The sequence below is a fragment of the Stenotrophomonas sp. 21LCFQ19 genome, assembly GCF_056861425.1.
The window spans coordinates 53,323-107,522 of the sequence record NZ_JBSPUF010000012.1 but is presented as its reverse complement, the minus strand read 5'-3'; the positions used below and the strand labels follow the sequence as shown (position 1 = coordinate 107,522).

Annotated in this window: 64 protein-coding genes, 1 tRNA gene and 1 pseudogene (2 of these 66 only partly in view); 36 read left to right on the top strand and 30 right to left on the bottom strand. The window is 62.4% G+C overall.

Going from position 1 to position 54,200, the window contains the following annotated elements; all coding sequences use genetic code 11:
- From AC13FW_RS14420 to AC13FW_RS14335, 18 genes are all read left to right on the top strand, one after another.
- On the top strand, nt 1–184 hold the 3' portion of the coding sequence (locus AC13FW_RS14420; protein ID WP_482989528.1) for a phage holin family protein. It extends 92 nt beyond the left edge of the window; 184 of the gene's 276 nt are visible here — the last part of the coding sequence; its start codon lies beyond the left edge, outside the window; its stop codon occupies nt 182–184.
- Nucleotides 184–816 (top strand): glycoside hydrolase family 19 protein, encoded by a 633-nt coding sequence (locus AC13FW_RS14415; RefSeq protein WP_482989527.1) that lies wholly within the window; start codon nt 184–186, stop codon nt 814–816. Before AC13FW_RS14420 ends, AC13FW_RS14415 begins: the two co-directional genes overlap by 1 nt.
- Before the next feature lie 2 nt (nt 817–818).
- Nucleotides 819–1,346: a hypothetical protein gene (locus AC13FW_RS14410; RefSeq protein ID WP_482989526.1), complete on the top strand. Its 528-nt coding sequence runs from the start codon at nt 819–821 to the stop codon at nt 1,344–1,346.
- A complete protein-coding gene (locus AC13FW_RS14405; RefSeq protein ID WP_482989525.1) occupies nt 1,343–1,822 on the top strand; it encodes a phage tail protein in 480 nt (159 codons plus the stop codon). The genes AC13FW_RS14410 and AC13FW_RS14405 overlap by 4 nt, the downstream gene beginning before the upstream one ends.
- Entirely contained in the window at nt 1,815–2,267 is a 453-nt protein-coding gene (locus tag AC13FW_RS14400) for a phage virion morphogenesis protein (RefSeq protein WP_482989524.1), read from the top strand. Before AC13FW_RS14405 ends, AC13FW_RS14400 begins: the two co-directional genes overlap by 8 nt.
- 87 nt (nt 2,268–2,354) lie before the next feature.
- Nucleotides 2,355–3,245, top strand: coding sequence for a baseplate assembly protein (locus AC13FW_RS14395; RefSeq protein ID WP_482989523.1), 891 nt, complete (start codon nt 2,355–2,357; stop codon nt 3,243–3,245).
- The gene (locus AC13FW_RS14390; protein WP_482989522.1) at nt 3,238–3,786 is read left to right on the top strand and encodes a phage tail protein I; all 549 of its coding nucleotides are present in this window, start codon (nt 3,238–3,240) and stop codon (nt 3,784–3,786) included. The genes AC13FW_RS14395 and AC13FW_RS14390 overlap by 8 nt, the downstream gene beginning before the upstream one ends.
- An 8-nt stretch (nt 3,787–3,794) precedes the next feature.
- Entirely contained in the window at nt 3,795–6,809 is a 3,015-nt protein-coding gene (locus AC13FW_RS14385; RefSeq protein ID WP_482989521.1) for a gp53-like domain-containing protein, read from the top strand.
- A 102-nt stretch (nt 6,810–6,911) separates the two neighbouring features.
- A complete protein-coding gene (locus tag AC13FW_RS14380; protein WP_482989520.1) occupies nt 6,912–7,481 on the top strand; it encodes a phage baseplate assembly protein V in 570 nt (189 codons plus the stop codon).
- Complete coding sequence (locus AC13FW_RS14375) at nt 7,478–7,837, top strand: GPW/gp25 family protein (protein WP_482989519.1); 360 nt, start codon at nt 7,478–7,480, stop codon at nt 7,835–7,837. The genes AC13FW_RS14380 and AC13FW_RS14375 overlap by 4 nt, the downstream gene beginning before the upstream one ends.
- Before the next feature lie 17 nt (nt 7,838–7,854).
- Nucleotides 7,855–9,024, top strand: coding sequence for a phage tail sheath protein (locus AC13FW_RS14370; protein WP_482989518.1), 1,170 nt, complete (start codon nt 7,855–7,857; stop codon nt 9,022–9,024).
- A 39-nt stretch (nt 9,025–9,063) separates the two neighbouring features.
- Nucleotides 9,064–9,576 (top strand): phage major tail tube protein, encoded by a 513-nt coding sequence (locus AC13FW_RS14365; RefSeq protein ID WP_482989517.1) that lies wholly within the window; start codon nt 9,064–9,066, stop codon nt 9,574–9,576.
- A 56-nt stretch (nt 9,577–9,632) separates the two neighbouring features.
- Nucleotides 9,633–10,025, top strand: a complete 393-nt coding sequence (locus tag AC13FW_RS14360) for a phage tail assembly protein (protein ID WP_482989516.1) — start codon at nt 9,633–9,635, stop codon at nt 10,023–10,025.
- A 50-nt stretch (nt 10,026–10,075) separates the two neighbouring features.
- Entirely contained in the window at nt 10,076–10,147 is a 72-nt protein-coding gene (locus tag AC13FW_RS14355) for a GpE family phage tail protein (RefSeq protein ID WP_482989558.1), read from the top strand.
- A gap of 15 nt (nt 10,148–10,162) precedes the next feature.
- Entirely contained in the window at nt 10,163–10,291 is a 129-nt protein-coding gene (locus tag AC13FW_RS14350; protein WP_482989515.1) for a hypothetical protein, read from the top strand.
- 21 nt (nt 10,292–10,312) lie between these two features.
- Nucleotides 10,313–14,089, top strand: coding sequence for a phage tail tape measure protein (locus AC13FW_RS14345; protein ID WP_482989514.1), 3,777 nt, complete (start codon nt 10,313–10,315; stop codon nt 14,087–14,089).
- Nucleotides 14,090–14,102: 13 nt separating this feature from the next.
- The gene (locus AC13FW_RS14340; RefSeq protein ID WP_482989513.1) at nt 14,103–14,498 is read left to right on the top strand and encodes a phage tail protein; all 396 of its coding nucleotides are present in this window, start codon (nt 14,103–14,105) and stop codon (nt 14,496–14,498) included.
- The gene (locus AC13FW_RS14335; RefSeq protein ID WP_482989512.1) at nt 14,498–15,523 is read left to right on the top strand and encodes a phage late control D family protein; all 1,026 of its coding nucleotides are present in this window, start codon (nt 14,498–14,500) and stop codon (nt 15,521–15,523) included. Before AC13FW_RS14340 ends, AC13FW_RS14335 begins: the two co-directional genes overlap by 1 nt.
- On the opposite strand, the gene AC13FW_RS14330 is transcribed toward AC13FW_RS14335, so the two are convergent.
- Both AC13FW_RS14330 and AC13FW_RS14325 read right to left on the bottom strand, forming a co-directional pair.
- Nucleotides 15,513–15,980 (bottom strand): hypothetical protein, encoded by a 468-nt coding sequence (locus tag AC13FW_RS14330; protein ID WP_482989511.1) that lies wholly within the window; start codon nt 15,978–15,980, stop codon nt 15,513–15,515. The genes AC13FW_RS14335 and AC13FW_RS14330 overlap by 11 nt on opposite strands.
- Before the next feature lie 71 nt (nt 15,981–16,051).
- On the bottom strand, nt 16,052–16,483 hold the full coding sequence (locus AC13FW_RS14325) for a helix-turn-helix domain-containing protein (protein ID WP_482989510.1): 432 nt from the start codon (nt 16,481–16,483) through the stop codon (nt 16,052–16,054).
- Between the two features lie 89 nt (nt 16,484–16,572).
- On the opposite strand from AC13FW_RS14325, the gene AC13FW_RS14320 reads away from it, so the two are divergent.
- Together AC13FW_RS14320 and AC13FW_RS14315 are read left to right on the top strand one after the other, a co-directional pair.
- The gene (locus tag AC13FW_RS14320) at nt 16,573–16,839 is read left to right on the top strand and encodes a helix-turn-helix domain-containing protein (RefSeq protein ID WP_482989509.1); all 267 of its coding nucleotides are present in this window, start codon (nt 16,573–16,575) and stop codon (nt 16,837–16,839) included.
- A 4-nt stretch (nt 16,840–16,843) separates the two neighbouring features.
- Nucleotides 16,844–17,173, top strand: coding sequence for an ogr/Delta-like zinc finger family protein (locus tag AC13FW_RS14315; protein ID WP_482989508.1), 330 nt, complete (start codon nt 16,844–16,846; stop codon nt 17,171–17,173).
- A 236-nt stretch (nt 17,174–17,409) separates the two neighbouring features.
- Here the strand turns inward: AC13FW_RS14315 and AC13FW_RS14310 are convergent, their stop codons facing one another.
- Nucleotides 17,410–18,018, bottom strand: coding sequence for a hypothetical protein (locus AC13FW_RS14310; protein ID WP_482989507.1), 609 nt, complete (start codon nt 18,016–18,018; stop codon nt 17,410–17,412).
- Nucleotides 18,019–18,352: 334 nt separating this feature from the next.
- On the opposite strand from AC13FW_RS14310, the gene AC13FW_RS14305 reads away from it, so the two are divergent.
- The 11 genes and pseudogenes from AC13FW_RS14305 to AC13FW_RS14255 all read left to right on the top strand — a co-directional run bounded on the left by AC13FW_RS14305 (nt 18,353) and on the right by AC13FW_RS14255 (nt 25,748).
- Complete coding sequence (locus tag AC13FW_RS14305; protein ID WP_482989506.1) at nt 18,353–18,577, top strand: hypothetical protein; 225 nt, start codon at nt 18,353–18,355, stop codon at nt 18,575–18,577.
- On the top strand, nt 18,567–18,794 hold the full coding sequence (locus AC13FW_RS14300) for a hypothetical protein (RefSeq protein WP_482989505.1): 228 nt from the start codon (nt 18,567–18,569) through the stop codon (nt 18,792–18,794). Before AC13FW_RS14305 ends, AC13FW_RS14300 begins: the two co-directional genes overlap by 11 nt.
- A 102-nt stretch (nt 18,795–18,896) precedes the next feature.
- On the top strand, nt 18,897–21,605 hold the full coding sequence (locus AC13FW_RS14295; protein WP_482989504.1) for a toprim domain-containing protein: 2,709 nt from the start codon (nt 18,897–18,899) through the stop codon (nt 21,603–21,605).
- 196 nt (nt 21,606–21,801) lie between these two features.
- Nucleotides 21,802–22,128, top strand: coding sequence for a hypothetical protein (locus AC13FW_RS14290; protein ID WP_482989503.1), 327 nt, complete (start codon nt 21,802–21,804; stop codon nt 22,126–22,128).
- Complete coding sequence (locus tag AC13FW_RS14285; protein ID WP_482989502.1) at nt 22,121–22,411, top strand: nucleoside/nucleotide kinase family protein; 291 nt, start codon at nt 22,121–22,123, stop codon at nt 22,409–22,411. The genes AC13FW_RS14290 and AC13FW_RS14285 overlap by 8 nt, the downstream gene beginning before the upstream one ends.
- The gene (locus AC13FW_RS14280) at nt 22,404–22,574 is read left to right on the top strand and encodes a hypothetical protein (RefSeq protein WP_482989501.1); all 171 of its coding nucleotides are present in this window, start codon (nt 22,404–22,406) and stop codon (nt 22,572–22,574) included. Before AC13FW_RS14285 ends, AC13FW_RS14280 begins: the two co-directional genes overlap by 8 nt.
- Nucleotides 22,571–22,786 (top strand): annotated as a pseudogene (locus AC13FW_RS14275) (hypothetical protein); the annotation flags it as partial. The gene AC13FW_RS14280 and the pseudogene AC13FW_RS14275, both read left to right, overlap by 4 nt.
- A gap of 343 nt (nt 22,787–23,129) precedes the next feature.
- Complete coding sequence (locus AC13FW_RS14270) at nt 23,130–23,615, top strand: hypothetical protein (RefSeq protein ID WP_482989500.1); 486 nt, start codon at nt 23,130–23,132, stop codon at nt 23,613–23,615.
- The gene (locus AC13FW_RS14265; protein ID WP_482989499.1) at nt 23,608–24,021 is read left to right on the top strand and encodes a hypothetical protein; all 414 of its coding nucleotides are present in this window, start codon (nt 23,608–23,610) and stop codon (nt 24,019–24,021) included. Before AC13FW_RS14270 ends, AC13FW_RS14265 begins: the two co-directional genes overlap by 8 nt.
- Nucleotides 24,022–24,279: 258 nt before the next feature.
- A complete protein-coding gene (locus AC13FW_RS14260) occupies nt 24,280–24,582 on the top strand; it encodes a hypothetical protein (protein WP_482989498.1) in 303 nt (100 codons plus the stop codon).
- Nucleotides 24,582–25,748, top strand: a complete 1,167-nt coding sequence (locus AC13FW_RS14255) for a site-specific integrase (RefSeq protein ID WP_482989497.1) — start codon at nt 24,582–24,584, stop codon at nt 25,746–25,748. The genes AC13FW_RS14260 and AC13FW_RS14255 overlap by 1 nt, the downstream gene beginning before the upstream one ends.
- A gap of 100 nt (nt 25,749–25,848) precedes the next feature.
- Here the strand turns inward: AC13FW_RS14255 and AC13FW_RS14250 are convergent.
- The 4 genes from AC13FW_RS14250 to birA all read right to left on the bottom strand — a co-directional run bounded on the left by AC13FW_RS14250 (nt 25,849) and on the right by birA (nt 28,562).
- Nucleotides 25,849–25,924 (bottom strand) — tRNA-Thr (locus tag AC13FW_RS14250).
- 104 nt (nt 25,925–26,028) lie between these two features.
- Entirely contained in the window at nt 26,029–26,853 is an 825-nt protein-coding gene (locus AC13FW_RS14245; protein WP_482989496.1) for an SPOR domain-containing protein, read from the bottom strand.
- 9 nt (nt 26,854–26,862) lie between these two features.
- The gene (locus AC13FW_RS14240; protein WP_482989495.1) at nt 26,863–27,600 is read right to left on the bottom strand and encodes a type III pantothenate kinase; all 738 of its coding nucleotides are present in this window, start codon (nt 27,598–27,600) and stop codon (nt 26,863–26,865) included.
- Nucleotides 27,597–28,562: a bifunctional biotin--[acetyl-CoA-carboxylase] ligase/biotin operon repressor BirA gene (birA, locus tag AC13FW_RS14235; protein ID WP_482989494.1), complete on the bottom strand. Its 966-nt coding sequence runs from the start codon at nt 28,560–28,562 to the stop codon at nt 27,597–27,599. The genes AC13FW_RS14240 and birA overlap by 4 nt, the downstream gene beginning before the upstream one ends.
- A gap of 125 nt (nt 28,563–28,687) precedes the next feature.
- On the opposite strand from birA, the gene AC13FW_RS14230 reads away from it, so the two are divergent.
- Together AC13FW_RS14230 and AC13FW_RS14225 are read left to right on the top strand one after the other, a co-directional pair.
- Nucleotides 28,688–28,975: a hypothetical protein gene (locus AC13FW_RS14230; RefSeq protein WP_481614669.1), complete on the top strand. Its 288-nt coding sequence runs from the start codon at nt 28,688–28,690 to the stop codon at nt 28,973–28,975.
- A gap of 8 nt (nt 28,976–28,983) precedes the next feature.
- Nucleotides 28,984–29,730, top strand: coding sequence for a M90 family metallopeptidase (locus AC13FW_RS14225; RefSeq protein ID WP_482989493.1), 747 nt, complete (start codon nt 28,984–28,986; stop codon nt 29,728–29,730).
- 206 nt (nt 29,731–29,936) lie between these two features.
- On the opposite strand, the gene AC13FW_RS14220 is transcribed toward AC13FW_RS14225, so the two are convergent.
- The 4 genes from AC13FW_RS14220 to dusA all read right to left on the bottom strand — a co-directional run bounded on the left by AC13FW_RS14220 (nt 29,937) and on the right by dusA (nt 33,762).
- On the bottom strand, nt 29,937–31,364 hold the full coding sequence (locus tag AC13FW_RS14220; protein WP_282267579.1) for an ATP-binding protein: 1,428 nt from the start codon (nt 31,362–31,364) through the stop codon (nt 29,937–29,939).
- A 23-nt stretch (nt 31,365–31,387) separates the two neighbouring features.
- Complete coding sequence (locus AC13FW_RS14215; RefSeq protein WP_057627010.1) at nt 31,388–32,071, bottom strand: response regulator transcription factor; 684 nt, start codon at nt 32,069–32,071, stop codon at nt 31,388–31,390.
- A 73-nt stretch (nt 32,072–32,144) separates the two neighbouring features.
- Complete coding sequence (locus tag AC13FW_RS14210) at nt 32,145–32,528, bottom strand: PepSY domain-containing protein (RefSeq protein ID WP_343229762.1); 384 nt, start codon at nt 32,526–32,528, stop codon at nt 32,145–32,147.
- 199 nt (nt 32,529–32,727) lie between these two features.
- Entirely contained in the window at nt 32,728–33,762 is a 1,035-nt protein-coding gene (dusA, locus tag AC13FW_RS14205; protein WP_482989557.1) for a tRNA dihydrouridine(20/20a) synthase DusA, read from the bottom strand.
- Nucleotides 33,763–33,845: 83 nt separating this feature from the next.
- On the opposite strand from dusA, the gene AC13FW_RS14200 reads away from it, so the two are divergent.
- On the top strand, nt 33,846–34,940 hold the full coding sequence (locus AC13FW_RS14200; protein WP_482989492.1) for a tyrosine-type recombinase/integrase: 1,095 nt from the start codon (nt 33,846–33,848) through the stop codon (nt 34,938–34,940).
- 80 nt (nt 34,941–35,020) lie between these two features.
- Here the strand turns inward: AC13FW_RS14200 and AC13FW_RS14195 are convergent, their stop codons facing one another.
- Both AC13FW_RS14195 and AC13FW_RS14190 read right to left on the bottom strand, forming a co-directional pair.
- On the bottom strand, nt 35,021–35,620 hold the full coding sequence (locus tag AC13FW_RS14195; protein WP_482989491.1) for a hypothetical protein: 600 nt from the start codon (nt 35,618–35,620) through the stop codon (nt 35,021–35,023).
- Between the two features lie 218 nt (nt 35,621–35,838).
- Nucleotides 35,839–36,774: an SOS response-associated peptidase family protein gene (locus AC13FW_RS14190; protein ID WP_482989490.1), complete on the bottom strand. Its 936-nt coding sequence runs from the start codon at nt 36,772–36,774 to the stop codon at nt 35,839–35,841.
- Between the two features lie 53 nt (nt 36,775–36,827).
- On the opposite strand from AC13FW_RS14190, the gene AC13FW_RS14185 reads away from it, so the two are divergent.
- Together AC13FW_RS14185 and AC13FW_RS14180 are read left to right on the top strand one after the other, a co-directional pair.
- A complete protein-coding gene (locus AC13FW_RS14185; RefSeq protein WP_482989489.1) occupies nt 36,828–37,070 on the top strand; it encodes a hypothetical protein in 243 nt (80 codons plus the stop codon).
- Entirely contained in the window at nt 37,051–37,272 is a 222-nt protein-coding gene (locus tag AC13FW_RS14180; RefSeq protein ID WP_482989488.1) for a hypothetical protein, read from the top strand. Before AC13FW_RS14185 ends, AC13FW_RS14180 begins: the two co-directional genes overlap by 20 nt.
- Nucleotides 37,273–38,112: 840 nt before the next feature.
- Here AC13FW_RS14180 and AC13FW_RS14175 read toward each other — a convergent pair.
- The 17 genes from AC13FW_RS14175 to AC13FW_RS14095 form a co-directional block, all read right to left on the bottom strand.
- Nucleotides 38,113–38,595 carry a hypothetical protein gene (locus AC13FW_RS14175; RefSeq protein ID WP_482989487.1) on the bottom strand — a complete coding sequence of 161 codons (483 nt, stop codon included), beginning with the start codon at nt 38,593–38,595 and terminating at the stop codon, nt 38,113–38,115.
- A gap of 4 nt (nt 38,596–38,599) precedes the next feature.
- Entirely contained in the window at nt 38,600–41,254 is a 2,655-nt protein-coding gene (locus tag AC13FW_RS14170) for a hypothetical protein (RefSeq protein ID WP_482989486.1), read from the bottom strand.
- A gap of 220 nt (nt 41,255–41,474) precedes the next feature.
- Nucleotides 41,475–42,065 (bottom strand): hypothetical protein, encoded by a 591-nt coding sequence (locus AC13FW_RS14165; protein WP_482989485.1) that lies wholly within the window; start codon nt 42,063–42,065, stop codon nt 41,475–41,477.
- Complete coding sequence (locus tag AC13FW_RS14160) at nt 42,056–42,898, bottom strand: hypothetical protein (RefSeq protein ID WP_482989484.1); 843 nt, start codon at nt 42,896–42,898, stop codon at nt 42,056–42,058. Before AC13FW_RS14160 ends, AC13FW_RS14165 begins: the two co-directional genes overlap by 10 nt.
- Nucleotides 42,888–44,057, bottom strand: a complete 1,170-nt coding sequence (locus tag AC13FW_RS14155; protein WP_482989483.1) for a hypothetical protein — start codon at nt 44,055–44,057, stop codon at nt 42,888–42,890. The genes AC13FW_RS14160 and AC13FW_RS14155 overlap by 11 nt, the downstream gene beginning before the upstream one ends.
- Nucleotides 44,047–46,779: a tape measure protein gene (locus AC13FW_RS14150; protein ID WP_482989482.1), complete on the bottom strand. Its 2,733-nt coding sequence runs from the start codon at nt 46,777–46,779 to the stop codon at nt 44,047–44,049. Before AC13FW_RS14150 ends, AC13FW_RS14155 begins: the two co-directional genes overlap by 11 nt.
- Nucleotides 46,780–46,957: 178 nt before the next feature.
- Nucleotides 46,958–47,392, bottom strand: a complete 435-nt coding sequence (locus tag AC13FW_RS14145) for a hypothetical protein (RefSeq protein WP_482989481.1) — start codon at nt 47,390–47,392, stop codon at nt 46,958–46,960.
- Nucleotides 47,389–48,138, bottom strand: coding sequence for a phage tail tube protein (locus tag AC13FW_RS14140; protein ID WP_482989480.1), 750 nt, complete (start codon nt 48,136–48,138; stop codon nt 47,389–47,391). Before AC13FW_RS14140 ends, AC13FW_RS14145 begins: the two co-directional genes overlap by 4 nt.
- 33 nt (nt 48,139–48,171) lie before the next feature.
- A complete protein-coding gene (locus AC13FW_RS14135) occupies nt 48,172–48,615 on the bottom strand; it encodes a hypothetical protein (RefSeq protein ID WP_482989479.1) in 444 nt (147 codons plus the stop codon).
- Nucleotides 48,608–48,928 carry a head-tail joining protein gene (locus AC13FW_RS14130; RefSeq protein ID WP_482989478.1) on the bottom strand — a complete coding sequence of 107 codons (321 nt, stop codon included), beginning with the start codon at nt 48,926–48,928 and terminating at the stop codon, nt 48,608–48,610. Before AC13FW_RS14130 ends, AC13FW_RS14135 begins: the two co-directional genes overlap by 8 nt.
- Nucleotides 48,925–49,689, bottom strand: a complete 765-nt coding sequence (locus AC13FW_RS14125) for a hypothetical protein (protein WP_482989477.1) — start codon at nt 49,687–49,689, stop codon at nt 48,925–48,927. Before AC13FW_RS14125 ends, AC13FW_RS14130 begins: the two co-directional genes overlap by 4 nt.
- Complete coding sequence (locus tag AC13FW_RS14120; RefSeq protein ID WP_482989476.1) at nt 49,686–50,183, bottom strand: lysis system i-spanin subunit Rz; 498 nt, start codon at nt 50,181–50,183, stop codon at nt 49,686–49,688. Before AC13FW_RS14120 ends, AC13FW_RS14125 begins: the two co-directional genes overlap by 4 nt.
- Nucleotides 50,180–50,725 (bottom strand): lysozyme, encoded by a 546-nt coding sequence (locus tag AC13FW_RS14115; RefSeq protein WP_482989475.1) that lies wholly within the window; start codon nt 50,723–50,725, stop codon nt 50,180–50,182. The genes AC13FW_RS14120 and AC13FW_RS14115 overlap by 4 nt, the downstream gene beginning before the upstream one ends.
- The gene (locus AC13FW_RS14110; RefSeq protein WP_482989474.1) at nt 50,718–51,005 is read right to left on the bottom strand and encodes a holin; all 288 of its coding nucleotides are present in this window, start codon (nt 51,003–51,005) and stop codon (nt 50,718–50,720) included. The genes AC13FW_RS14115 and AC13FW_RS14110 overlap by 8 nt, the downstream gene beginning before the upstream one ends.
- 60 nt (nt 51,006–51,065) lie before the next feature.
- Entirely contained in the window at nt 51,066–51,422 is a 357-nt protein-coding gene (locus AC13FW_RS14105) for a DUF2190 family protein (RefSeq protein WP_482989473.1), read from the bottom strand.
- Nucleotides 51,423–51,507: 85 nt separating this feature from the next.
- Nucleotides 51,508–53,841, bottom strand: coding sequence for a ClpP-like prohead protease/major capsid protein fusion protein (locus AC13FW_RS14100; protein WP_482989472.1), 2,334 nt, complete (start codon nt 53,839–53,841; stop codon nt 51,508–51,510).
- A protein-coding gene (locus tag AC13FW_RS14095; protein ID WP_482989471.1) for a phage portal protein crosses the window boundary here: on the bottom strand, nt 53,838–54,200 show its end. 1,164 nt of this gene lie beyond the right edge of the window; 363 of the gene's 1,527 nt are visible here — the last part of the coding sequence; its start codon lies beyond the right edge, outside the window — the gene reads right to left on this strand; it ends in the stop codon at nt 53,838–53,840. The genes AC13FW_RS14100 and AC13FW_RS14095 overlap by 4 nt, the downstream gene beginning before the upstream one ends.

The following is a 54,200-nucleotide window of genomic DNA, read 5'->3' as shown; positions in this document are numbered from 1 at the left end:
CCGCCCAGGCATCGGCCTGTTCGCGTGGTTGCTGATCGCCTGCACTGGTGGCCAGGCGCTGCAGATCCTGCTGCAGGGGGCGCGGTTCCATCCAAGTCTCTGGCACTTGGGCGTGTTGCTTGTACTCGCTGTTTTGACATTCCGTGCCCGAGGCAACGTGGCGCGCATTTTGAGGGTTGATTGATGCTTACCGAACAGAACCTCATGCGTGCGATGCAGATCCCAGCCGCACGCGCCAAACGCTGGGCACCGCTGCTCAATGCAGCCATGCAGGAGTTCGGCATCAACACCCGCCGTCGCGCGGCCCACTTCATCGCGCAGCTGGGCCACGAAAGCCTTAGCCTGACCAAAATCGAAGAAGGCCTGAACTACTCGCAGGCACGTCTGCTGGAGGTGTTCGGCCGCCGCATTGCCCCCAGTGAAGCGGCAGCGTTTGCCCGCAATCCGCAGGCGCTGGCCAACCGGGTGTATGCCAACCGTGGAGGCAATGGCAGCGAAGCCAGCGGCGATGGCTACCGCTACCGTGGCCGCGCCCCGATACAGATCACCCTGAAAGACAACTATGCCGCCATCGGCGCTGCCATCGGCCTGCCGCTGGTCGAACAGCCGGATCTGTTGTTGGAGCTGGACACCGGGGCGCGAGCCGCCGCCGCGTACTGGAAGATCAACAATCTGAACGCACTGGCCGACGCAAACGAGACGCTGGCGCTGTCCCGCAAGATCAACCTGGGCAACGCTCGGTCCACCGCGACCCCAGAAGGCTGGCCCGACCGCCAGACGCGCACGCAGCGCGCCCTGCAAGCACTGGCGGCCTGACCATGCCAAGCGCCCGCGCAATCGTCACCCTGCTGTGCCTGGCGCTGCTGGCGGCCATGCTCGGCACAGCGCTGCACCTGCAGTCCGCCGCCGACGAAGCGCGCGCGGACGCCAAGAGCGCAAACCAGCGAGCGACTGGCCTTGCCGCCGCGCTCAAGCAATCGCGCCAAGAAACCACGCTTGCCCGCAAGAGCGTGCAGGTGGTTACCGAATATGTGGACCGCGTCCAGGTCATACAGGCCGCAGCCAAAACCATCACCAAGGAGATCCCGGTCTATGTCACGCCGAGCGCTGATGCTTCCTGTGTTGTTACTGCTGGTTTCGTGCGCATCCACGACGCCGCCGCTGCCGGCACCGCCGCAGACCCAGCCACCGGAAATCCTGATGCGCCCGCCGCCGGCATTGCGCTCTCTGACGTTGCCGGCGTCCTCGCCGACAACTACGCCCAGTACCACACCCTCGCCGCGCAACTGACCGGCCTGCAGGACTACGTGGCCACGTCCTGTCCCGTTCCAGCGGCAGCCCCATGAACAAACCCCAGTCGCTACGCGATCACCTGGCCGCCGCTGTCGTGGATCTGCGCACAAACCCCGAACGCCTGCTGGTGTTCATAGAACGCGGCTCGCTGCGCTCCACCATCGCGCCCGGTTCGGCCTTCGAATACAGCTACCAGCTCAAACTGGTCGTGACCGACTTCGCCGGCCATCCGGACGCCATCATGGTTCCCCTGTTGGCGTGGATCCGCCGCGAACAGTCCGAGCTGCTGACCAACACTGCCAACCGCGAGGCAATCGGTTTTGAAGCCGAGCTGGTGGACAACAGCGCTGTCGACCTGGTCATCACGTTGCCGTTGACCGAGCGCGTCGGTGTGACGCTGGGCGAAGATGGCAAAGTGACCACCGAGCACTTCGCCGAACCGCAGATGGAAGAGGCCTATGCGCCAACTCACTGGAAGCTGTATCTCAAAGATCAGTTGATCGCTGAATGGGATGCGCCGCGTGGATGACCTGCGGCAGCTGGAAGAGTGGTTGCAGCCATTGCTGGCCCGCCTCACTCCAGTTGAGCGTGGCCGCGTCGCGCGTGCGATTGGCACACGCTTGCGCCGCAACCAAACGGCCCGCATCAAGTCGCAGCTCAACCCTGATGGCACCGCATTCGCGCCACGTAAACAGCAAACGCGCGCCCGTAAGGGCAGCATCAAGCGTGCTGCCATGTTCAGCCGGATCCGGCAAACCAAGCACCTGCGCATCACCGCGAACGCTGATGAGGTTACGGTGGGCTTCCTTGGGCGCGTCGCCCGCATCGCCCAGGTTCACCAAGACGGCGGTATGGACAGGGTGCGCCCAGGAGGCCCGCGCGTGCGCTATGAACAACGGCAACTGCTGGGATTCACCGAGCAAGACATCAACGACGTGCGCGAAACGCTGCTGGATCATCTGAGCAGGCTGTAAACAAGCGCTCCACAAACCAGCCGAATCGAAGCATTCGCGCGCGCGCAGCAACCTGCTACGGACACCTTCCAGCGTGAGCTCCGTGGCATGCCAACCTTTACCGCCGTCGATCTTTCGCGGCTCCCTGCCCCGGCCGTTGTCGAGCAACTCGACTTTGAAACCATCTTCGCGCAGATGCTTTCGGAGCTGCAGCGCTACGACCCTCAGTTCAACGCGCTGACCGAATCGGACCCGGTTTACAAGATCCTGCAGGTAGTCGCGTACCGCGAGATGAACATTCGCCAGCGCGTTAACGATGCTGTGCGCGAGGTCATGCTCGCCTATGCGACGGGCAGCAACTTGGATCACCTGGGCGCGCTGATGGGCGTACCGCGCCTTATGTTGGATCCGGGCGACCCAGACAACAGCGTGCCGCCGACCATGGAGCCGGACGCCGACTTCCGCCGCCGAATCCAGCTCGCGCCAGAAGGGTTCAGTGTGGCCGGCCCAGAAGGTGCCTACATCTTCCACACCCTGGGCGCTGATCCCGGTGTGCTGGACGCCAGCGCCACAAGCCCAACACCCGGCGCGGTTGTAGTAACGGTCCTGTCCCGCACCGGTGGCGGCACACCTACCCCAGCCCTGCTCAATGCCGTTGCACAGGCGCTGTCGTCCGACGACGTGCGGCCGATGACGGACAAAGTCACCGTGCAGGGCGCTCAGATAATCGACTACCAGGTGGTGGCACGCGTTTACACCTACGCGGGGCCAGACACCGCGTTGGTGCTGGCGGAGTCCATGAAGAAGCTTGAACGCTATCTCGCTGAGTCCCATCGGCTCGGGCGCGACATTCCCCGTTCGGGCATCTTCTCAGTTCTGCACACCGAAGGCGTGCAGCGGGTAGAGCTGGATCTGCCCGCCGCCGATATCGTCGTGAACCGCAAGCAAGCCGGCCGCTGCACGCTGGTCGACGTCACCCACGGTGGCATCGATGAGTAGCTTGCTGCCGCCCAATGCCACCCTCGCCGAGCGCGCCATTGAGCATGCAACCGCGCGGATCAGCGACGTACCCATCGCCATTGCCGACATACTCAACGCAGACAAGGTCGATATCGGCTTGCTCCCTTGGCTGGCATGGCAAATGTCGCTGGACGTATGGCGCAGCGACTGGCCCGAGCACATCAAACGTGCGCGCGTGCGCAAGGCCATCGAGATCCAAAAGCGCAAGGGCACCGCAAACAGCGTGCGTCAGGTAGTCGCTGCGTTCGGCGGCAATGTGCAGATCCGCGAATGGTGGCAGGCCACGCCGCCGGGTCCGCCGCACACGTTCGAAATGGTGCTCAACCTCGCGGGCGAAGGCGGAACAACAGCCTCCGCGCAGTTCGTTGACGACGTGATTGCCGAGGTCGAACGCTCCAAGCCCGTTCGTTCCCATTTCACCTTCACCCAAGGCGTTCAAGCGACCTCTGGCGTAGGACTGTGCGCGCGCGTGCGTGTCGCCGGTTACCGCCGCCTTGTCCTGCAGTCGCCCGCCGCATAGGAGTCACAGTGAGTTCCATTCCGTTCTACCTCACCCCTGCGGGCCGTGCGTTGCTGGTCAATCCCGACAACACCGGCACCAACGCGCTGCGCATCGCCCAGGTGGGTATCAGCCCATCCGCCACCGGTATCGTATCCGGCAAGCTCTCCGGCGAGATCAAGCGGCTGACGACGTTTGCCGGCGACGTTGTGGCAGACGACACAATTCACGTCACCATCCGCGACGAAAGCGCCGACGTGTACTCGCTTCGCGCCTTCGCGCTGTACACCGAAACCGGCGTACTACTCGGTAGCTACGTCCAAGCCGCCGTCATCATGGAGAAGTCCGCACAGGCCATGATGCTGCTTTCAACGGATATCCGGTTTTTGGATCTAAATGTCACGGCTGTGACCTTTGGCGCTAGCAACTGGATTAACCCAACGGCAACCACCGAAACACCAGGCGTGGTTGAGTTGGCCGACAATTTGGAATCCGTCACTGGCACCGATGATCGGCGCGCGATGAGCCCTGCCGGAACCAATGCTGCGCTGGATGCGCGTCTTGGCGTTGGCGCGCCAACGGGCTTCGTCAAAACCCTGATCACGGCAGGTAGCGCTGCAGTCTTTCGCGCAGGGCTGGCCCTCAAATCGGCTGCAACTTTCGACACTGGTGCCGGCAAGGGCCTTGATGCCGACTTGCTCGACGGCCAGCATGGAGCCTACTACCTCAACTACGCCAACCTCACGGGCGTGCCGGCGACCTTTGCGCCTAGCGCCCACAAGCACGCTTGGGCTGATCTGACAGGCCTGCCTGCATACGCAACACGCTGGCCATCCCACGATGAGGTCACGGACAAGCCTTCCAAGTATCCGCCGGAGAATCACACACACAGCGCCGCTGACATCAACAGCGGGACGTTCGACGTTGCTCGCATCCCGTCACTTCCGATCAGTAGAACAACGGGACTGCAGGCGGCACTGGACGGAAAGTCGGCCAACGGCCATGGTCACGCAATCAGCGACGTGATTGGGCTGCAGGCGGCATTGGACAGCAAATCGGCGAACGGGCACGGCCATGCCATCGGTGATGTGACCGGGCTGCAAACCGCTCTCGATGGGAAGGCTGCATCCAACCACACGCACAGCGCGCAACAGATCACCAGCGGCACCTTCGACGTTGCGCGCATTCCCGCATTGGGCATCAGCAACGTCACAGGATTGCAGGCCTCCCTCAATGCGGCACTGCGCCGAGACGCGGCTATCAACGCAATCGCACTGGATCTGACGGAGTACCGGATCGGTGCCCAAACAGCCGTTGGAAGTGACACGCTGTCCATTCGGTTTCAATCTGGTGGCAGCTACAACACCGGACGAGGCGCAATTCTTGAACTGAATGGCGCAAACGCCGCCAGCAACGGCGGCGCATTTCGGCTTCTCGGATGTGCAAGTACAACGTCTATTGTGAGTGGGGGAAAGGACTCGACTGTCGTGTTCCAGGACTCGGCTTTCAATTTCATCGCCCCGCTGCAGCGCAGCGGTCAAGACGTGTGGTGGCCAGGCAACTTCACGCCCACAAACGTGCCCGTGCAGGTGGGTGATTTTCTGGTATCCAAGGCCAGTTCAATCATCGGTATTGGCGTGTCCGGCGGCCGAAATGGCGGCATGTGCAACTTCGCAAACGACGGTATCGGCGATATCGGGCTATTCAGTGAACACATTGGCGGCCGCATTCGGCTTCGACCTGATGGGAGGCTTAGTTCCGTTGGCCAATTCCTAGTCGAAACCACAGGTTTGAACTGGAACGGCAACACGGTCTATCACAGCGGGCTGTTCAAGCCGGAGGACTTCGCAGCAGCAGTGCACACGCACACCATCGCCCAGGTCACTGGCCTGCAGGCCGCCCTTGACGCCAAAGCTACCACTGCCCGCCAGCTGGTGGCTGGCAATGGTCTAACCGGTGGTGGAACGCTGCAAGCGGACAGGACGCTTACGCTTGGAACTCCGTCCACTGTCACCGGTGCCACGGCCAACTCGGTGGCCGCACTGAGCCACACGCACGCGCTGTCTCTGGCTTTCAACGCAGAGTCTTTCGACGCGGGATCGACCGACTATCCACAGGATGTTGTCAGCACTGGATCTCTGCCTGCTGGCAGCGCAACCGGCATCTCAACTCACCTGACCGTAACCTCGGGTGGCAACGCTCGAGTGGCCCAATTGTTGTTTCAGCCGAGCGGTGGAACAGGTCAACCGACACTGATGTATCGCACCAGTCACGTAAGCTCAGGTGGTGGTGGCTGGACGGGACTGCAAAAGGTCTGGACGGATGCAACCCTGAACCCTGCTAGCTTCGCCAGCGCCAGCCACACGCATGCCATTGCGAACGTCACCGGCCTACAGGCAGCACTCGATGGCAAGCAGCCCAGCGGCAGCTACGCAGCGGCATCGCACACTCACTCAGCCGGCGATATCAACAGCGGCGTGCTTGCGGATGCACGAATCCCAGCGCTCGCAATTTCGAAGACCACCGGCCTGCAGGCCGCGCTGGACGGAAAGCAACCCAGCGGCAGCTACGCCGCTGCTTCGCACAACCACACCATCGCCCAGGTAACCGGCTTGCAGCCCGCGCTGGACGGCAAGCAGCCGAGCGGTAGCTACGCCGCTGCGTCGCACACGCACACCATCGCCCAGGTCAATGGCCTGCAAGGGGCAATTGACGCCTGCGTGAAGAGTGCGGAGCACACCGCGAGTAGTGCGAAAGATGGTTGGCGGAAGGGGCCGGATGGGATTATCGAACAGTGGGGCTACATGCCCGCGGCCTCCACAAGCGAAGGCGAAGGCCCACAGATCGTGTTCCCAATTGCTTTCCCCACCGCGTGCCACAATGTCCAGTTGACGCCACTCATTCCTGCCCCGTCAAAGTTCTACGACCTTACGCCACAGTGCATTGGCGAACCCACCAGAACGGGCCAGCGTGTCTACCTACAGGCACCGTCTGACGAAAACCCGAATGGCTATGCGTTCTTCTGGCGCGCCATCGGTTCTTGACTGAACAACAGGACGCCCGCGAAAGCGGGCGTTCGGCTGTAGAACTGTTCGGCACAACCCACCCGGCATGCCTCGCGCGAGCGCCCCGCACAAACTGGGCACATGCAGAACAACGAAGTCACTCGCCAGCTCTCCAGCGCAATCCGTATCGGCACCATCGCCGAGCTGGATCTTGCTAAGGGGCTGTGCCGTGTCGAGACGGGCGAAGTAGTCACTGACTTTGTGCCCTGGCTTGCTCCGCGTGCTGGCGAGACCACGGAGTGGTCCGCCCCGACTGCAGGCGAACAGGTCATCGTGCTTTCACCCGAGGGCGACACTCGCTCGGCCGTTGTCCTGCGCGGTCTGTACTCCAACGCCTTCCCGGCACCAGCCAGCGTGGCCACTGAACACGTCACCAGGTACGCAGATGGTGCCGTCATCAAGTACGACCATTCCGCCCATGCCTTGACCGCGCAGCTGCCCTCTGGCGGCACAGCAACGATCACCGCTGACGGCGGCGTAACCATCAATGGCCCTCTGACGATCAATGGCGACACCAAGATCGTCGGCGACACATCCGTCTCCAAGACACTGACCGCCACCACAGATGTTGTTGGCGGCGGGAAAAGCCTCAAAGGGCACAAGCACACGGCAGTGCAGAGCGGCAGCGCTGTATCGGGTCCGCCGCAATGAGGGGCATGGACGCCTCCACTGGTCACGCAATCGAGGGCGAGGCACATCTCCGCCAGTCCATCGCGGACATCCTGACCACGCCGCTTGGCTCGCGCGTGATGCGCCGTGAGTACGGATCTCTGCTGCCCAGCCTGATCGACGCGCCGTTCAACGGGTCCACCCGTGTACAGCTCTATGGCGCAATTGCCACCGCCCTCATGCGCTGGGAAAAGCGCATTCAACTCACCAAGGTTGACGTGGTCAGCGGAGAGATGCCGGGCCGCGTTGTCGTGACCTTGGAAGGTCGCCGCACCGGCACCCTGCAATCCACCGAGTACACCCGCCTCACCTTGCCGCTCACCCTCCGCGCCAACTGACTTCAGGAGTTCCCAACATGACCGATTCCTACCACCACGGCGTCCGTGTTATCGAAATCTCTGGCGGTTCCCGCCCCATTCGGACCATCAGCACCGCCATCATCGGCTTGATCGGCACCGCCGCAGATGCTGACCCCAAAGCATTCCCGTTGAACAAGCCTGTTCTGATCACCGATGTTCGCGGCGCAATGGGCAAAGCAGGCACCGATGGCACTCTCGCCGAGTCATTGGCGGGCATTGCCGATCAGGCGGATCCGCTCGTTGTTGTGGTCCGCGTAGAGGCTGGAGCGGATGACGGCACCACCACCACCAACGTGATCGGCAGCACCACCGATGGCGTATACACCGGCATGCAGGCGCTGCTCGCTGCACAGGCACAGCTCGGCGTGAAGCCCCGCATCTTGGGCGCACCGGGTTTGGACACACAGCCAGTGGCAGCCGCTCTGGCTGTGATCGCGGCCAAGGTTCGTGGTTTCGCGTATGTCAGCGCGGGCACCAGCGCCAGCAAGGAAGACGCGGCCTTGTACCGCGAGAGCTTCGGTGCGCGTGAGCTGATGGTGATCTGGCCCGATTTCATCGCGTGGGACACCACCGCCAACGCGTCCGCGCCCGCATTTGCCATCGCCCGCGCCCTCGGCCTACGCGCCAAGATCGACGCGCAACAGGGCTGGAACAAGACCATCTCGAACGTGGCCGTGGCTGGTGTGACCGGCATCAGCCGCGACGTGCATTGGGATCTGCAGGATCCGGCTACCGATGCGGGCTTCCTCAATGAAGCCGACGTAACCACCCTGGTCAACTTGAACGGCTATCGCTTCTGGGGTTCGCGCACTTGCTCGGATGATCCGTTGTTCGCCTTCGAGAGTGCCGTGCGCACTGCCCAGGTGCTGGCCGACACCATCGCCGAAGGCATCGCATCGTTCGTTGATAAGCCGATGTTGCCGTCGAGCGTGCGCGACATCGTGGAGAGCATCAACGCGAAGTTCCGTGAAATGAAGTCGGCTGGTCTGATCATCGACGCGCGCGCATGGGTTGATCAGTCTGCCAACGAAGCGGCCTCGCTCGCCGCCGGCAAGATCGTCATCGACTACGACTACACACCGACGCCGCCCATGGAAAACATCACGCTGCGCCAGCGCATCACCGATCAGTACCTGGCCGACTTCACGGCGGCCGTGTCGGCTTAATCGCCGGCATCGCCCCTCCCCGACTTCAGGAGAAACAGTATGTCCCTGCCCCGCAAACTCAAGAACATGAACACCTTCGGCAATGGCGAGAGCTTTCTCGGCCAGGTCACCGAAGTGAAGCTGCCCGTGCTGACCCGCAAGATGGAGGGCTATCGCGGCGGTGGCATGAGCGGCGAAGTGGATATCGACTTCGGCTATGAAAAGCTGGAGTGTGAGCACAAATATGGCGGCCTGATGCGCCCCATCCTCAAGGACTACGGCATTACCCGCCACGATGGCGCGATGCTGCGCTGGGTTGGCGCTTACCAGCGCGAGGATACCGGCGAGGTTGAGTCCGTCGAGGTGGTGATGCGTGGCCGCCACAAAGAAATCGACATGGGCAATGCCAAGCCCGGCGACGACACCGAGTTCACCGTCAAGTCCACGCTGAGCTACTACAAGCTTTCCATCGCCGGTGCCGTGGTGATCGAACTCGATCCGGTGAACATGATCGAGATGGTCGAAGGCGTAGACCGCCTTTCCGAAATTCGCCGCGCCATCGGCCTGGCCTAACACCCAATGCCCGGTCAGCGGCCGGGCCTTCCTACCTTTCCAAAGCGAGAGTAACCGTGACCGATAAGACTGAATCCATTGCAGCCATTGCAGCCACTGCAGCCTCTGCAATCACCACAACCGTCGCAGCCATCGACTCCACTCTCTCCGCCGACGTCGTGGTGGACCCCAACACCATCCATCTCGATGAACCGATCAAGCGCGGCACGCAGAAGATCGAAGCCGTGACCCTGCGCCGGCCCGCCGCTGGCGAGTTGCGCGGCGTACAGCTGGGCATGCTGATGATGCTGGACGTGGACATGATCCGCCTGGTGCTTCCGCGAATCTCCAGCCCGTCGTTGACCAGCCACGAAGTCAACCAGCTGGATCCGACCGACATCCTGGCATTGGGCATGCGCATCCAGAGTTTTTTCACGTCGAAGGCGGAACGGGGATACCTGATCGCGTAGAAGACGCCTTCGCTGACGTGGCGGCCATCTTCCACTGGCCGCCCAATGCCATGGATGGCATGAGCGTGGAAGAACTGATGGAGTGGCGCGAGCGCGCCCGGAAACGCAGCGGATCGGAGTAGTGGTAATGTGCGCGCATGGTCATCCTCATTCTCATTGTTCTGGCCGCCCTGATGGTGCTGGGTCTTACCTTCGCCGCGTTGGCACCGCTGTATCGCCGTTTGGGCGATGCAGTGACGCCGCCCAAGGCACCGCGCACGCGCTGATCCAGCGCAAGGCCGGCTGATATGGCCGGCAATCAACTGCGTCTTTCCGTTGTCCTGGCCGCCCTGGACAACGCGTCCGGCCCCTTCCGCCGGATCCTCGCTGGCAGCAAAGGTGTCTCCGCCGGGATCCGCCAGACCCAAGCCGTACTGAAGAACCTCAACGCCCAGCAAAAGAGTATGGGCGCGTTCCGTGCGCTTGAAGAAAGTGCAGGCCAAGCTGGGGTAGCGCTGGCCGACCAGCGCCGCAAGCTGGCAGCACTGACCACGCAGTACAACGCCACCGAGAAGCCAACAGCCAAGCTGACCCGCGAGCTGCGCGCCCAGGCATCTGAGGTCGGCAAGCTCGCCCGCCAGCACGACCTGCAGCGCGACAAGCTCTCAGGCCAGCGCCAGGCACTGGCCGCCGCTGGCATCGACACCAACCGGCTGGCAGTGCACCAACGTCAGCTCAGCGGCGAGATTGACCGCACCAACCAGCGCATGGGCCAGCAGACCAGTCAGCTGAAGCGCATGCAGGACGCATCCGAACGTGCTGCCAAGGTCCACCGCGCCGGCATGACCGCCAGCCTGCACGGTGCCGGCATGCTGTATGCCGGCCAGCGCATGTTGCGTGCCGAAGCGCTCCCGCTTGGCGAGGCCATGAAGTTTGAGTCCGCCATGGCGGACGTGCGCAAAGTAGTTGATTTCCCGACGCCGCAAGGCTTCAAGCAGATGGGTCAGGACGTGCAAGACCTGTCACTGCACTTGCCCATGATTCCGCAGGACATTGCTGCCATCGTCGCAGCCGCTGGCCAAGCGGGCATTGCCCGTGGCGAACTGCTGCGGTTTGCAGAAGACGCCACAAAGATGGGCGTCGCGTTCGACACCACGGCCGATGACGCAGGCCAGACGATGGCCACCTGGCGCACCGCCTTCCGCATGAATCAGGATGCGGTGGTGCAGCTTGCCGACCGCATCAACTACCTGGGCAACACTGGTCCGGCCAACGTTCGCCAGATCAGCGAGGTAGTGAACCGCATCGGCGCTCTGGGCGAAGTCGCCGGTCTGCAGTCAGGCCCGCTGGCAGCATTGGGTGCCACCGTGGCCGGCATGGGTATCCAATCCGAGGTGTCGGCCACCGGCATCAAGAACATGCTGCTGACCCTTGCTTCCGGCTCTGCAGCCACGAAGGCGCAGCGTGGCGTGTTCGAAGCCATTGGCGTGGATGCCGAACAGATGGCCAAGCATCTTCAGGAGGACGCCGGCGGCGCGATCCTGTCGGTTCTGGAGAAGCTGCGGCTGCTGCCGAAGGAAACGCAAGCCGGGATGATGACCAAACTGTTCGGTCGTGAGTCCATTGGCGCTATTGCGCCTTTGCTGACGAATCTGGAACTGCTGCGAACCAATTTTGCAAAGGTCAGTGATGCACAGCAGTACCAGGGCAGCATGCAGGCTGAGTACGCCTCGCGTGTTGCAACCTCTGAAAACTCGCTGCAGCTGCTGAAGAACTCAATGTTGGTGGTTGCCCAGTCGATTGGCGACACCCTGATTCCCGACTTCAAGGCTTTTGCAGCACAGGCCGGCGCGGTCATTGGCCGAGTGATCGAGTGGACGCGCACCAATCCGGAACTGGTGCGCAGCATCACGCGCATCACCGTTGGTACCACTGCCCTGGTCACAGTGTTGGGCGGTTTGATGATGGGCGCAGGATTCGCCGCGATGGCGTTCTCTCAGATTCACAGCGCACTGAGCATCCTCAGCGGCGGCAATGGCGTTATGTCTCTGGTGCGCTCGCTGGGCCAGCTCGGCGGCCGGGTGCTGCCGTGGTTGACTAATGGTGCGCGCATGTTGCTTCCGGCGCTGGCCGGCATCAGCTGGCCTGTACTGGCCATCGGCGCTGCCGTTGCCGCTGTAGCCGCAGTGGTGTGGCGCTACTGGGGTCCGATCAAGGCCTTCATGCTGGGCGTGTGGGAAGGCCTGCGCGTTGCTGCTGGGCCTGTGATCGCGGAAATGGCAGCGGCGTTGGCCCCGTTGAAGCCCGCATGGGATGCCGTTGCCAGCGCGCTGAGCACGGTATGGAGCTGGGCCAAGCAACTGCTGACACCGTTCAATGCCACCCGCGAGCAGCTGCAGGGCGCAACAGATGCCGGCCGCAATTTCGGCGCGGCGCTGGTGATTCCAATGCGCCTGATGGTTGGGTTGTTCAAAGATCTGGCACCAGTCGCCTCGGCGGCATGGGCAATCATCAAGGTGCTGTTCCGTTATTCGCCACTGGGCATGATCGTGAGCAACTGGGGGCCGGTCAGCGGCTTCCTACAGATGCTCTGGCGCGGCATCACCATCGCCGCACGCGCGGCCTGGTCTGTCCTGGCCACCGTATTCCGCTATACGCCGCTCGGCCTGATCATCAACAACTGGGCACCGGTCGCCCGCTTCCTGCAGATCCTGTGGCGCGGCATCACCATCGCCGCACGCGCAGCCTGGTCAGTGTTGGCCAGCGTATTCCGCTATACGCCGCTGGGCCTGATCATCAACAACTGGGCACCGGTCGCCCGCTTCCTGCAGATCCTGTGGCGCGGCATCACCATCGCCGCACGCGCAGCCTGGTCAGTGTTGGCCAGCGTATTCCGCTATACGCCGCTGGGCCTGATCATCAACAACTGGGCACCGGTCGCCCGCTTCCTGCAGATCCTGTGGCGCGGCATCACCATCGCCGCACGCGCAGCCTGGTCAGTGTTGGCCAGCGTATTCCGCTATACGCCGCTGGGCCTGATCATCAACAACTGGGCACCGGTCGCCCGCTTCCTGCAGATCCTGTGGCGCGGCATCACCATCGCCGCACGCGCAGCCTGGTCAGTGTTGGCCAGCGTATTCCGCTATACGCCGCTGGGCCTGATCATCAACAACTGGGCACCGGTCGCTCGCTTCCTTCAGGGGCTGTGGGGTTCCGTCACAGGTGTTGCCAGCGCCGCGTGGACGCGCGTGGTTGCCGTGCTCCGCCTAAGCCCTCTAGGTGTACTGATCACGAACTGGACGCCCATCAGCGCCTTCCTGCGAGGCCTGCTAGGTACTTCCTTGGGCTACGTCTCGGCGGCGTGGGATCGGATCCGCGTGCTGTTCTCCTACAGCCCGCTGGGCGTTCTGATCGCGCAATGGACACCCATTGCCGGCTTCTTCACTGGCTTGTGGGGGCGGATCCAGCAAACCCTGGCCAGTGCTATGGCGATGGTGCTGGCATTGATCGCAAGCAGCCCTGCTCGCCTCACTGGCGGCCTGCAGGCCATGTGGTCGGCCATTGCAGCTGTGCTGGCGGGGTGGCCACTCAAAATGACGCAGGCCGGTGCAGACATGGTCACCGGGCTGATTGCCGGCATTCGCTCCAAGATAGGTGCCGCTGTCGAAGCCATTGGCGGCGTCGGCGGCGGTGTCATCGACCGCTTCAAGGCAATGCTGGGGATCCACAGCCCTTCGCGCGTGTTCGCCCAGTTGGGCCAGTTCACGATGCAGGGACTGGCCGGTGGCCTGCTCCGCGCCCAGGCGTTGCCTGTGCAGGCCATGGCGGGCCTCGGGGCACGCATGCAGCAGGCTGGTGCTGGCGTGGCCATGGCGGCCGCTCTCGCGCCTACCGTGGCCATCGACAAGCGCCCGCCGGTTGTTCCCTTCCAGTCGGCGGCACAACCGTCTGGCGATACCTACAACATCACCATTCACGCCGGCAGCACCGCGCAGGGTCAGGACATCGCCCAGCAGGTACGCGCGGAGCTGGAACGCATCGAGCGCGAGAAGCGCGCCCGCTCCCGCTCCCGCCTGTCGGACTAACTGAGGATCCGCCATGCTGATGGCCTTGGGCACGTTTGTGTTTTCTCTTTCCACCACCGCCTACCAGCAGTTGGAGCGATCAACAGCATGGCGGCACGCAGCGTCTTCGCGCGTCGGTGCCCGCGCCGCGCATCAATACCTTGGTCCCGGCGAAGAAACCGTGGAGCTTAGCGGCATCGTGGCACCTGATCTGACCGGCACCATTGCCTCGCTTGCCATGCTGCGTGAACTGGCCGACGAAGGCCGACCGCTCGCCCTGGTCAGTGGTGCCGGCACGGTTCTTGGCGCGTATCGGATCACCGGCCAGCGCGAAACCGAAACGCTCCACTACCAGGACGGAACGCCCAGGCGCATCGAGTTTCAGCTCTCTTTGCTACGCACGGACGATAACAACGAGGATGACGCCTGATGGCCGCGCGTGCGCCTGTCCCGGCATGGGATGTAACCCTGGACGGGAAGAACCTCACTGAACGCCTGCAGCCCCGTCTTCTTGACCTGACGCTGACCGAATGCCGAGGTGGCGAGGCCGATCAGTTGGAACTGCGGATCCACGACCACGACGGCCGCGTGGCATTGCCCCGCAAGGGTGTCGAGCTGCAGGTATCTATCGGCTGGACCGATGGCCTGGTGGACAAGGGCACATTCACTGTCGATGAAGTCGAATACAGCGGTAGTCCGGATTTGATCAGCATTCGTGCAAGGTCTGCCAACCTAACCCAGCCGCTGCGCACGCGTCGCTCGCGCAGCTGGCACAAAACCACGCTGGGTAAAGTCCTGCGAAACATTGCCGGCGAGCACGATCTTCAGCCACGCATTGCGGCCGAGCTGGATAGCCTGGCGGTCGATCACCTGGACCAAACCGAAGAGAGCGACGCAAACCTGCTCACGCGGCTGGGCAAGCGCTACGACGCTGTGGCCACGGTCAAGGCTGGTTGCCTGATCTTCACTCCCATCGGCTCGGGCAAGACGGCGACCGGGAAAGAAATCCCACGCGCTAGCATCACCAAGCGCCGTGGCGATCAGTACCAATGGACATCAGCGGACCGCGACGTTTACAGCGGCGTCCGCGCGTACTGGCACGACAAGGGCGCAGCCCGCCGCAAGTCAGTACTAGTTGGCAGCAGCGCAAACGCCAAACGCGTCCAAGAAACCTATGGCACCGAACGCGATGCCAAGGAAAACGCAGAAGCGGAGTGGAATCGGATTCAACGAGGCGCGGCGAAGTTCAATATCACGCTGGCGCTCGGCCAAGCTGATCTTTATCCCGAGCAGCGCGTGGACGTGTCTGGCATTAAGGAAGGAATTGATGGGGAGTGGTTGGTGGAACGCGTCACGCACACCATCGATGGCAACGCTGGTTTCACCACCCGTCTTGAATTGGAAACGCCCGTTTCCGCCAAATCGAAGGCCAGCGAGGAAACGGCTAGCGATTGATGCCGCCGAATCCCCACGACCGAATATCCAGCTCGGCATCCAGCCGAGCCTGAATGTCTTCCAGATATGCGATTGCACGGCGCGGCCGACGCTGACCACGACAGCCGGCCAACAGCGAAACTAGCGAGCTAAAGACAACCAGCGCGGACAGCACCAAAAGCGCCGCGTAGCTTTCGCCTACCAGCCACATCGCATGCGTGCCGCCGAGACAAGCAACGGCGAGCATTGCCAAGAAAATGCCCAAGGCAACCAGATGCTGTCCTTCGCGCCTAAGTTCAACGCGGCGGGCGGTCAGGACTACCCCAAGCGTGTCGCGCAACTCCGCGACTTTTCCGCTTTCCACTTCCCACAGCGGGCAAGGTTCACCGCCGATGTTCAGTACCAGGTTGTTCGCGTAGACGCTTCCCTGTACCAGCTGGCCCACGTTGAAGTCGGGCACAAAATTCCGTTCCTGCATGTTAATTCCTTACGACAACGGCCGATAACATCGGCCGTTGTGATCAAAGCTTGAATAGCTTCGCTTAGGAATTACTTTTTCTTTTTTCCGCCAACGTTGAACACCACATCAGGTTGCTGCACGTCGCCCTGAACTACTTGTCCCTGCTTGCCGCCGGTGATCTTGATTCCCTTTGCTGCCTTCGCCTCAGCAGCGGGCGCGTTTGCGCCTAAAGCCGCGAGGACAAGCCCGCGTGTGGCAGGCGCGGCATTGCGGTAGGCCGCAAGCAAAAGCATTTCTTCAGCGCTCACTCCACTGCCATCGCTGCCGTGGTGGCCACTCAACACGTAGACAACGTCTACGCCAGCAGCGGTTGCGCCTGCCAGATAGCCCGCACCTGGCAGCTGCTCTCCCTGTTCGTACTTCAGCTGTGCGCGCTTCGAAACGCCGCCCGCCTCAGCCAGCGCTTGCTGTGTGAGTTCCAAGCGCTGCCGTTCTTCCTTCAGTCGGTTCCCTATAGACACACACAACTCCTTTTGTCGAATCAAAGTTCACTTGACAGGTGACCTATTGTTCACCATGCTTGCACGCAAATCCACGCGATGACCCGCGCATGTCTAACCGCTCAAACCTTCGCAAGTCCAAACCACTCCCCCCGCTGCGCTCCTGTGCAGAAGCACGCGACTGGCTGGTGGAACAAGGCCTCACCGTGACCCAGTTCGCCCGAAAAAACGGGCTCAGTGTCGATGCGGTGAAAGACCTTCTGCTGGAACGTGGCACCGGCCGTTCTGGCAAGTCACACGATGCAGCGGTCGCACTTGGCATGAAGCGTAACCCGCAAATGCCCGCACAGTCACGCGCAACCCCGCGCGGCCGTTAAGCCAATGGTTGCTCTTGTCGCTCGCCGCAAGGCCACGTTTCTCTGCCCGTTCTGTCGCTCCGCGCTCTACAAGCGCACCAGCCAGCTCGCGCACCAGTTCCTACGGAACGATGTTTTCGTGTGCGACAACCCGCTCTGCTCGGCTTCATTCAACGCCCACACCGAGCTAACCCACTTGGCCAGCCCTTCGGGTATACCGCACGCCCTGCCGTGTGAACTACCTGAAACGCCGCACCTGATGCGCGCGAAACTCCAACGCGCCTATCGCGCTGAGAGCGAAAGCCGTCAGCTCAACCTGCTCGACGCATGCGAAGAATCTGAGGACGCAGAATGACCCGCGATCACGACAAGACCAGCGGCAACTGGACAACTGCACAGATGCCGCGACTTGTACACGGGCAGGTTCTCTCTGGCGCCCCTACTTCACCGGATCAAAAGCAGCGCGAAGCGGCCGAGCTTCGCGCTTTGGTAGAGGAGCACCTTGCCGCTGGTGGTGCTTACGAAATCCTCTCGGGCCCGCTCCCCCACGTTAGCAAAACACGTGCGTGAAGCGCCCTATTGGCCTGCCCGTCAAGCGTCGGCCGGCTCTACTCCAACCACCAAGCCAAGGCCAACTGCCATGCTGGCGAATACAACGCGATCTCCAATCCGTACCTCGCGAGTCGTCCCGCCGGCTTCCAATCCGGTGAAAGCCTCTCCGAGCGCCGCTTTGACCTGTTCGCCTTCGGAAGCAGGGAATGCAGCATGCACGGCTACGCCGGCAAGAGTGATCAACGCGAAAGCATCACTATTCTTGGCGGGGTCACCGGTGAAGGTGAGCGAATCCACCTTGCCGGAATCACTGTCCACGCTCAGCACAACAGCCGCGCCATCGCCCAGGTGGATGGTGGACGACCCATCACTAGCCGGTGCCTCGACGCTCCCCACCTTGAGCGAACCCATGTCCGCTGTGACCTCGGCCAACCTCTTGACGTACTCATTCACCGTGATGCCAAGCGTTGGATCTGCCTCTGCTTCATCCGCTATCGCCGGTATCGCAGCGTCTTCTATGGGTGTCGGTGCAGCATCGAGCTTTGGCTCGGTGTCCACCGCTCCCTCCACGCTCGGTGGTGGTGCAGGCAACGCACATGCAGACAAAAGGGCAATCCCAACCACCAAAGATAAGCGTTTCATTTCCATTAGTTTTCCAGTTGCTTCATTGAATTCGCACTCCCGCGAATTTCCGCATATTGACACGCGCCAAGGATGGAGCGAAGCTTCTGCCGTCGCCGCAAAATCGGCGACCGGGATTGGTCTCCCGTTCTCTCAAGGCGCAACAGCGCCCATCGTCCGATGCAAGGCGCTTTTTTGTGCCCAGGCATCGCTTCGGGCACCTGCTCACCAGTTCAATGGCGGGCGGTACGCGGGGGGCTTACGCCCCGCCGGTTCCTTGAGTCCGGTAGACCAACCCGTACCGTCCGCCACCACCGATTGGTCTCGGTGTGGCGGATTCCTCAAACTCAAGGAATCCACCATGTCTATCGACAGCCAAGGTGCGCCCGCGTCTGCCGCGCGCCAAATCGCTCACTACTTCGGCCTCATCGCCGACACCCTCGACTGGAATCACACCGACTGGCTAGCCCTTGGGGCGCGGCTGGAAGCGTGCGGCAAGCCGGTCCATGCCCTGACCCTTGCCGACGTCGAAACGGCCGTCACCGCCACGCGCGAAGCCCGCAGCGAGGTGCGCCATGACGCCTGATAAGCCCACGCTGCTCATTGACCAGGTACTCCCGCCCCAAGATATCGACCGTCTTTGGCGGGCACAGCAAGCCAGCGAGCTGCTGTCACGCCTAACCGGCCCCATCGCAGAGGCAACCGGTATCACGCACGACAACACCGCCGCAGTTGCTGAGTACATCAGCGAGGAAATGCGCGACGTGCTGAACCGTTCTACCCCGCTGGAAGAACTGATTTAAACCCCAACAGCCCGCGCCGGTGCGCCAACACCGGCCGCGCTGCAGCACCACCAGGAGAGAGAGCCATGCAACACCCCACCTACCGGAACACGGCGGCCTGAAATGCAAGAGGATCTGCGCCAACAGGTGCTGCAGCGGCTTGAGCGCGACTATGGGCTCAAGCTGCGGCCGAGTACCGAGTACATGCGCGGGGGCAAGTGCCCGACGTGCGGTAAAAAAGAGCTTTACACCAACTATCTCAAACCGTGGGTACTGCGCTGCGGCCGGCAGGCGAAGTGTGGCCGCGAGGTGCACGTCAAAGACGTGTACGACGATCTGTTTGATGACTGGGGCAAACGCTACCCGACCACCGACGCCAACCCGCATGCAGCGGCTGAGGCGTATCTGCAGCACTCGCGTGGTTTCGAGCTGAGCAAGGTCCGCGGACTATTCACGCAAGCGGACTACTACAGCCCCCAGATCAAGCAGGGCAGCGCCACCGTGCGCTTCCCGCTGCGCAAAGGTGAGTGGTGGGAGCGCCTGATCGACCGGCCGCACCGCTTCGGCAAGATGAAGGCCCGTTTCGCCCCAGGTCACAGCTACGCTGGCTGCTGGTGGGCGGCCCCTACCATGACCGAGCAGCTGGCAACCTGCAACGAGCTGTGGATCGTTGAAGGCATCTTCGACGCCATCGCGCACCTACACCACGGGAACGTGGCTGTGTCTGCCATGTCATCCAACCAATTTCCTGTTGAGGACCTGCAGGCGCTGGCCAAGCTACGCGCCGGCAACCTGCCAACGCTTATCTGGGCACCGGACAACGAGCCGGCAAAGGGCAACGGTCCTGGCACCCACGACTACCTGCGCAAGCACGCCGCACGCGCCAAGGCCATGGGCTTCACCTGCAAAGCTGCGCTGATCCCCCAGCCTAGCGACCGCAAAGTGGACTGGAACGACCTGCATCTGCGGGCCATTGCGCACGCTGACAAGACGGACCAGCAGCAACAGTGGCAGGACGATATGGCAGAAGCCCGTTACCAGGGCGATCTGCTGCTTTCCAAGAGCCCCATCGAAAAGGGCATGCTGATGTTCCGCCATGGCGGCCGTCGTGAGTTCCACCTTGAGTTCCGCTCGCGCATGTACTGGTTTGCCTTCGATACCTCCCGTTTCGAGAAGCTCAAGTCGGACCACATCAAGGCAAACGGCGAAGACGATCTGGACGACAAGCTGCCCGAAATTGAGCGAGCAGCGGCACAGGTCCACGAAATCGCCAATTGCTTTCCGGAAGCACTGTATTTCCAGCGCAATGACGTCACTGATGAGAGCTGGTACTTCTTCCGCGTCGATTTCCCGCATGACGCCCCCAGCGTAAAAGGCACCTTCACCTCCTCGCAGACGCTGAATGCTCCGGCCTTCCGCGACCGTCTGGCCAGCTTTGCGCCGGGCGCTGTGTTCGATGGCACCGCCAGCGAGCTGATCCACGTGATGAAGGATCAGCTTTACAACATCAAGAAAGTGGAAACCATTGATTACGTTGGCTACAGCAAGGAACACCGCGCCTACGTGCTTGGCGATATCGCTGTACGCAACGGCGAACTGGTGCAGGCCAACACCGAGGACTATTTCGAGTTCGACAAGCTGCGATTGAAGACCACGCAGAAGTCGATCCGCATGGAAATCCAGCGCGATGCCGAGAGCTACCGCACCGACTGGCTGCCGTGGTTGTGGCTGTGCTTTGGCACCCACGGCATGGTTGCCCTTACCTATTGGTTCGGTTCCCTGTTCGCCGAGCAGATCCGCGCTGACCACAAGAGCTTCCCCTTCTTGGAAGCCACAGGCGAGGCGGGCGCGGGCAAGACCACCCTGCTGACATTCCTGTGGAAGCTGCTGGGCCGCAGCGATTACGAAGGCTTCGATCCGGCTAAGTCCTCAAAGGCCGGCCGCGCCCGCGCCATGGGTCAGACCAGCGGCATGCCGGTGGTCCTTCTTGAAGCCGACCGCAGCAGCCCGGACAAGGCTCACGCGAAGACCTTCGAATGGGATGAACTGAAAGACTTCTTCGGCGGCGGCACGCTCGCTACGCGCGGCGTCCGCAATGGCGGAAACGACACATACGAGCCACCGTTTCGCGGCACCATCGTTATCAGCCAGAACGCGGCCGTGGACGCCAGCGAGGCAATCCTGACCCGTATCGTCAAGCTGCATTTCAAGCGCCCTGACGTCACCACCGATAGCCGCATCGCGGCCGACAACCTCAACCAGCTGCAGGTAGAGGCGCTGAGCTATTTCCTGGTTAAAGCAATAAAGGCAGAAAAAACGGTTCTGGAAACCTTTGCTACCAGGGTGAAGTTCTGGGAAGCCGCTCTGCGCGCACGAAAGGAGATTCGCATCGAGCGCGTCATCAAGAACCACGCGCAGATGATGGCGCTGGTGGACTGCCTATCGCTAGTGATCGATCTGCCAAAGGATATGCGCGAAAAAACGCAGATTGCGCTGGCGGACATGGCCGAGGACCGGCAGCGCGCAATCAGCGCCGATCACCCAGACGTTTCCCAGTTCTGGGAAGTCTTTGAATACCTGGAGGGGCTGGGTCAAGAGCGCCGCGTGAACCATTCCCGCGACGATAAGCGAATCGCCATCAACCTCAACGAGTTCTACGCCAAGGCGGCCCTGTTCTCACAGAAGCTCGCCGATATCAACGAAATGCGACACCTGCTGCGCAACTCGCGCAGGCACAAGTTCGTTGACGCAAGCATCGCTGTTAACAGCAGCCTGCGCGATGGCGCTCTTGGAAAGTCGCCAACAGTGAAATGTTGGGTGTTCGAAGCTTGAACACCTGATTCAACCGGCGCAGTAGCGCCAAAAAAAAGCGGGTCCGGCGGGTGGTGCGCCAACACCACCCCAAGGGCCTCCCAACAAAGCTCAGGAGATGAGAGCCATGCAACAGATGAGCGGGATTGTTCCCCACACCATTACACCTTCGCCGGTACCGACCACCGGACCCGGCACGGAGGCTACCACGGCCCCCATGAAAGCACGCGAAACCCCGCCGCAGGCAGTGGTTAGCCTGATCGTGACCCACGACCAGGTCACCATGGTTGCCGAGTTGGCCATGGGCCGTGGCTGGGTTGTGCTGCGCCGCTGGGAGCGTCGTGCCAGCGTCCGCATCGGATGGGTGCAGGTGGAAGGCCCCACCGACGTGCAGGCCTGTGCGTGCGCTGTAGGCCACGAGCTGGCCGCCCTGATGTTCGGCCTGCCCTTCCCCTATGCGCTGGCCAACATGCTGCCCAAGGCGGCCACACAGGCCGCTCAGGACGCGATTGCGCAAGCCCAGCGGGAGGTGGACCGTGCCTAAGTCCATCGTTGTCTACGCCCCCCAAGGCAGCGGCAAGACCCTGCACGCCGAGGCCATCGCAAAGCGCCTCGGCCTGCAGAGCGTTAAGGATCTGGACGATGTGCAGCTCGACGGCGAGCGCCTGCAGCGTCACGGCTTTCTGTACCTGGCTAACAGCTACTGGTACGGGGACCGTGCTGCGGAACTGCTGGGTACGCCGATGATGGATATCAGCGCCGCGCTGGCCCTCATCGGTGTTAGCAACAGCACCGCCAAAGCCAGCCGGGAGGTGACCAATGCTTAATCTGCTGCTGATGCTGGCACCCGCTGCCGGCGGCGCTCTGGCGCTGCACCTGTGGAACACCCGCGCCCCGGCCCTCAAGCACACCGGATTGGCAGTCGGGCAAGCAACCATCAAGCGGCGCGGCAGCGCCCGCATGGCCGTCCGGCGTGGGGTGCAGGCATGAAGCTCTCTCGCGTAATCGAACTGAGCAAGGCAGCCCGCGCCGCCGGCACGCCCGGCCCCATGTCTACCGGTGAGGCGCTGACCGTCGCGCTTGTCCTCAATCGCCATGACTGGCTGCAGCAGGAGGGCTACACCGCCGCCCAAGCACTGGATCGGATCGACGCCGATACCATCCCGCATCTGCGCGCCGCCGAGCGCGTCCTGCAGGCCGAGTTCGGCCCCGCCCCCTTGTCTGTGTCGCTGGAGGCCCAGCTGGACGCGCTGCGTGATTCCTGCATCCGCCGGCATGAGCAGTTGATCAGCTCGGCCAACCTGCAGAAGCGCCAAGCCGACGAAGCACGCGCAATCCGTGACCGTTGGATCCACGAATGCGCGACCTCTAACCTGGCCGGTTTGAAGAACGGCGCGGCGCTGATGCGCAACGCCAGCCGGAACGCTGCAGTCGGCCGCAGCCCGCTCAACAGCCTGCAGGTGAAGTTGGCCAGCGAATACCTAAACCTCGCTGTGGCGGTCGCATTGCTGCGCTTTGGGTTCGATCTGGAACAGGGGGTGTTCCATGCGTAAGCCCAGCAGTTACGTCAACGCGGCGGATATTCGTGCTTCCGACTCTCCCTGCACCGTTGTGCAGAAGCTCGATCAAGCTTTCGATTCCTCAGCGATCACCATCCCCGCTATCGGCAAAGACCTTATCCGCTACGTCACCCCGTCGAAGCATTGGCTCTATCAGTCAGGGGGTAAGACCGTCCTGCGGATCACCGATGCCGGCGCTATCGAAGTAGGCGATGGCTGCACAAATGCGGACGCTGCGTGGGCGCTGGCCAAGCTTGCCCAGGATCATCTGGCGCGAAGCCGCGGCTTCCGCACAGATCGTCCAATTGCGTACATGTACCGCGTCCATTTGAAAGACCGGCAGTCTGGCGGGCTTTGGTCTGAGGTGACCGAGGAGGAATACTTGTGTCTGGCTTCATACCAGTCCGATCACTACAGCGTCGAGCGCGCCGAGCTGTTCGCGCCAACGGTGCAGGTGAACGCCAATGACTAACTTCATTTCGCCGGTAGATAAGATCGATAGCATGGTTCTCCATCCGATCCCAACCAGCCGCCCGATCAACGTTGTTAAGGCGGTACGAGACGGACGCATTACGTTGCTGCTTGCGTCGGATGGGAAGGTTTACAGCAGTTGCAGTCAAAAGGTTTGCTACACCATCGAAGCCAACGAAATGCAGACCTCAACGATGCGCGCTCTTGAACGCCTTGGCGTGATCACCAAGGCGCAGATGGATGAGCATCTAGCTGCGGGCAAACGCCGAACCCAATGGCGAGAAAGAAGGTGGGCGGCAGAATGCCTCGTCAACAAGGCCAAGTTGCTTGGAATCAAACTGACCAAGGCGCAGCAGGCGAAGGTCGATCTGTTCGATCCAGCTAAGCGTGACGGGAGAAAGCCATGACCCAATGCCAACTGGAACGCCTGCCCGACGCGATGAGGTGCAAGAGCGGCCACGTGGCCAGACTGATGGAGGACCGGCGCTGCCGGTCCTCCAAAGGCGGCATCTTTGTCGAATGCACCTGTAGCCAGACGGCTCGCCATGATGACCGGGACGCCGCAGAACGCGATTGGCGGCGCATGCAGGGCATCCGCACCCGCCGCCCTACCCCAGCCCCAAGCAACGTGCTGCAGCTCGGCCTGCGCCTCACAGGGGGCAATCGTGGCTGATGGAAACCAGCAACAACGGCCGGCAGCGGACACCATGGGCCGCGCGGTTTCCGGGGAGGGATCCGGCTTCGGCCGGATCCTGACCTTTACGGACCTGCAGCGTATTGTTGCCCCTAACGGGCCACCACCCAGAGCGCATACCGTCATCACCTGGGCAGAGCGCAACCGCATTCGGTTCCTGCAGGACGGCAAAGGCGGGATCTGCACGACGCTCGATGCGCTGAACTCCGCCCTAGGCTTGGATGGCAACAGGGAACCCGTTCCCGAGGAAAATGGACTTGTAGGGTTGATCTAATGGGCAAAGGTAGAAAGAGGAAACACAACCCGGATATCCCTGGTCACATCGACCAGGGAGCACTGCCGGTGGGGATCTATTGGGGCGACGGCCGGTGGTACGTGCTTGAACCACACCCCGAGGGAGTCGGCCAGAAGAAACACACGGTAGCCAACCGGCGAGCGCGCCTTTCGGATCTGCATGCCACGATGGAAAGTAGATCCTCCGCAGCGCAGGCCGGCACGCTGCAACACCTGGTTAATGCCTTCAAGCTGTCGAGTGAGTACAGGGAGCTGGCCACGAAGACCCGTAGCGGTTACGACTGGCTTGCCGACTCGGCCTGCGACTACGTCCTCAAGGACGGCCGCAAGCTGGGCAGTGTGGCCACGGCACAACTGTCAGTGCCTGCTGTTCAGCGCATTGTTGAGGCCATCGCCATTGGTAGACCGGCACACGCAAAGCAGCAGGAGCTGAAACCTGCACCGTCCAAGGCCAACCGTCTCGCGCAGTTCTTGCGCCGACTGTTCGCTTGGGGCTTGCGCCATGGTGTCTGTACCATCAATCCGGTGATCGGCATCCGCAAGGTCAGGGAGCGGGGAAACCACCGGATGCCCGATCACGATGCTTTCGCTGCCGTCTTGGCATTCGCCAGGCAATGCGCGATCAAGGATGCACACACTGCCGGCAGCTGCGCGCCTTACCTGCCGGCGGCAATGGTGCTCGCCTACAACGTGCGCCTGCGCGGGATCGAAGTGAATACCCTCACTGACGCGCACATCCTTCCCAACGGCATACACAGCAACCGCAGGAAAGGCTCCCGCGACAACGTGACGACGTGGACCGAAGAGCTGCGCCAATCGGTGCAATGGTTGCAGGACTACCGCAAGGAACGCATGCAGGAGTACGGGCGGCCGACGCCCTTGCACGCAAAGGACCGCCCGCTTTTGGTTACGGAGACAGGCACGCCGCTTTCCAAGTCGGCCCTAGACAGCGCATGGCAACGGATGATCAAGCAGGCAATCGCTGCGGGGGTTATCTCAAAGGAACAGCGTTTCGCAATGCACGGGCTTAAACATCGAGGCATCACCGACAGCGATGACAAGGCATCGGGTGGCCACGTCACTGAGGCAATGAGACAGCTGTATGACCACGAAGTAGCGGTCGTGGAACCACCGAGACGCCGCTAATTTTACCGGCAATTTTACCGGCGACACGAAAAAGGCCAGCTCATCGAGCTGGCCTTTTTCCGTAAACCCCTATTTTAAAAGGGTTTTCGCAACCTCGCACTGGTGCCGCTTATCCGAATCGAACGGATGACCTACTGTTTACAAGACAGTTGCTCTACCAACTGAGCTAAAGCGGCAAGGCGTGTTACGTGCTGCGGTTGCGCGATGGTAGCGCTGCAACCGGAGGAAAGCTGGTCAAGACCGGTGCTCCCCGATCCCCGCCGTGGCGGGGCGCGCCATTCTACCGCAGACGCGCGCAATCCAACGACTGTTGTTGGGCGGCAGCTGCACGCTGCTTCAAGCTGGCCGGGGTGGCGGCACCGGCGGTGGCGGTGTCCACCCACCAGCTGGGCGCGATTTCGGTACCGCTGGTGGCCAGTTTGGCCGGGAAGCCAGCAGCGGTCAGGCTGGCCAGGCGGCGCTCGGCGCCTTCGCGGTTGCGGTACTGGCCCAGCGCGACGGCATTGGCTTCCTCGCCCTGGGAGACAACGAAGTAATCGCTGAAACCGGCCTCGACGATGCGCTTGGCAGTGGCCTGGGCTTCCTCGCGTGAGGCCGCCGGGGCGATCAGCACCCGGTAGCTGCTGGCTGCCTTGCCGGGCACCTCGCGCAGACGCGGGCGGGCGGCATCAGCGCCCAGCGCGGTCATGGCCGCCTGCGCCTGCGCCTGCGTGGCATACGGACCAAGGCTGGCGCATTGCACGACGGCTGGCGGCCTGGTCTCGGCGGGCTTGATCTCGGCCGGCTTGGCCTGATCGGGCTTGGTCTCGAGCGCTGCGGTGGCGGCTGGCGGCAGCGCAGTCGGCTTGGCCTCCGTAATGGCAACCGCCGCAGGCGCCGCGTTGAGCGGTGCAGCATCCTTTGCCGCTGCAACCGGGGTTTCAGCAGCAGCCGGGGCTGCTGGACCGACATTACCGGGCGCCGGCGAAGGAAGCACTTCCAGGCTGGCGACGCCGGGCTCGGCAGGCGGCACGACGGCGACCGGCTCAGCGCGCGGCGCCATCCACCACAGCGCGACACCAACATTGAGGATGGCCAGCAGGACGATAAGGAGACGGGTCAGCATGCGGTGATCCTACCGGGCACACGCGCCGTGGTGAACTGCCCAGCGCGCCAGACCATCCAGCACCAGCGCCGGTCGGTAGTCGGCCCCGGGCAGCAACGGCAGCAACGGCGATGCGCCGCCACCATGCACCACCAGAGCCGGCTCACTGCCGAGCAGTACCTGCGCCTGGCGCAGGCTGCGTTCGACCAGTGCCACGGCGGCGCCATCACAGCCGGAGGCCAGCGCATCGGCGGTGTCGTTGGCGAACTCGGCGTAGTCGCCGCCGCTGGCGGGCAACTGCACAGCGCGGGCATGCAGGGCTTCACGCATCACCGTTGGCGAGGCACCGATGCGGCCGCCACGATGCAGGCCATCAGCGTCGATCAGGTCGATGGTAAGCGCGGTGCCGACGCCGACCACCAGCACCGATTTCTGCGTTGGCGCCACCGCCAGCAAGCCGAGGAAACGGTCCACGCCGAACTTTTCCGGGCGCGCATAGGCCACGGTTACACCCGCGCACTGCGGCAGGGTTTTGGCGACGTGCACCGTGCTGAAGCGGCTCTGCAGGATCTGCATGACTTCCGCGGTCAGCGCTGCCGATGCAACGCTTGCGACCCATGCGGTATCACCTTGCGGCAAGGCGTCCAGCGCGCTGGCGGTGATCGCCTCGGCGCCATGTGCCCAGGCCTGCACGCTGCCAGCGCTATCGCCTTGCAGCGGAGCGAATTTGAAACGCGAATTGCCCAGGTCAAACAACCAATCGCTCATGCCGCCCTCACGCTGACTTCGCCGGCATGGAAACAGGTTTCCCGCCCATCAATATTCACCCGCAATGCGCCGTCCTCGGCCAGTCCGCAGGCCACACCATCGTGCAGCACACCGGCCTCCTCCACGCGCACCGCGCGGCCCTGGAGTACATCCATGGTGGCGTAGCGTGGCAGGAACGGCGCCAGGCCATGCTGCTCGAACTGCTCCAGCGCCGGCAGCAGGGACGCCAGCAAGGCCGCCACCACGGCATTACGCGATACCTCACGGCCGGCCAACGTATCCAGATCGGTCCACGGTTGGGTGATGTCGGCGGCGCTGGCCTGCGGCATGCGCACGTTCAAACCCAGCCCGATCACCGCCCGTGCCGGGCCGGCAAATTCGCCGCCGCCCTCCACCAGCAGGCCACCGAGTTTGTGCCCGTCCACCACCACGTCGTTGGGCCACTTCAAGCCGGCATTGCGGAAGCCCAGCCCGTGCAGGGCCTCGACCACGGCCACGCCAACCGCCAGGCTCAGCCCGCCCATCCGCGACAGGCCGCCACCAAAGCCGCGCGACAGTGACAGATAGACATGTGCAGCCAGCGGCGAGGCCCAATGGCGGCCGCGACGGCCACGACCACCGGTCTGTCGCTCGGCCAGTAGGACCGCCGTTCCGCGCTCAGGCGCGCTGCGCTGCAGCAATTCCGTGTTGGTTGAGCTCAATGACCAGGCTATTTCCAGCTCGGACAGCAATGGCTGCACCGCCGCCGACAGGCCCACCCGGATCTGTGCCGGATCCAGCAATTCAACCGGCTGGGCAAGTCGATAACCGTCGCCAGCGCGGCCCTCGATCGCCACGCCAGCAGCGCGAAGCCCTTGAATACGCTTCCAGACGGCCGCCCGGGTCAGCCCAAGCTCACGCGCCAGCGTATCGCCGGACAACGCTCCGGCCCCCAGCTTGGCCAGCAATTGGCGGTCATCCACAGCAGCTTCCTCACAACAGACCGGGAAATTATGCGGCAAGCCCCGGAGGCCGCCCAGCGCCACTCCCCTTTTCCGGAGAAAAAGCAGGCTAGAATCGGGAATTAGCCCGCCTTTGGATGTTGACGATGCGCCACCTCGCTCATTGCCTGATCCTGTTGCTGGCGCCGGTTGCAGCGCAGGCTTCGGATGCGCTCGGCGGCGCTGGCCAAAGTGCGTGCAGCTACGCGCCAGCCGAAGTGGAGCGGGTAGCCGCCCCGGCTGCCGCCGTTGGCATCGCCAACGCCCCGCCGGCAACGCCGGCCCCGGCCAAGACCGCTACCCCGCGTGCTGCCGGTGGTGGCAGCGACGATGATCTGCTGCCGCGCCTGCGTGCACCGCGCTGGCATCGCCTGCTGCCCGGGATGTTCCGCTGATCCAGTCGTTGTTGCGCTGGTGGCAGCGCACACCGCCTCCACTTGATGACACGCTCTGGCAGCAGACCTGCCGGCAATGCCTGTGGCTGTCCGGCTTGTCCGCCGAACGCGAGCGCAAGCTGCGGGCGTTGGTGGAACTGTTCCTGCAGCGCAAGACCATCACACCGGTTGCCGGGCTGGAGCTGGACGACGGCCAGCGCATGGTGCTGGCCGCCCTGTGTTGCCTGCCGCTGATCGAGTTCGGCCGCGAGGGCCTGCATGGCTGGTCGGAACTGGTGGTGTACCCGGATGCCTTCCGCGTCCGCCAGAGTCATACCGATGCGGCCGGGGTATTGCATGAGTGGGATGACGAACTGATCGGCGAGGCCTGGGGCAGCGGTCCGCTGATCCTGTCGTGGGCCGATGTGCAGGCTGACATCGCCGATCCGCAGGCCGGCTTCTGCGTTGCGGTGCATGAGATGGCACACAAGATCGATGCGCTGGATGGCGCCATCGATGGCACGCCGCCGCTGCCGCGCGACTGGCAGCGGCAGTGGGCGCGGGATTTCCAGCAGGCCTATGACGCGTTCTGCGCGCAGGTGGATGCGGACGTTGAGACCGTGATTGATCCGTATGCGGCGGAAGCGCCGGAGGAATTCTTCGCAGTGGTCAGCGAGTACCACTTCTCCGCGCCGGAACTGCTGGTGCGGACGATGCCGGCGGTGGCGGCGCATCTGCGCCGGTTTTATGGGCCGGTTGAAGCTGGGCTGCGGTAGAGCAAAGGCAAGATCAAAAGCCAACCCCTCCCCGGCCCTCCCCTACGCACTGCGTGCGCAAGGGAGGGAGCAAGCTTCGCCCCCTCCCTTTGGCGCAGCCAAGGGGAGGGTTGGGGAGGGGTCGGTTTTTGACTTTGGCTTCAGCTCAAGCGCAAGAAGCACCAAGAACAAGCACGCGGCCGGCAATACCCAGGCCTGCTCCAGAACTAGATGCCCGGCGGCAAGGTCACTTCAAATCGGGCGCCGCCCAGTTCTTCGGAACGCTTGACCTGCAGCTCGCCGCGATAAGCCTTGATCAGGTCCTGCACGATTGACAGACCAATGCCGTGGCCCTGCACGCGCTCGTCGCCGCGCACGCCACGCTGCAGCACCTTGGCGATGTTGTCCTCGGCAATACCCGGGCCATCGTCATCCACCGCCAGCACCAGGCCGGCACGCTTGCCGTTGCCTGCAGTGATCGGCTTTGCGGTCAGCAACACGCGGCGGTTGGCCCATTTGAAGGCGTTCTCAAGCAGGTTGCCCAGCAGCTCCTGCAAGTCGCCCGGCTCGCCGTAGAAGTTGACCCCCGGCGTTACCTCGAACTCGCAGAACACACCCTTGGCGGCGTAGACCTTCTCCAGTCCACGCACGATCTCTTCGGCGGTGGCCTCGATCGGCACCGGTGCCGAGAACAACTTGTGTCCTGACGATGCCGCACGCGCCAGCTGGTAGGACACCAGGTTGTTCATGCGCTGCAGCTGCACGCCCACTTCCTCGCGCAGGTCAGCCTCATTGCTGGTGCCGCTTTCCAACTGGGTACGCAGCACTGCCAATGGCGTCTTCAGGCTATGCGCGAGATCGGCCAGGGTGTTGCGCTGGCGCTCGAGGTTTTCGCGCTCGCTTTCGATGAAGGCGTTGATGCTCTCGGTCAGCGGCTCCAGCTCGCGCGGATGCAGCTCGCTCATGCGCTCGCGTTCACCGCGCTGCACGCGGGTCAGTTCGTTGATCACGCGCTTGAGTGGGCGCAGGCTCCACTGCAGCACCAGCGTCTGCAGCAACAGCAGGATCAGGCCGGTAACGCCCAGCCAGAACCACACCGCCGCACGGAAACTGCGCAGCTGCATGCCCAGCGCGCGCGAATCCTCAAGCACATAGATGGTGTACGGAAACTCGGATTCCGGCGCGCCGTCGCCGCCCCACACCAAACCCATGCCATAGCGATAGACCTCGCCGGGCGTGCCGTCGATCTGGGTGATGGGCAAGGGGCCTTCGAACACTTCCTCGCGCGGCTTGAGCGTGCGCTCGCTGACGTCCGGCAGCATCGGGCCTTCGGCCGACATCGAGTTCGCGACATGGCCAGGCATGACGACCTGCAGGTACAGGCCGCTGCCGGGGAAATCAAAGCGCGGATCCGGTGGCTGTTCGCGGATGTACAGCGAGCCATCACGGGTGAAATCGATGCCACCGGCATAGGCGGTGGCGTAGTTCTTCAGGCGTTCGCTGAGGTTGTCACGCGCGGTCTGGCCGAAAGCCGCGTCCAGCGCGTAACCGGCCAAGGCCAGGAAGGCCACCAGGCCCACCGAGGCAGCCAGCAGCTGGCGGGCCTGCAACGAGCGGGGCCGCCAACGCTTCAATAGCCACTGACGGCCCGTCATCACGCTCTACCCCTTGGCGGGGCTCAGCCCTCGTTGCGCGGAATCGCGAAACGGTAACCGCGGCCACGCACGGTTTCGATCGGCTTCAATTCGCCATCGGGATCGAGCTTCTTGCGCAGGCGGCCGATGAACACTTCCAGCACGTTGGAGTCGCGGTCGAAGTCCTGCTGGTAGATGTGCTCGGTCAGGTCGGCCTTGGAGACCAACTCACCGGCATGCATCATCAGGTACTCCAGCACCTTGTACTCGTAGCTGGTCAGGTCGACATTGCTGCCGGCCACGCTCACGGTCTGGGCGGCCAGATCCAGTGCAACCGGGCCACATTCCAGGGTCGGCTTGGACCAGCCCGCGGCGCGGCGCAGCAGCGCGTTGACGCGAGCCAGCAGCTCTTCGACATGGAACGGCTTGACCAGGTAGTCGTCGGCGCCCTGCTTCAGGCCCTCGACCTTGTCCTGCCAGCTGGAACGGGCGGTCAGGATCAGCACCGGGAATTTCTTGCCCTCGTCACGCAGCGCGCGGATCAGCTCCATGCCCGACATCTTGGGCAGGCCCAGATCGATGATGCCCACGTCGAACGGCACTTCGCGGCCCATATACAGGCCTTCTTCGCCATCCTGAGCGGCATCCACGGCGAAACCTTCGCGCTTGAGGCGGGCCGCAAGGGTTTCCCGCAGCGGGGCTTCGTCTTCAACCAGAAGGATACGCATGAACTCTCCCTAGTACTTTGGGCCGACCTTACGGCCAGCGTGTGTATTCAAAAACCACAACCACTATCGCTGTTCAGGAGTTATCGCCGCGTGGTGGCAGCTCCGCCCGCTGGTCGCGCGGGTGGTCTCGTGAAGGCGCAGGGTCGTCCATGTAGCGTACGCGCCCACGGTCATCCATGTATTTGACACGATTGATGTCGCGGCCGTCATACGGCACGCGTTCGGCCCCAAGAATGCGCCCACCGGTCTCGCGTTGCACGCGCCGGACGGCATCGGACAACGAACGGTCATTGCCCTGGCGGGCCACGCGTGCACCGCCATCAGCGCTGGCGACACGGGCGCTGTCGCCCCGCGACTGCTGCGGCTGCTGCGCCGACGCCACGACCACGCCCGGACCGGCCACGACCAACGTGGCAATCAGGGTGACCAGCAGACGACGACGGGAAAGCGAATGCATGGGGCAGATCCTAGCGGACGGCGAGGCAACGTTCAAAATTCGTAAACCACGACCCGGGAAGATTTTCCACGAGCCTTACGAAATTGAGCCAAATTCTTGATTTTTAGGGGTGAATCCGATCTGAACCCGCCCCCCTGCCCCGCGCACTTGTTCAGCAAGCTGACCGGACAAAGAGCCCTTCCCCGCCCAACCCACCGGCTCAGGCGACCCGCTCTGCCTGCCTGCGGGTGACCTGCAACGCCTGCTCGACCAAGGCCCAGTCAGCGCCGGGTCGGTACGCGCCTTCGCTGAGCACCTGGCGGAAGCCACGCCCACCCGGCTGCCCGTGGAACAGGCCGAGCACGTGGCGGGTGATGTGCTTCAGCGCCAGGCCGGCGGCCAGCTGCGCTTCCACATAGGGACGCAGCGCGACCAGCAGTTCCTCACGCCCGCGCAGCGGCTGGCCGGTCTGGGCACAGTCCAACGCATGCAGCACATAAGGGTCGTGGTAGGCGGCACGGCCGAGCATTACCCCGTCCAGGTGCTGCATGTGCTGCTGCGCGGCCTCGACCGTGGCGATGCCGCCATTGATCACCAATGGCAGCGTCGGGCGCTCACGCTTGAGCTGGTAAGCCCATTCGTAGCGCAGCGGCGGGATCTCACGGTTCTCCTTGGGCGACAGGCCCTTGAGCCAGGCATTGCGGGCGTGCACCACCACCATCGCCGCGCCGGCCTGGACCTGCCGGTCCACAAAACCAGCGAACACCTCGTAGTCCTTGTCCTCGTCCACGCCCAGGCGGCATTTCACGGTGATCGGAATATCCACCGCCGCCACCATCGCCGACACGCATTCAGCAACCAATTCAGGTTCGCGCATCAGGCAAGCACCAAAACGCCCGGCCTGGACCCGGTCCGACGGGCAGCCGCAATTGAGGTTGACCTCGTCATAGCCCCAATCGGCAGCGATACGCGCGGCCTGGGCCAACGCATCGGGATCGCTGCCACCCAGCTGCAGCGCCAGCGGCTGCTCGACCGGATTGAAGCCGATCAGCCGCTCGCGGTCGCCATGGATCACCGCATTGGCGTGCACCATCTCGGTATACAGCCGCGCACCCGGCGCCAGCAGCCGGTGGAAAACCCGGCAATGCCTGTCGGTCCAGTCCATCATCGGGGCAACCGATAGCCTCAAACCCTCCAGAACGTAAGGCTGACGGGACTTAGAGGCTTTAATTACGGCGTTCTCGGGCTGCTGCATTGTCATCGTATTTCCGGGGTTTTCCGGGCATTGCCGCGAAGGCAGTGCTACATTGAGTGCTACAGAAATGGACATGTAGCACCATGGGATCAATCTTGGCCAGGCGACGGGCCAGCGGCGCCACATCTTACACGGCGACCATTCGGCTCAAGTCCGAGGGAAAGATCGTGCACCGGGAGTCAGAGACCTTCCCGACCAAGGCTCTTGCTAAAGAATGGCTGACCAGGCGTGAAGCCGAGCTGGCCGGCCAGCGCGCCCGCGGCGAGACCGTTGGCACCCGTATGACGGTTGCCCAGATGATCACCTGGTATTCGGGACAGATGGCCGCCGACAACCCTTGGGGCCGCTCCAAGACGGCAGACCTCGCTCGGATCGGTGATGGGGCCATAGCTGACATGCGAGTTGATCGGCTCACCCATGCCGACTTCATCGCATACACCCAAGGTCGCCGGAAGGAAGGCGCAGGCCCCGCCACCGCCGCCAATGACCTCATTTGGCTGCGTCAGGTGTTCCGGGCAGCGAGGGTCGCTCTACGCGTTCCAGTGCCGATGCAGGAGCTGGACGACGCAGCTGAGTATCTCCGCCAACAACGATTGATCGGAAAGCCGAAACAGCGCGATCGTCGACCAACCACTGAAGAACTGCAGATGCTCGATGCAAACTTCGCGTCCCGTGACGTTCGCGCCGCGATCCCGATGCGCGACATCATGTGGTTCGCGATCCATAGCGCACGCCGCCAGGAAGAGATAACACGCCTCCGCTGGGATGATCTGGACACCGCAAAGGCCGTGTGCCGCCTGCGCGACGTGAAGCACCCTACCCATAAGCTGGGTAATCACAAGGTGTTTAAGTTGTCGAAAGAGGCACTGGAAGTAATCGAACGGCAGCCGAGACAGCTATTGCCCGATGGCGAACTCAATCCGCTCATTTTCCCGTTCGAGCCAAAATCAGTGGGCGCAGCCTTTACCCGCGCCTGTCACGTGCTGGAAATCGCTGACCTGCGGTTCCATGACTTACGCCACGAAGCCACCAGCCGCCTATTCGAGGCAGGCTACGGCATCCACGAAGTGGCGCTGTTTACACTCCACGAGAGCTGGGCCACCCTCAAGCGTTATACGAACCTTCGCCCGGAGAACCTTCAACATAGGGTGCAATCAAAGGACGACCAGTCACCATAGTTGGTGCCACTTATCGGAACCGAAGCCACACGCCTATTTTGAATTTTGCACAAACGTATCCTACCTGATCCCAACCCAGATCAATCACGAGACTTTACAATATTGAATTCGTCCCTCAGCCCCCCCATGAATATAGGACTTGCAAAAATCCAGTTATCTGCGAGGCAGTACCACCCACCGTCGACTGAAGATGATGACAGCGCAATCTCAACTGCAACACCACTCGGCAAGCGCTTATCCTGGAATACTGACTTCATAATTGACTTGTCCGAAGTGACCACGAGCTGGTAATCAATTCGCGCCAAAAATTTCTCAAGCTTTTCCTCTTCGACAATGCAAGAAACGCTATCCTCAATAAGCCGACCACCAAATTCGCATATCGCCACAAGATCAAGCGAGCGCGGAAACCCGAGAACATCCCTCTGCTTGGTGAGCAGGTTCTTTAGAACCTTAACCCGCAAGTCGGTTCTCTCTGCGGTTGACTGAGTGGCTCTAATACGCTCTTCGACATCTTTTAGTTTGGCCTGAGCCTCATCGTGCTTCACCTGAAGCTCAACTATAATTGTGTCCTTAGTCTTCGATATGAACGTTTTATAATTATCAATATCCGTTGGCAAATCAGATAAAAGATTTCTATATATTCCACCGATTTTTTCAGTTTCTTCGATCCTCTTATCCATTACTTGGATAGTTCGACTCTGCGTCTCAACCAGACTCTCCAATCCTTTGATCTGGCTCTTGAGTGAATTAACTAGATACCAAATAAATAGCCCTAGTCCCGACGTCTGCAACAACGATATCAACGCTCCATCCATGCCCCACGCTCCTAGAATTAGCCGTTCATCCCAACCCCGGAATTCTAGGCTGTTTATTGCGTGGATAGACAGAAGCCCATGCTTCACGCAGCAACTCTGTACTCATAGTACGGATGCCGCTTGTCATCGAAGATCGCGTATAGCGCCTGCAGGTCTGCCGGGTCTGGGTTGAGCCAGGCCTCGATGTGCTCGGGCTTGATGTTGATGATCGTCCGGTCGTGGCCGGCGGCGGCCACCTCCGGCTCGGGCTCGTCGGTGATGGCAGCGAAGCTCAGCAGGTCCGGCTCCTTCCCCTTCGGGTCGGTCCAGTGCGACCACAAGCACGCCACAAGCATCAGCTCACCATTGCGGGGCGTGAACTGGATCACCCGGTTCTGCCCGTCCTCACCCTCCACGTTCTCGTAGAAGGTGTCGACCAGTAGCAGCCCGTGGGTGTGCCCGAACTCCCCCTTCCAGAACCCTTCCAGGTTGTCCCGGCGGGCGTTGTAGGTGCCGGGGTACTTCTCGTCGTAGGACGCAGGCTTCCCCGCCGGCCGACACTGGTAGCGCATGGGCTTCACGACCAGCTTGCCGCCCACACTGACCAGCACCGGGCAGTAGTAGCCCGGGAACATGCGGGAATCCCGCGCCTCCAGGTTCGCCCGCTTCAGGTCGGCGATCCTGCGCTTGATCTGCTCGATCTTGTTGCCAGCGATCCGCTGCTCGTTCGCCGCGGTTTTCGTGGGTTTGGTGGACAGCTTCTGCTCGGCGTTGGCCAGGCGCTCGGTCTGCTTGGTCAGCTCTGTCTCAAGCTGTGCGATCTCCTCGTTGTCCCATTCCCGAATCTCGGCGGCAATGGCGGCAACGCTTGAGTCTCCAGGGCGGAGGAACGACAGATCCAATGCCCTGGGCGTTTTCGGCCGGCGGGTCTTGTTGTTGTCGTGCAGCCAAAGCTGAGTGAACACCTCCAAGTCCACCACAGCGCCGAACTCACGGACGAATTTCTTGTAGTCGGCTTCGATCTGAGCTGAATAGCACACGCGTCACCTCCAGTTGACCCGAGCATAACGCCCCCGAGGCATAGGATTCGTGCATGGACAAGATGACACGCGAAGAGCTGGACCATTGGGTCCAGGACATGGCCACCCGCCTCAAGCCCGAGGCGCAGACCGCCCTTGCGGGCGATCTGGCGGAGATCGTCGCCGGCGAAGTCGAGGTGATCGAGCCTCAAGTGGCAGACGAGGACCTGCGTTACTTCCATGACCAGGTACAGGACGTCATCGAAGCCTTGGCCTGCATCCGAGCGAGCACCCCAGATGAACCAGCAGATCGCTGACTACGAGCTTGCCTTCAACGAGATCAGCCATGCCCTACTCAGCCATGGCGAGTCGACAACCTTCTGGGGTGTCTGCGACGTGGTCGAAGAGCGTTTGATCGACCAGTACCCCGAGGACGAAACGGCGATCATTGAAATGGTCGCCACTTGGCTGGTGAAACTTGGAGTGGCGCCCGAAGGCAGCTTGCAGGGGTTTGTTTAGGGCAGACCTACGGAGGGCTGCCACGGTAAGGGTGGCCGGATGGCAGCAGGGCCGATAGCCCCCACCGATGCGCGCACCACCCCTCGAGCTTCTGGATTTCACCCAACGCCGGCAACGCCGCACCGTTGCCGGCAAGTAGCCCAGCAACATCCGCATCCGCGTAGTTGCCGCCGACATCCGGGTGCCCTCCGATCACAATTGGCTGGGAGGGAGCCGTATCGGACGTGAGTCCCACCGTAGTCAATGCAGCATTACGCCCGACCTCAGCTCCGTTGGTACGAAGGATGCCCGTGCCGGTCGCCCATTCCATCTGCATCACGACTATCTGCCAACCAGTGCCCACTGCGCTCGGTCCTGCCAATGACGCATATGTGTCTGTGTCCAGCCTTCGAACACCCATCTGAGGGATGTTTGCGGCACCGGCATTCCCGACGCGGAGCGTCCAGCGCTCAATCCCTCCCGCTCCACCACCGTTGCTACGGAATAAGATCCGGCTAACACCCGAGGAATCAACGCTACGCTTGCGGGCAACAGCGCACAACCAAGCCGCACCAACATGACGCGCAATAGACAACGCCCCCGCAGAGCTGCTCAGCAACCTGTCATCTATTCCGTCAAACCGCACCACTCTACGCCCGCCAAGTTCACCAGCAATCAATGCAGGCCTGGCCGCGGCGGTGGACTGAGCAAACGCAGCCCCACCGCCTCGACTTGCCCATGATGCAACCATGCCACCGGCTTCAGAAATGACGCCCTCATCATCGAGCCAAATCGCTGGAGAAAGGTCAGCGGGAGTCCAGGTAGCCACGGAGCCAGAAGCAATCATCAGTCTCCGCAGCATTACGCACTCTCCTGCATTGCGTACTCGACCGTGACTCCGTCATTCATCGTTTTGTACGACAAGACCGTCACCGCGTTGGCGGCACCCTTAACTGAAGTGTCACTGCCACCGAGCGGCTTGAAGGAAGCGGGCAGCGTGAGAGTCCGACCGCCTGTGCCGTCTTGGCTGACCCGGATTTCACCCTCGGTCACATATCCTGAGGGCGCCAGATTCGACAGGCTTAACGTAGCGCTCTCCGTGAGGCTAAGTGTGTGATTGCGGTTGATGCCATTCCCACAATCCACGACTGCCACGCCGCTTGCCACCGGAACCGCAGCAACCCTAAGACCAAGCGCATCCAGAAGCTTTATCTTTATGTCTGTCCCGGCCGAAACCGGATTCGAGCCCGTGTCTATCCCACCATCCACCGAAGTGGCAGGGAGCATCTCACTCCCTTTAAGGGCTACCAATTCAGGGTTGTCTGTGAATCTCTTATTTGCCATGTCGTTATCCGTAGAAAGTGTCGCCGGCCATGTTCGTGTATGCATCCCCCACCTGATCCACGTAGTTCTGAAACGCGGTCACGCGGAAATCACATTCGATAACCTGCATTTGATAGCTAACCAACCCATCGCGCTCCGCTTCTATTTCGATGCGAAGTGCTCCGTCAGCCGTTGGTGCGTAGCTCACGCTATCGCCTGCTACTGAAGCACTGTGCGCGAGGCTTCCGTTGAGGAACCACCGAACGTTGTACGTTGTGCCTGGCTCGGGCCCGATGCTCGCCATGTTCTGGTCGAAGAGCTGATCAGACTGGGAAATCCGGTCTCGGTGCGCCCATGCAATGTCTGCGGTTTCGAAGATCTGAGCAGGGAAAGACAAGCCATTGAGTGTCGGCGCCGCCGGCGGATAAGGGCGGGCCGCTCGCCCAGCAATTTCGACCGTGATCGTGGTCGCGTCCTGCAATGTGAGCTGAGATGACCCGGTATTCGTCAGAAGCTTGACATCGACAACCTCGCCGTCCGTGTACTCGACAAGATCCGACACCCCTGCGGTGTCGTAAAACCAGATCGATGAACCAGCGGCATGCCGTGCAGCGATTGTGTCGGCACACCCCCGCCCAACCGTGATCGTCCTCGTCTGCGCATCGATCGCATCAATGCGGACGATCTCTGCATCCCATATCGCCGCGGAACCAATCGCTATCTGCCCTGCAAGTCGCAAAGTGCTCACACTGATGACACTTGCTGATTCCGGGACTACATCTACCGCCGGGTCGCCTCCGACAATAGCAAGTGGCGCCCAATCCCCTGTCGAGCCGACTTCAAAGCTCCCGCCAGAGGTCGAGCTAGTCAGTTCGAAATTTCGACCACCCTTCACCGGCTGACTTGCAACAGCAATCAGATACCCAGCGTCTACTGGCAAAGCTTCAAGATTCAAACGGTCCAGGCGCTGCACAAGCTCCACATAGGGTGCCTCAAAGGCTGCCTGAAGCAATATTGGGTGCGGAGTTTGATCTGGCCGTGTATCAACACCAACCTCGATCTCGACAAACGCTGCGCTCGGCAGGCTGTATGTATCCTCCGACGCGACAATCCTCATGCCACCGCTCTTGAGGGTCCCGCTCTGCTTTTCCCCCAGTAGACAGACCATATCCGCGATACGACGCCGCGGCGACTGCAGCCGGAAATACTGGTTCGGGCGAACAGCGCGGACGGAATCTGGAATCACTACAAGTTCCTGCGCACGCGTCGGGGTAGCCGCAAGCCGCACATCGCGTTCCGCTAGCCGTGACGCCAACTCTGCCGTTGGGATCTCCGGGTAATCGAACTCTTGATGGATAGTACCGAACGCATCGATAAGAGCCAGGACCTGTGCAGGCGGTGTCGTGATCAGCTCTTTCCGATCTGGATCGAAGTACTTGACGCTAACGCTGTTGACCGCGCCGTCCAAGACCGATGGCTGCAAATTGAAATCGATAATGTCGTCGTCATTAATGATCGGAAGATCGGCAAGGACGTACTCGCCCCGTGCAAGATCTAAGTAATACTGCCCATCGATCAAGCTCCGGCTGACGCTGCCTCCAATAAGCTTGCATATACGCTGTTCGAACTCTTCGAGAGATTCTGCGGAGGGGTCATACTCTGTGCATACGCCAAACCCTTCTTCGTACAGCCTGTCCGCTGCAGCTCGGTAGCTAGCATCATTCATGTTCGCGACTGGCTCGCGTCCGATCTCGCCATGCATCCGAGCGTAGTACAGGACGTGCGCCGGGTTCATACCGAGCAATCCCTCAGATCGCACACTTACCCCCAGGAAGTTCCCCCCCTGGCTTCCCGATGTAGATTCCGTGTAAGCCTTTACAACGATCTCATACTCACCCGCCCTCGGAATTGAGTACTCAACAGGGAATTGCTGGTTGCTAGGGACGTTCTCGTTATCAGGGTTGGAGGCCCCAATAAACTCGCCATTGACGAACAGCACACATCCATTGTCGGCCCCCGCACGCAGAACTAGGCCAGCGCCGCGAATCTGAACGGTTTTCCGAATCCAAAAGACGCTCAAGTCGGGGTCGCGCGTCCATTTGTTGTTGTCATCGAACGGCCCAGCTCCAGCTGGTAGCCAGCCGCTGGTAGGAAAATCCAGATTGGTTCGCCCGGGGTTCTCGTGATAGGGCAACAGCACGTACTCCCAACCATCACTGTTTTCTGGCATCTCACCACCGATTGCAACAGATACTTCAGCCTTCTCGGGATACCAGCAATCCCCATCCCACCCAGCCTTGATCTTGCGAATCTTGTAGCTCGCTTTTTGCGGATAAGGATTATTGGCTCCGTAGGCCCCGCTGAAGATGACCGTAGTAAGCCCGCGCCACGCCGGCACCATGGGGCCAAGACGCGCTTTCAAGTATTCACTCGGCATCTGGTCCGCGGCGCCGAACATCACGCGCAGCGCGCCCATGATGCCCCCCTGATCTTTCTCCCCACCCCACAAGTTTGGGCGGCTCACCTCGACGTCTCCGGACGCCTTAAGCTCCCCAGACCATGCCGTCTTGTCACCGCCGCGGAACTCGAGGAAGGAGTCAATCGGCCCGATACCGATCCCCATGTGGTACATCAGTTTGTACCAGTACCCGGTAGTCTGTGATTTGTTCTTACCGCCCATCAGTTACACCCTTCATTTCGCACTCGCGAGCCCACGCCACCAGGGCAAGAGCCAATCCGTCTCCAGTCTCCTCAAGCTCTTCCGCTGGAATTCCGTTGGCGACGAAGTGGCTCCAGTTGAGCCCGTACCGGTAGAAAAACGCCCTCGCGCCAGCACGGCAGAAGCCGGGTCGCGGGCTATAGCCAGGAATAGTGAAGAGATGCCGAACGGTGACAATCATTTAGAGATCCCCGTCCAATGAATCGTCGCCGTGCTCGCTGTCGCCATCATCCCAACCACCCCCAAACGGGTCATCCACGCCTCCAAGACCAGACACGTTCCACTTGTCGTCCAGCCATGCCTCAATTGGATTTGTCGTACCGGGAAGAATCCCAGGCGTCCATTTACCCTTTCCGCCTTTCGATTTGATCGGTTTTGTGCCAAGTGGCAACCAGGCAAGAATGAAACTGTCATCAACCCAGCACGTACCGAAGTGGTGCTTTACCGATTGCCCATCTTCAACAGACGGCGCATCGCTCGATGCCGGCTTGGCCTGCTCAACTTTTGGTCGCATTGCGTAGGAAATAGCTGCCGAAACAACCAGCATGATCAACTGCACGACCCACCAATACACCGCTTTTACCGGTTCTCCAGCCGGCGTTGGCACGATTGCAGCGGTGGCGATGCGGATCAGCTGGATAACAGCGACAAGCACTGCGATGCAGAACACCACAACCTGCGCACCTGCGCCGCTCGGAGTGTCAAGCCACCAATACCGTGCACGCCAGCTGTAGATACCGGCCTTGCGGCGGAGACTACGGATCAGCCCCATGACATGCTCACTCCATCCATCGGGTTCTTCACCGGTTTGTAGATGCTCCCGCCATAGTTGATTGTGTTGTCGCGGGCCTCGCATGCCACCCAGGTGCGGGGGCAGGTTGGCCACGCGCTCACCTCCGTTCCTACAGGTAGCCCGGTTGCGCCGAAAAGAAGTGATATACCGGCGTCTGTGTGGCCTGTAATAGACCGACGATCCAGCAGCCCGTCCGGTCGGACCCAGGTGATGAACCCGCCGGCCAGCGTGTACGGTGCAGCAGCGAACTCTGCAACAGTGATGCCGGCTGCAGTCACCGTAGCGGCCACGCCGCTGACCTTGAATGCAGCGCGGTCGAGATTGCAGCCGCGAATGCCCGTCGAATACGGCGTCTTGCAGCATGTGCGCTGCCACTTCATTCCCTGCCCGCGAGCGCGGCTGAAGCCATTCGTAGGCTCGCAGACAAGCTCGAGCTCCGCATCAGTGAACTTCGGTTGGATGGCTGTGCCCATCCACTCAACCGCGGGCGCATCGCCGCTGCTCGCGTCGTAGGCGAGGCACACGACGCTAACCGGATCGGTGGGAATGTTGGGGAACCAGTTGTCGCCCAGCTCTTGCGTCGGCGGATACTCCGGCGCGACGGGGTCCAGCAGGTAGCTCAAGGTGATGCTCAGTGAATCCTTAGCTCGCTCAACGGTCTGCTTGATCTCGCCGCGCTCGATCTGCGAGGCAACGTAGGTGACCCCGCCGATCACCAGGTCACGATTGCCGGAACAGTAGCGCCAGACCTTGCTCTGCCGGGTGAAGACGAACAGGTGCACGGGCTGGCGGCCCCAGCGCTCAATAACCATGGGCGATCTCCTTGAAAGAGAAATCGATCGATGCCACGTCATCCTTCCACCACCGCAGCTTGACGATATCCGCCGACTGCGCGGCCAGGAACATCCACCCGCACTCAACGACAGATGACGTCGAGAATGCCGGCAAGGATTCACTCACCGTCAGCCGCTCTATCGTTCCGCCAACGGCGCCCACGGCCAGCACGCGTCGATAGAGCAAGGTGCCATCAGCCAGGCGGATGCGAATATCACGCCGTGATGGAAGAAGCGTCTGGCCAGCCAGCCCACAAGCTTCAACATCGAGCGACAGCGCGCCCGCTGCCGCTGCTGCAGCGACGCGAAGCTCCTGGCCGTAGGTCGGAACCCACACGGCACCAAAGCGCCCCGCAAGCGCGTACAGGCGCGACAGCAACGCACCGATCTCCGACGCACCGACGGCGGTGTAGCTAAAAGCCAGTTCTGGCAGAGCGTATCCGCGCTGGTCATAAGTGAAGATCGCGGATGTGCCCGTGTCTCGCGCCAGAAGCTCACGTGTCGGCGCCCAACTCGGGTCCACGCTCCAATCGACGGGGACCTCAAGCACAGGGAAATCTCGGTAGACGCTACTCTCGACCGGCAGAGCTACCGGAATATCCCCATCAAGCGCGAACTCAAGCCGCAAGTACGACGAGTTACCATTGAACCTGAACACCGCAGGCAGCGTGTAGAGCCGGCCATCGTAAAGCGGGAAGGCCTTGGCTCCAGCCGGCCATGACGCGCCGATGGGCCCCGTCAGGGCAATCGCGCTGCCCGCGACGCTTTCAATGCTGCATACCTCCTGCCGCGCGCCATGCGTGAGCAGTATCTGGCCGCCGGCTACGAAACATGGAGCGACACCAGCCACCGACAGCGCACTGCCACCTGCCGCAACGTCGGCAGTGAGCACGCCACCACCCGCCGGGAGCGGCAACTTCCACGGCAGAGAGCCGCGGGCAGAGAGCTGGTTCTCCAGCGTGCGGCGTTTGGCCCCCTCCGTCAAAGAATCAAACGACACTGTGACACGCGGCGCATCACGAAGCCGACGATGCTGCTGGTTTCCCGTACCCGGCGAAAGCACTTCGGTCAACCATTCGAACTGCCACGCAATATCACCGCCAATGGGGTAATCCCACAATGGGGCATCAGTTGCCACGCGACAGCCCTCCCCAGTTGTTGCGCACGTGGGTGATCACCACCTTTTCACCCGCAGAACTCGCCAGCGCGTTGGCTACTGCGTCATCGCCGATGGCCACAATGGGCGTGGTCACGCCACCTCCTTCCTTGGCACTCAGACTCGCCTCATAGGCCGCAGTCTGTCGGCGCGAGAGCACCCGTTCACCGGTCTGCAGGATCGCTGGCACTTCGTCCGGCTTCAGGCCCGCAATACCACCGCTGTGATATCTGGGAGCGTGCCCGAACAACATGGGGTTGACGCGCATCCTTACGGCGCTTTGCCCAGCCATACCACCAGTGTGCTGGACCGGTACCGATGCGCCAGCTGCGGCACCGCCTCCACCCCACATACTCATTGCAGCCTTGATCGCACGCAGCGCCATCTCCTGCGCGATCATCTTCGCCACGCCTGCCACGAAGCTCTTGACCATATCCGCGAATGCATCCTTGAAGGACTTCGCACCCGTGGCAAGGTCACCCAGGAAATCACCGAAGGCGGAGGAGCCGATGTCTTCGATCTTCTGGCGCCATACTTGCTGCGCCGCTATGACGTTGCCGATTTGTGCGTCAATTTCCTCGATGCCGGCCACCGCTGCGGTCTGCTCCGGGGAGCCCTTCTGCATGCCCTCCATGGCCAGGCGGGAAGCTTCGCGCAGGGCGCGCAGCTCAGTCAGCGCCTTGGCGCGTGCTTCAGCCAACTGACGTTCACCCTCGCCGTAGCCGAGCATGCCACCACTCACCTGGGCGCTGATGCTGGTTTCCTTGGCCTGCAGGGCGCTGGTGATCTTCTGGCCGGCCGCCTTCAGTTCGTCGAGCTTGGCCTTGTCTACCAACCGCTCGATGAGGTTGCGCACCATGGCCTTGCCGGTTTCATCGGTCTCGGCCTCAAGCCGCTTGAACAGCTCCAGGTACTGGCCCTCCAGCTTCGCGCGCTCGGCATCGCCGGGGCGCCCGTCCAATTCCATGAGCCGAATCTTCACGTCGCCCAAGGTCTTGGCCAGCTCCTCCTCAGCCTTCTGCTGATCGCGCGCAGCAGATCTAGTAGCATCAGCGCGGTCGCGCTGCAGCTTGATGATCTGCTCTTCGAGCTTCTGACGCTGCGCACCGTCCTTCGTCGCGGCAAATTGCATACGTGCCTGCTCGATCTCCAGATCGATGGACTGCTGCTGCAGCTTCAGGCGCGTGGCGAAGTATTCCTTCAGCCCGATTTCGTTGCCCTGGTAGAGCCGATCCAGCTCAGCCAACGCGCGGGTGACGGAATCGCGCATCAGCGCGTTGGACGCGGCAACGACCTTGGCGGCGTTGCCCTTGCCGTTCGAAGTGCCGCCACTGCCGTCGGGCGAATCTTCAGACGGCTTGCCACGTACACGCGCCGTCGTTGCTTCAATGTCCGCGAAGAGCGCGGAGACACCGCGCGTCAAATCCGCCGCATCGCTGCGGATCATGTCACTGGCGGTTTGGAAGGTGTTGATCAGTGACTGACGTTTCGCCGCCATGCCATCCATGACCTGGCCAACGCCTGCGCCGAACGCCTTCATCGCTGCGAGCGGGCCTTCATCCTTCAGGGCCTGCCAGCTGTTGGAGATGTTACGGAATGCACCGCCCACATAGTCGATCAGGCCGCTGGCCACGGTCATGGCTGCGTCATTAAGAGACACCAGGGCCACGGTGATGATCTCGACGACGTTCTTGACGACGATGCCGGCGGCGGCCACGACCCGGAAAACACTGGCGAGGAACTGGCCCACTTCACCCAGCCAACTGGTCTTCTCCCCCAGCGAATCGGCAGCCGTCTCCGCGCCCTTCATGGCTGTCGCCAACTGCACCATCACGGCCAGAATCGGCTCAAACAGCTTCGGCAGATCAGTGGCCACGTCACGCAGGAGCCCGACGAATGCCTGCGTGGAGCCCGTCGCTTCGTTCTGGCCACCGATGAAGCGGACAAACGCGTTGCGGATCTGCTCGAACGCACCGCCGATGGTCTTCGGCATGCGCTCATACTCTTCGCGCAGGGACGCCTGGTCCTCGATCAGCGCCTGTGCAAGGTCCTTGTTCGAGACCTTGCCGGCGCTGACGTAGGCCTTCACCTGCCCCGTGGCGATGCCAAGGTGCTTGGCCAGCGACTGCACGATGCGCTGGCCGCCCTCATTGATGCTGTTAAATTCTTCGGCCTGCACCCGGGTGCTGCCTAGCGCCTGGCCGAACTGGCGCATCACGCCATTAGCTTCTTCGCCGGTGCTGCCCGAGATGGCCAGCGCCATCGAAACGGCTTCCGTCAGTTCCAACTGCTTCTTCTGGCTCAACCCCACCTGTTCGGCGGATTGCGAGACCTTGTTGTACAGGCCTACGGTCTCCTTCCAGCTGGCCTGCGTGCGCTGGGCAATGTCGAAGGTTTCATCCTGCGCGGCGTTGAATTCCTCTTGCGACTTAGTCGCCAATCGCAGGCGGCCGGCGATGCCGGCGGCCTCATCGGACACAGACGCCAGCGCACCGAGCGTGCGCAACGATGCGTATGCAGCGACGAATCCCAGCAGCTGCTGCCTCGCGGCCTTCAGCCCACTTACCCAGCCGGACGTATCGGGCGATGTGCGCTCAGACTCGCGGCGCAACCGCCCCAAATCGCCGCGCAGCAAGCTGAGTCCTTGCCGAATGTCGGCAAGGTCGGCGGAAATGCGTACGCGGAGATTCGGGTTGGTGGCCATCAATCGCTCAGGGTTGTGAGGAACTTTTTGAAACCGTCGGCGTCGTACTGCGCGGCGCGAGCGGTTACGGCATCGTCGGCGAGCCGGCGGCGCCGGCTGCGCTCAGCCGCTTCGGTGAAGCACCGAAGCTGGCCGAGCGTGTACTGCTGGATCTCGGTGAAACTGTGCCCCTGCTCGATCAGGAGCTGGATGGCGTCGGCCCAACCCCAGGCAATTGCCTTGCCATGCCGGCCAGGAGCGGAACGACGTTCTGGGTAAAAAAATCGCGGTTCACCCGAATGCAGACCTGCGCCAGCTTCAGTACGTCATCGATAGCGCCCTCTTTCAGCTCGGCCTCGGTGACGCCGCTGACAAGTGCAAGTGCGACGAAGAAGCCGTCGCCCGATTCGCCAATGAGCTTCAGCAGCGACGGCAGATCCACGTCCACTTCTTCGCCTTCGCCACTGACGACGCCATTGGCAAATAGCGCCTGCAGCATCGGGCCCACGGCGCGGATCAACGGCGGCACATTGCCGGCACGTACCGGCAGCACGTCTAATTGCCTGCCGGCGAACTGCACGGACGTGCTGGCCGGCGCCAGCACGTGCACGTCGTCGGTTACGGCGGGGGTCAAGCCACGTTCTCCTGCTCGACCACGAAGTAACGCGACAGGCCTGCTGCCTTGGTGGTGTCAGCCTGCAACGAGCCAGTCACTTCGCCGGCGCCGTAGTCATCGCCAATGAGGCCAAGTTGCTGCATCAAGCCGCCGCTCATCTTGTGGACGCTGATTCGCACGGCCTTACCACTCTGCGCTTCGTTCAGGCCGAGGAACAGCGCCTGGTACTGCTTGGCCGGGTTTACCAGCGCCTGCACCTTCGTCTGGGCTTTGTTGGCGTAGCTGACCTTGATGTTGGCGGCACCCGCCACCGGCTCGGGAATGCTGCTTTCGGCCGGAATGAAGATACCGCCGTCCTGGAAGACATAGTCGGTGTCGGCAACGTAGACGGTGGCCTCGGTGGCGTCCTTCACCGAGGTGACGGCCGATGCCAGCTTGGCAAGCGGCGTGTAGCCACCCACATAGGCGACAACGGATTCGTCCACTACGTTGCCAGCGACGACAGCCTCGGCGGTACCGCGCAAGGCGCGGGCAAAGTTTTCCGGTGCAAAGTCGTGGAACGTATACCCCAGTTCCACACCGGTCAGGCGCTCAACTTCGTTGCGCACGCCGCCGCCGGGCGCGGTGTGGTCGGGCAGCGTCTTCTTCTCGCTCTGCGGGCTGAGCGTGAGGGCGGAGCAGTTGCCGATTTCGACGTAGGGCGCAGTGGCGCCGAACTCACGAATCATCAACTTGCCGCTGCCCAGGTAGCTTTGGTCTTGCATGAGGGTGTCTCCGGTTGTGCCGCGGGGCGGCGGTTAGCGATTGCGGATGGGGATGTTGGAGGTGTAACGGAGCAAGGCACCTACCCAATCGGCCCCTGGTGGGGCGCGCAGGTATTCCATGCTTTGGTAGTCCGGGGCCTGGAAGCCGAGTGGCCACTCCTTTGGCTTGCCATGCAGCGCCTGCTCGATGTCCTGCACGGCAACATCAATGACGGCCTCGGCTTCCATTGCTGCGCGGCACTTCACGACGATGCCCACCGTCGTGAGGCGATGCGTGTTTGTGACTGCCGAATCGCTCGCGCGCTCCTGCTTCTCGACGTACACGGCGATGCCATCGTCCACGTGCTCGGGATCGAGCTGCCCGGGCTCCAGCGTGACCACGGCGCCCAGGCTGGTGCTGTATTCGCCCCCGGCGACGATCCCGGCCAAGCAGCGCTCGAATGCAGCCAGAAGCTGCTTGCGCGGTGATTCAGCCACGGGCCACCTGCCAGCGACTCAGTGAGCCGTCGTCGCGCAACTTGTCGGTGAGCTTGTAAATGTCGCCGTCCACGACCACCACCGCGCCGCGCACCGGGTCAAGCTCGGTGCGCAGGAAGCTCACGGTGACGTTGTCACCGGCAACCGGCATGGGATCATCGCCCCAACTCAGCACGCCACGGTCAACCAGCACACGGCAGGCAATGGGCTGGCCGCCGGGCGCGGTGTATTTCGCGTCATCGCCCATGCCGGCACCGATGGCACTGTTGATTGCCATGGAATCGAACGCGGCAAGGAAGGCCTTCTGGCTCACGACCGCCCCCGATGCCGCGACGACTCCAGCGCCTTGGCCAGCTCGCGATTGAAATGGAACGGCATCAGCAAATCCCACTGCCGCTGGGCCAGCACGAAGATGTTGTAGCGCGGGCGGTAGTTGGCCTGGCTGCTGAAGATGAAGACACTGCGCACGGCCGAGCCGAACGCAAAGCCAACGCGCTCGTAGATGCCCGGCAGCAAACGTCCACGCCGCTGCTGCAATGCAAAGTATTCGCCGCCGCGCTTCCGGCGACCACGGCGCTTTGCACTAGCCTCGGTGCTGTTCTGATACCTGTCCTGACGCGCGCCCAATTGCGACAGAATCTTGCTTACCTGGCCGGCACTGACGTTGCCGTAGCGGTCGAGCTTGGCGCCTTCGCCGGCAATGGCAAACATGCCGGGCGGCATGACTCCCTTCTGCTGCAGCAGAACCTCGAACCCCTTCTTGCGGCGCTGTCCGCCGTCGACCTGCGCGAGCAGGTACTTCGCCGGCGGCGTGCCACCGACAGCTTCGTCGCGCAGGTAGACCTCGGCAAACAGCTTGGCGCGGGTAGCCTTGCGGTACTGCGCGGCGCGCTGCGTGAGCGGCACCGGGCGGTCAAACACGCGCGGCGCGGTGCGCGCCCACACCTGCCGAATCTCGAACGCAGTGGCATTGCACGCCTGCATCACCGCGAACGGCAGGTTCTGCCGCTCGATCTCGCTGAACTGCCGGGCCAGCATGTTGTCCGCATCCACAGCGATACGCACGAGGCTCACTGAGTACCCCCAGCAGCACACAGCCGCGCGAATGCCTGCAAGCCAGCTACCTGGGCCTCGCAGGCGGAGGCGGCTCCAATAATTCTGCCCGCACTTGCTTCACGGTCTGCGGCGCCACCATTAACGCCGCTGGCGGCTGCGGCGGCCGTGGACAGTTCGCCTGTAGCGACTGCAGCTTGCCAGCGCTGGTGCAGCCGAAGGTTGCCAGCACGCAGATCAGCAACAACACGATCAGATGCAGCTTGCGCATCAGCTCTGTCCTTTTCGAATTGAGCAGCAAGCGCACTGGCCTTGGCGGCGTTGCTGCGCTCGATGGTGATGACGTTGTTCGCCTGAGCCAGTTCGGCGCGGGCGCTGTCGCGCTCACTGGTCGCCACGTCACGGGCGACTGCGGCGTTGTCGGCGGCTCGGTGCGCGATGGCAACACTGCCGCGCTGCCACACCAAAACGGCGAGCAGGGCAAGAATGATGGCGATGAGGATCCGGGTGATCATTGCGCCACCTGCTCGGCCAAACACTTGGCGTGGCGCTCCTGCTGACGCGTCCACACACCACCGCAGCGGGTATTGAGCTTGCCGTTGACCATCGTGCTGCAGTCGTAGCCAGCCGAATAGCGGTAGCGCAATAGCGCATCGCAGGCGGCACGGTAGTCGCCGGCCAGCAGATTGCGACGCATACTGGACTGCTGCCAGTTGCCGCTGCCGTACTGGTAGGTGAAATCCAGGTACAGGTCGTACTCACCCTGGGTCAGGGCAACACCCGGCAGCGAGGCGCGGAACTGTGCCTCATCGCGGGCGATGTGTGCCTGGGCGGTGTGAAGGGCGCGAACTGGATCCAGGCGGTCGCCCATGCGCACGCGGGTACCATCGGCATGCACGGTGGAACCGAAGCCCGCGGTGGGCACGTCACCCGTGGTCGGGATGACGGCCTTCTCCGTATACCCTTCGCGGGTCACGATGCCGATCAGGCCGGCAGCCGACAGGGCCAGCGCAGCAACGAGGATTCTTACGGGGGATTTGCTTTCGTTGTCAGACATGGTGGTCCACCTCACGCTGAAGCCGGCGCATCTCCAGCGCATGGCGCTGGGCATTACGACGGTCGTCGCGGAACTTGAAGATCACAGTGACCAGTAGGCCCAACAGGCCGATGACCACACCGCTCACCGCTGCCATTTCGCTTGCGGTGAGCCCGAAGAAGACGGCTCCCACACTGCCGCCGTAGGTGGTGACCTTGGTGGCAACGTTGACGGCATTGGAGGTTTGATTTGCCATTTCAGCCAGGCCCTCGCTGCGCACAGTCATCCCCTGTTCGTTCATCTGGAAGCCCCGCCATCACCCACGGCACCCGGCCGTTCTGTGGGTGATGACGGGCATAAGTCAGGCCTTCAGTGCACCTGCACCTGGCGTCAGCTTGGCCAGCACCGCGGGGGCACCATTGCCGGCATCGGCGACGGCGACAGCGCAGTTCTCTAGATCTCCGGCCGCAGCAGCGGCGACGATGAAGCGACCCGCAGATGCGGCCCAATGCAACTTGGCGCCGTTGGCAACGACCGCGGTTCCCAACTTGGGCAGCTCGAACACGCCCTCAATCTGGGCACTGCCCTTGCTGCCAGCGGGGATATCCACCAGTGCGACGGCCAGCACGGCACCGACGATGGCGGCCTGGCCGCTGGTGAGGTTGGCGGAAGCGGTGATATCGATCACAGCGCCCGGGAATTTGTAGTTTTTCGCCATGACGTTGGTCCTCAAGTGGCGTTGTTGGATTCGATGCGAAACGTGCTCGGTGCAGCCGGCGGCTCGAGGCCGCCGGCTTGTTCCGTTACGCGCCCGGGTTGCGGGCCGCGCCGCGCCAGCCGACAGCCCCGACGCCGTACTTGTGCACGACCTTCCAGCTCAGGCCGTCGGTGCGGAAGTTGTTCTCCTGCTCCAGTACGGGCGTCTGCACGCCGTTGAGGAACGCCACTTCGATGACCGGCTCGATGCCCGGATCGGCGAAGCCGTACCACGCCTTGCCGGCACCCAGGCGCGGCGAGGTGATGATCTCGGTGAAGGTGTTGCGCGCGATGTTGGGCAGCTGGAACTTGTTGCTGACGTCCGGGTTGTACTCGGCGCTGTTGACCAGCCCGGCCTTGCCCTTCATCGCGGAGGTGCCGAGGAAGCGCGACAGCGTGATATCCAGGTAATCGTTACCGCCCGGATCCATCTGACTCTCGATCAGCTGGCGCATCGCATCGAACGCATCGACGCTGATATCGGCACCGGCGGCGATGTTGTTATGGTCAGCGTGGAACAGCGTCTTGCCGTCGCTCATCACCGGGCCGAGACCGCCGTTCAACGCCAGCAGCGCGTAGACATCCTTCTCGATGGTGCGACCAGCGGCTTGGCCCAGCGCGGTTGTGATGCGGACGAAGGAACCCAAATCATCGTTGACCAGCACTTCCGGTGTGATCTGCAGGATGCGGCCCTTGCGCGCGCCCTTGATGGTTTCCTTCTCGCCATCGCCCAGCACGCCATTTTCGTACTCGCCCGCCTCGTTGACCGGCTTGAGGTCGGAGAAGCCGGCAAGGTGATAGCGGTTGTGCGGACGGTAGTCCGACAGGGTGCCGGTGGAGCAGAAACGGTTCCAGGTAAACGCCTGCAGGTTGTAGGCGCCGATCAGGATCTTGTGCAGGGTGTTTTCCAGCAGCACCGGGAAATCACTGGTGGTCTGCACGGCCAGCACGCGGCGGGCGATTTCCTCGCGGTCCATGCTGCGAGTGTTGACGCCGGCGCGGATCAGCGACTGCTCGGCCAGGCCCAACAGCGTTGTATTGACGTAGGGGTTGCCGTCACGCGCCTGCACGGCGGCATCGCCGGTGAGCACGCCGGCACGGGCCAGCAAAGCGTTGATCTGGGCACGGCGCTGGTTGTCTTCTTCCGGCACCACGTCGGTGATCTGCTGGTTGAAGCCACCATTCAGCGGCTGGCCACTGGCAGCGAGCTTGGCGAGCAGCCTGCCCTGCGCGACCTCGGCGGTGATGGTGTGATCGCCCAAGCACTCGTTCTCCAGCGCGGCGACGCCGGCCACGTCGCGGAACCCGGCGAACACGGTGCGGATGGACGAGGCGCGGGCCGACATGGCGGCAAGCACGTCGCTGACGGTCGGCGCGGTACCGGCTGCAACAACCGGAGCGGGTGCGGTGGCGACAGAGGCTGGTGCTGCTGGTGCAGCGGCCGCGGCCGGGGTGGCCGGAGTGGCGGCGGCAGTGGTGGGGGCAGCAGCCGGAGCGGTGCCCGCCTGCGCCATGATCAGTTGGCACTGCTGTTTCATGCTGGAGTCCTCAAGTTGGGCAACGATGGCCCGCTGGTGTCCCTCGCGAAGCGAGGCGAAGGCAGCCGCCGTGGTGGTCGACTGGATGCGGTGACGCAGCGAGGCATGCACCGCGCCGCTGGTGTTGGAGATGGCCGATACGTAGGACAGCAATGCGGCAGCAGCCACGCTACTGTCTGCGGGTTCGGGCTGCACGTCAGGAATGATCTCGTCTGCCAGGCCGAGTGCGACGGCGTCGGCCGCGGTGAGCCAGTGGTCCTTGCGGTCGGTGAGCATCGTTTCGATGTCGGCCGGGTTCTTGGCTCGTGCGGAATAGCTCTCCAGCATCGAGCGACCGTACACGTCGATGGCGTCTGCGCGATCGCGCAGGTCGCCTGCAAAGCCCCAACCGCCGCCCTGCGGGCCATGCACCATCATCATGGTGTTGGCGTGCATACGACGGGTACTGCCGGCCATGGCGATCAGGCTGGCGATGCTGGCGGCCACACCGTCGACAGTGACATTAATGGTGGCCGGGTGCTGCTTGAGCGCGTTGTAGATGGCGAGGCCATCAGTGACAACGCCTCCATCGGAGTTGATGCGCACGTTAATGACGCTGGCGTTGGTACCGGCCAACTGCTCCACCACACCCATGGCGGTGACGCCTTCGCCCCAGTAGTAGTCGCCGATGGGACCGTAGATCAGCAGTTCGGCCTCGCCACCAGCGGTGGTATTGAGTGCCAGCACGGACTTGCCTTTCGACTCCGGCGCCAGCGTTTCCAGGCCGATGTTGTCGAAGGAGAACGATGTGGCCAGCACCAGGGCGATGCCGGCGTGCAGCCGGTGCGGGTGAAGGTGATTCATTGGGTGTCCTCGAATGAGTTCGGGATTTCAGCGCCGGCCGCGCGCGCCTGCGTAACGCCCGCATTGCTGACCTGCTTCGGATCGCTGTCCAGCGTGATGCCCAGCTCATTGGCCCAGGCACGCTCGTTGCGGATCTCTTCCAACGTGTCGTACATGCGCCCGCCACGCTCGCTGATGACGGACGTGAGCGAGCGGATGCCGGCGCGGATCATCATCCGTAGGCCGGTGGCTTCGTGGACGGGGTTGATCCACGGCATCACCGGCGGCATGAACATGGCATCGGAAACGGTGGCCCGCGAAACGCCGGACGGGATCACCAGCTCACCAGACGCGATGGCCGCCTGGATGAAGCGTTCATA

What these genes read in the sequence shown, in the direction of transcription:
- AC13FW_RS14185 (WP_482989489.1), top strand. Translation starts at nt 36,828, where the DNA reads ATGGACAAGATGACACGCGAAGAGCTGGACCATTGGGTCCAGGACATG.
- AC13FW_RS14395 (WP_482989523.1), top strand. Translation starts at nt 2,355, where the DNA reads ATGCCAACCTTTACCGCCGTCGATCTTTCGCGGCTCCCTGCCCCGGCC.
- dusA (WP_482989557.1), bottom strand. Translation starts at nt 33,762, where the DNA reads ATGCAGCAGCCCGAGAACGCCGTAATTAAAGCCTCTAAGTCCCGTCAG.
- AC13FW_RS14370 (WP_482989518.1), top strand. Translation starts at nt 7,855, where the DNA reads ATGACCGATTCCTACCACCACGGCGTCCGTGTTATCGAAATCTCTGGC.
- AC13FW_RS14410 (WP_482989526.1), top strand. Translation starts at nt 819, where the DNA reads ATGCCAAGCGCCCGCGCAATCGTCACCCTGCTGTGCCTGGCGCTGCTG.
- AC13FW_RS14170 (WP_482989486.1), bottom strand. Translation starts at nt 41,254, where the DNA reads ATGGGCGGTAAGAACAAATCACAGACTACCGGGTACTGGTACAAACTG.
- AC13FW_RS14230 (WP_481614669.1), top strand. Translation starts at nt 28,688, where the DNA reads ATGCGCCACCTCGCTCATTGCCTGATCCTGTTGCTGGCGCCGGTTGCA.
- AC13FW_RS14380 (WP_482989520.1), top strand. Translation starts at nt 6,912, where the DNA reads ATGCAGAACAACGAAGTCACTCGCCAGCTCTCCAGCGCAATCCGTATC.
- AC13FW_RS14110 (WP_482989474.1), bottom strand. Translation starts at nt 51,005, where the DNA reads ATGAACGAACAGGGGATGACTGTGCGCAGCGAGGGCCTGGCTGAAATG.
- AC13FW_RS14180 (WP_482989488.1), top strand. Translation starts at nt 37,051, where the DNA reads ATGAACCAGCAGATCGCTGACTACGAGCTTGCCTTCAACGAGATCAGC.
- AC13FW_RS14100 (WP_482989472.1), bottom strand. Translation starts at nt 53,841, where the DNA reads ATGAATCACCTTCACCCGCACCGGCTGCACGCCGGCATCGCCCTGGTG.
- AC13FW_RS14365 (WP_482989517.1), top strand. Translation starts at nt 9,064, where the DNA reads ATGTCCCTGCCCCGCAAACTCAAGAACATGAACACCTTCGGCAATGGC.
- AC13FW_RS14375 (WP_482989519.1), top strand. Translation starts at nt 7,478, where the DNA reads ATGAGGGGCATGGACGCCTCCACTGGTCACGCAATCGAGGGCGAGGCA.
- AC13FW_RS14330 (WP_482989511.1), bottom strand. Translation starts at nt 15,980, where the DNA reads ATGCAGGAACGGAATTTTGTGCCCGACTTCAACGTGGGCCAGCTGGTA.
- AC13FW_RS14340 (WP_482989513.1), top strand. Translation starts at nt 14,103, where the DNA reads ATGCTGATGGCCTTGGGCACGTTTGTGTTTTCTCTTTCCACCACCGCC.
- AC13FW_RS14295 (WP_482989504.1), top strand. Translation starts at nt 18,897, where the DNA reads ATGCAAGAGGATCTGCGCCAACAGGTGCTGCAGCGGCTTGAGCGCGAC.
- AC13FW_RS14140 (WP_482989480.1), bottom strand. Translation starts at nt 48,138, where the DNA reads ATGCAAGACCAAAGCTACCTGGGCAGCGGCAAGTTGATGATTCGTGAG.
- AC13FW_RS14210 (WP_343229762.1), bottom strand. Translation starts at nt 32,528, where the DNA reads ATGCATTCGCTTTCCCGTCGTCGTCTGCTGGTCACCCTGATTGCCACG.
- AC13FW_RS14345 (WP_482989514.1), top strand. Translation starts at nt 10,313, where the DNA reads ATGGCCGGCAATCAACTGCGTCTTTCCGTTGTCCTGGCCGCCCTGGAC.
- AC13FW_RS14150 (WP_482989482.1), bottom strand. Translation starts at nt 46,779, where the DNA reads ATGGCCACCAACCCGAATCTCCGCGTACGCATTTCCGCCGACCTTGCC.
- AC13FW_RS14405 (WP_482989525.1), top strand. Translation starts at nt 1,343, where the DNA reads ATGAACAAACCCCAGTCGCTACGCGATCACCTGGCCGCCGCTGTCGTG.
- AC13FW_RS14320 (WP_482989509.1), top strand. Translation starts at nt 16,573, where the DNA reads ATGTCTAACCGCTCAAACCTTCGCAAGTCCAAACCACTCCCCCCGCTG.
- AC13FW_RS14175 (WP_482989487.1), bottom strand. Translation starts at nt 38,595, where the DNA reads ATGGCAAATAAGAGATTCACAGACAACCCTGAATTGGTAGCCCTTAAA.
- AC13FW_RS14310 (WP_482989507.1), bottom strand. Translation starts at nt 18,018, where the DNA reads ATGGAAATGAAACGCTTATCTTTGGTGGTTGGGATTGCCCTTTTGTCT.
- AC13FW_RS14300 (WP_482989505.1), top strand. Translation starts at nt 18,567, where the DNA reads ATGACGCCTGATAAGCCCACGCTGCTCATTGACCAGGTACTCCCGCCC.
- AC13FW_RS14350 (WP_482989515.1), top strand. Translation starts at nt 10,163, where the DNA reads ATGGTCATCCTCATTCTCATTGTTCTGGCCGCCCTGATGGTGCTGGGT.
- AC13FW_RS14305 (WP_482989506.1), top strand. Translation starts at nt 18,353, where the DNA reads ATGTCTATCGACAGCCAAGGTGCGCCCGCGTCTGCCGCGCGCCAAATC.
- AC13FW_RS14195 (WP_482989491.1), bottom strand. Translation starts at nt 35,620, where the DNA reads ATGGATAAGAGGATCGAAGAAACTGAAAAAATCGGTGGAATATATAGA.
- AC13FW_RS14105 (WP_482989473.1), bottom strand. Translation starts at nt 51,422, where the DNA reads ATGGCGAAAAACTACAAATTCCCGGGCGCTGTGATCGATATCACCGCT.
- AC13FW_RS14215 (WP_057627010.1), bottom strand. Translation starts at nt 32,071, where the DNA reads ATGCGTATCCTTCTGGTTGAAGACGAAGCCCCGCTGCGGGAAACCCTT.
- AC13FW_RS14290 (WP_482989503.1), top strand. Translation starts at nt 21,802, where the DNA reads ATGAAAGCACGCGAAACCCCGCCGCAGGCAGTGGTTAGCCTGATCGTG.
- AC13FW_RS14280 (WP_482989501.1), top strand. Translation starts at nt 22,404, where the DNA reads ATGCTTAATCTGCTGCTGATGCTGGCACCCGCTGCCGGCGGCGCTCTG.
- AC13FW_RS14240 (WP_482989495.1), bottom strand. Translation starts at nt 27,600, where the DNA reads ATGAGCGATTGGTTGTTTGACCTGGGCAATTCGCGTTTCAAATTCGCT.
- AC13FW_RS14315 (WP_482989508.1), top strand. Translation starts at nt 16,844, where the DNA reads ATGGTTGCTCTTGTCGCTCGCCGCAAGGCCACGTTTCTCTGCCCGTTC.
- AC13FW_RS14160 (WP_482989484.1), bottom strand. Translation starts at nt 42,898, where the DNA reads ATGGTTATTGAGCGCTGGGGCCGCCAGCCCGTGCACCTGTTCGTCTTC.
- AC13FW_RS14200 (WP_482989492.1), top strand. Translation starts at nt 33,846, where the DNA reads ATGGGATCAATCTTGGCCAGGCGACGGGCCAGCGGCGCCACATCTTAC.
- AC13FW_RS14220 (WP_282267579.1), bottom strand. Translation starts at nt 31,364, where the DNA reads ATGACGGGCCGTCAGTGGCTATTGAAGCGTTGGCGGCCCCGCTCGTTG.
- AC13FW_RS14165 (WP_482989485.1), bottom strand. Translation starts at nt 42,065, where the DNA reads ATGGGGCTGATCCGTAGTCTCCGCCGCAAGGCCGGTATCTACAGCTGG.
- AC13FW_RS14415 (WP_482989527.1), top strand. Translation starts at nt 184, where the DNA reads ATGCTTACCGAACAGAACCTCATGCGTGCGATGCAGATCCCAGCCGCA.
- AC13FW_RS14120 (WP_482989476.1), bottom strand. Translation starts at nt 50,183, where the DNA reads ATGATCACCCGGATCCTCATCGCCATCATTCTTGCCCTGCTCGCCGTT.
- AC13FW_RS14270 (WP_482989500.1), top strand. Translation starts at nt 23,130, where the DNA reads ATGCGTAAGCCCAGCAGTTACGTCAACGCGGCGGATATTCGTGCTTCC.
- AC13FW_RS14335 (WP_482989512.1), top strand. Translation starts at nt 14,498, where the DNA reads ATGGCCGCGCGTGCGCCTGTCCCGGCATGGGATGTAACCCTGGACGGG.
- AC13FW_RS14245 (WP_482989496.1), bottom strand. Translation starts at nt 26,853, where the DNA reads ATGCTGACCCGTCTCCTTATCGTCCTGCTGGCCATCCTCAATGTTGGT.
- AC13FW_RS14390 (WP_482989522.1), top strand. Translation starts at nt 3,238, where the DNA reads ATGAGTAGCTTGCTGCCGCCCAATGCCACCCTCGCCGAGCGCGCCATT.
- AC13FW_RS14115 (WP_482989475.1), bottom strand. Translation starts at nt 50,725, where the DNA reads ATGTCTGACAACGAAAGCAAATCCCCCGTAAGAATCCTCGTTGCTGCG.
- AC13FW_RS14255 (WP_482989497.1), top strand. Translation starts at nt 24,582, where the DNA reads ATGGGCAAAGGTAGAAAGAGGAAACACAACCCGGATATCCCTGGTCAC.
- AC13FW_RS14265 (WP_482989499.1), top strand. Translation starts at nt 23,608, where the DNA reads ATGACTAACTTCATTTCGCCGGTAGATAAGATCGATAGCATGGTTCTC.